Below are 46,648 nucleotides of genomic sequence, written 5' to 3'. Positions count from 1 at the left end.
GGCAGACCTTCCTGAGCTTGCCGATCTCGGAAGGCACGTGCAGACCTTTCGTCATGGCCTCCTACCTTTCTTTCGGGCCTTACTGGCCGAATGTATCAGCGCCCCTCCGTATGGGACGCTGCTTGCTGACAGCTCTAGTTATATCCAAAAACCACCTGCAATTCCACCTCGCCCCCGAACGGTCAGCAAAGTGCGATGAACGGTATATCTCATATGATTCCCCCATGATGCACTTCGGTTCTCTAAAGCAGGTTTTCAAAGGTAAATGTTCTTTTTTCTAAGGAATTAAGCTAGATTGCACAAATATTTTCATGTTTAGGAATTGCATAGCTAAAACGGTTTTCTGCATATATATGTCGTTTGTTCATGATTCAATTTGGATTCGATTATATTCAGCTCGCAATCATTCTTATTCATACATCCTCACCAATTGAGTATGGATATAGATTGTTTCTAAACGAGTTGGGCAGTTAGTTGCATGCCTTGGCAGCGTAAGAAGTAGGTAAAGATACCGTTCACGCAATACGTCCGTGCCACAGGTCGACTAAATTGAGACAATAGTGAATAGTGTTAGGCTACCGTCCCCTGTGGGGACTGAACGGACAGATGCATATGCCGAGCAAAATCGAAAAGAAGCAAGCCGCCGCAAAGCTGCGCAAACCGCCGCGCGACTTCTCATACACGCAAAACCGAGAGCTCAGCTGGCTACGCTTTGACAACCGCGTGCTCGACGAAGCCTTCGACGAAACCGTTCCGTTATTCGAGCGACTAAAGTTCGTCTCGATCTTCGAGTCCAACCTCGATGAGTTCCTCATGGTGCGCGTGGGCGGCCTGTCCGATCTGGCGGAGCTCAAAAAACAACCTGTCGACAACAAGAGCAATATGACCGCCTCCGAACAGGTCGATGCTGTCATGGCCGAAATGCCCGGGCTCCTTACCCGTTGGGAGTCCATCTTTAAGAGCATCGAGGGCAAGCTCGACACCTTGGGCGTTCACCGCGCCCACATCGATTCGCTTACGCCCGAGGAGCGTACCTTTGTAACCCGCTACTTCCAGGCCTACGTGTCGCCGGTCATCTCGCCGCTGGTCATCGATCCTCGCCACCCCTTCCCCAACCTGCGCAACGGCGCGCTCTATCTGGCCTGTGGTCTGGACGGCGTCACCGACGAGGAGAGCCTGCTGGGCCTGATCGAGATTCCCGCCTCGATGAACCGCGTGGTCGAGATCCCCTCGCCCACCGGCACCTACTCCTACATCTTGCTCGAGGACGTCATCCTCGCCTGCCTGGACAGCTGTTTTGGCTCCTATAAGCCGCTGGATCGTGCGCTGATCCGCGTCACCCGCAACGCCGACATCGATCCGGACGGCGAGGGCGTCGAAGAGGAAGAGGACTACCGCCAGCACATGAAGCGCATTCTCAAGAAGCGCCTGCGCCTGCAGCCGGTAGTGCTCGCGGTCTCGGGGTCGCTCGAGAAGGCGACGCTCAAGACTATCCGCAAGGCGCTCGAGCTTTCGCGCCGCTCTGTCTTTACCTGCGATATCCCGCTCAACCTGGGCTACGTCTTTGGCATTGAGGGCAAGATTCCCGAGCACCTGCGCAACGAGCTCCTCTTTACGCCGTTTAAGCCACAGCCCAACCCCACCATCGACATGACCCGCTCCATCCGCGAGCAGGTGCTGCAGCACGACAAGCTGCTCTTCTACCCTTACGAGGCCATGAATCCGTTCCTGGATCTGGTACACGAGGCAGCCTACGATCCCGAGTGCATCTCGTTGCGCATCACGCTCTACCGCGTGGCCAAGCAGAGCCGCCTATGCGAGTCGCTGATCGATGCCGCCGAGAACGGCAAAGAGGTCACGGTGCTCATGGAGCTCCGCGCCCGCTTTGACGAGCAGAACAACATCGAGTGGGCCGAGCGTCTGGAAGAGGCAGGCTGCACCGTCATCTACGGCTCCGAAGGCTTTAAGTGCCACTCCAAGATCTGCCAGCTCACCTATCGCGAGGGCATGGCGCTCACCCGCCTCACGCTTTTGGGCACCGGCAACTTTAACGAGAAGACGGCCAAACTCTACAGCGACTTTATGCTCATGACAGCCCATCCCGGCATCGGTGAAGACGCCAACCTGTTCTTCCGCAATCTGTCGCTGGGCAACCTGCGCGGCGACTACCGCTTCCTGGGTGTGGCGCCCGTCGGACTGAAACCGCTCATCATGCGCGGGCTTGACCGCGAGATCCAGCGCGCCCTTGCCGGCGAGCCCGCCCGCGTGTTCTTTAAGCTCAACTCACTGACCGACCGCGAGGTTATCGACAAGATCGCCGAGGCATCGTGTGCCGGCGTGCGCGTAGACATGATCATCCGCGGCATCTCGTGCCTCAAGCCCGGTGTTCCGGGCAAGACCGAGAACGTGCATGTCCGCTCCATCGTCGGACGCTTTTTGGAGCACGCGCGCGTCTATGCTTTCGGCGTGGACTCGGACATGATTTACCTGAGCTCGGCAGACATGATGACGCGCAACACCGAGCACCGCGTGGAGATTGCCTTCCCCGTGCTCGACCCCACCTGCCGCGCTCTGGTGCACGAGTACATGGGCATGCAGCTGCGCGACAACGTGAAGGCCCGCAGCCTCACGAGCGACGGCACCTGGGTCCCCGTGGAGCGTGCAGAGGGTGAGAAACCCTTCAACTCACAGGAAGCCCTGCTGGAGCGTGCCTATCGCAACGCCGAGGCCGCCGCGCAACAGCGCGCACAGGAGAAGGAACGCGTAGCCGAGGAGGCTATTCAGGCCGAGGTTGAACATGGGGCAGCTGCCAAACCGAAAGCGGTTGCCGCTCCCCCGGTGAATGAGCCCGAGGCTGCCGCAGAGCCCGCCGTGGAGAAAGCGCCCGCGCCCGCTACCGCGACTCCGGGGCCCGCCGCCGAGGCAAAGCCCGCCCCTGCTCCTGAGCCGCAGCCGGCCGCACCCGAGGTTCAGAAGGTCCAGGCGACCGTCATTGAGCCCGAGCCTGCACCTGTACCTCGGCCCGAGCCTCAGGTCACCAAGCCCGCACCCGAGACGAGTGCCCGTCGCGATAAGCCCGCTGGCAAGACCAAGGCCATCGAGCGCCATCGCCCCGGCCGCGTGCGCATGGGTCTGGGCCTGATCGGCCTGGGTCTTAAGACGCTCATTACCGGCAAGACGAAATAGTCGTTTGTAGAAGCAGTTTGTAGAAGCGCCCCGCATTTGAGGAAAGCCTCGGATGCGGGGCGCTTTTCCCTGCTACCATGGTGCGAACAACAACGCGAATGACAGGCAGGAATATGAAGCTCACTATAGAATCGATGACCTACGGCGCCGACGGGCTGGCGCACGCCGACAACGGCAAGGCCGTCTTTGTGCAGGGTGCCGTGGCAGGCGACATCGTCGAGGCCGAGGTCGTACAGGACGGCAAGTCGTTCATGCGCGCCCGCACCACCGAGATTCTGGAGCCAAGCCCCGATCGCATTCAGCCTCCCTGCCCCTTCGTGGGCATCTGCGGCGGCTGCTCGTGGGGCAATCTCTCACGCACGGCACAGCTCGCCGCCAAGGAGCAAAACCTGCGCTCCACGCTCGAGCGCATCGGCAAGTTCGCTCCTGAGCAGGTCGATGAGTTGGTACAGCCCATCTGCCACACCAAGGACGACTGGGGCTACCGCAATAAAATCGAGCTCGAACCGACCGTCGTCAACGGTCGCGTGCGCCTTGGCATGCACGGTGTCGACCCCAGCAAAATCGTGACCGTCGATATGTGTCCGCTGTTCGATAAGCGCTTCCCGAAGGCACTCAAATCGGTCGTCGGCGCACTTAACTATCTAAGCGGCAGCCATGACTTGGGGCTCGAACGCGTGGGCATTCGCGCATCGCGCCGCACCAAGGCACTCGAGGTCGCACTCTGGACGCCGACAGGCTCTTTTCCGCGCTCGCAGGTCTCCCGCGTGCTGGCGGACGCCGCTCATCCCACGAGCATCGTGCGCGTGATGAGCAAGGGCGAAAAGAAGGCCCGCCGTGTCTCTAAGGTGGAGATGCTCGCCGGTGAGGGCTCGTGGACCGAGAACATCGCTGACGGCCAGATGCGCCTGTCCGCCCCATCGTTTTTCCAAGTCAACACCAAGGGCGCCGAGATTTTGATCGAGCTCGTTATGGAGGCGCTCGATCCGCAGGAAGACGAGCTTGCCGTGGACCTGTACTGCGGTGCCGGCACCTTTACCCTGCCGCTCGCCCGCCGCTGCGACTTTGTCGCTGCCGTCGAGGCCTACGGCCCCGCCGTGCGCGATCTACGCCGTAACCTGGAAATCAACAAGCTTGATAACGTCGACGTCATTGGCGGAGACGCGGTGCGCGAGTTCCCCGACCAGGACGCCGATGTCCTAGTAGTCGACCCGCCGCGTGCAGGCCTAGCGCCTGAGGCCATCGACCTCATCGCCAGCACAAGCGCTCGCGATGTCGCCTATGTGAGCTGCGACCCGGCCACCCTGGCGCGCGATCTCAAACGCTTTGTCGAAGAAGGCACCTTCTCCCCCGTAAAGATCACGCCAGTCGATCTGTTCCCACAAACCTTCCACTGCGAGACCGTCGTCCACCTTAGGCGCAACTAGCTGATGATTTTTCTGGGACGGGGATTAAATGATCAATTTGTACCGAATGATTATTTAATCCCCGTCCCTTTTAAACATTGGGAAATCGAGCGTGGCAAGCGGGGGTCTTCGGGGTATAAGACGGCTAATTGTATGCCGCCCTATGAAAGGAACCCTTATGCCCAGCGTTGCCGTTCTTGCCGCCGATGGCTTTGAAACGATTGAATGCCTGACCATGGTCGATGTCATGCGTCGCGGCGGCGTGCGCGCCACGCTCGTCTCGATTATGCCCACGCGCGAGGTCGTAAGCTCGCTGCAGATCCCCGTGACCTGCGATGCGCTCTTTGATGAGATCAACTTTGACGAGTACGACTGCGTCGTGCTGCCCGGCGGCCTGCCCGGTGCCACCAACCTGCGCGCCGATCAGCGCGTCTGCGACGTGGTCTGCGAGTTCGCCGCGACCAAGCACGTCGCCGCCATCTGCGCCGCCCCGTTTATCCTGGGCGAGCTCGACCTGCTCGAGGGGCGCCACGCCACGTGCTTCCCTGGCTTTGAGAAAAGCTTCCCCGAGGGCGCCTATACCGGCGAGAAGGTTACGCAAGACGGCAACATCATCACCGCCAGCGGCATGGCCCAGTCGCTCCCCTTTGCGCTTGAGCTGCTGCGCACGATCGCCGGCGACAAGGCTGTCGAGAAGGTCGCCGAGGGCATCCAACTATGATTTTGGCTTCGCAATCACCGCGCCGCATAGAGCTGATGCGCGAGGCAGGCTACAACATTCGCGTGATTCCCGCGGATATCGACGAAACGCCCTTTGATGGCGAGGCCCCGCTCACGCTTGTCGAGCGCTTGGCACGCGCCAAGGCGGCTGCCGTTGCTGCCGAGTATGCCGAGCCCAATGAGCTGACGGTCGCGGCCGACACCATCGTCACCTTCGACGGCAAGATTTTGGGCAAGCCGGCAACCGAGGGCGAGGCGCGCACCATGCTCCGTGAGCTTTCGGGCCGCACGCACCAGGTCGCAACCGGCGTCTGCATCGTTAAGGCAGGCGATACGGCCGCCCCGCATGCCGCCGAGAGCCTGTCGTTTGTCGATATGACCGACGTGACATTCTACGAGCTCACCGACGAGCAGATCGAGCACTACGTTGCCTCGGGTGAGCCCATGGATAAGGCAGGCGCCTACGGCATCCAGGGCACAGGCGGCCGCATGCTCGTGCACGATATTTCGGGCGACTTCTATAACGTGGTGGGCCTACCCATCGCCCGCGTCGCGCGCGCGATTCAAAAACTCTCGTAATTGCATCTGGCGCTGGGTATCCCCCAGCGCCTACAATTTTGGCGTACCGTACGGATCCCGACCGGGCACAAGGCGCGGCGGAAAACCGATAGGAGTTAAACATGGATACACTGCTCGAGGCCATTGACGTCTGCGATGTCGATGGCTTTTGCTATGGCAACTATACGGACGAGGAGGCCGGCACCGGTTGCACCGTAATCGTGGCACCCGAGGGCGCCACCGGCGGCGTTGACGTTCGCGGCGGTGCTCCCGCTTCGCGCGAGACCGACCTGCTGCGACCCGAGAACACCGTCGACAAGGTCCACGCCGTCTGCCTTTCGGGCGGATCGGCCTTTGGCCTCGAGGCTGCAAGCGGCGTCGCTCGCGAGCTTGAGAGCCGCGGCATCGGCCTTCCCGTCGGCCCCACGCAGGTGCCTATCGTGTGCTCGAGCTGTATCTTCGACCTCGCCTTTGGTAACCCCACCGTTCGCCCCGACATTGAGGCCGGCATCGCCGCCGTGCGCGAAGCACTCGACAACACCCCCACCAAGCTCGAACAGGGCAACGTAGGCGCCGGCACGGGCGCTACCGTGGGTAAGCTCATGGGCCCCGCTACCTGCATGAAGGCCGGCCTTGGCGCTGCCGCCGTGGCGCTCGGCCCCATCAAGGTGGGCGCCGTGGTCTCGGTCAACGCCTGCGGCAACGTTGTCGACCCCTTCACCGGCGAGTGGGTCGCCGGTATGCGCGCCGCAGCCGATAGCGACCAAATCGTCGACATGGAACTCGCAGCCTTTGCCGCCGCCGGATCCATGCAGATGCCGCTCGACCGCACCAACACCACCATCAGCTGCATCGTCACCAACGTGGAACTCACTAAGGCACAAGCCACCAAGGTCTCCCAGATGGCCGCAGACGCCTACGCACACGCCATCCGTCCCACGCACACCACCAACGACGGCGACACCATCTACACCCTCGCCAGCGGCAAACTGGGCGCCCGGACAAGCGCCGCCGTTCCCCTAGACCTGCTGGGCATGCTCGCAGTAAGGGCCCTGGAAACTGCCATCGTAAACGGAGCCAAAACCGCCAAAACCTCCCACGGCATCCCCGGCGCCGCAAAGTAGTCCACTCGACCGTCGGTCGGAGGCGGGCGGGCATTACGTTTGCTGCTCTACAGTCCTATGCAAGACGAAGGCCACATTAAGTGGCCTTCTTTGCATGCGGAACTCGCGACAAACGTAATGCCCGCCCGCCTCCGACCGACTTCCAACCTAATTCTTTTCAGCCCAGGCCCCTGTGTACCGCGCGTCGAAGATCTTCAAATTCAAATAACCTGACAATCGATTCTTATTGCAGAGGCCCCTTGGCCTTTAGTTTGATACAAGTTCCGCACGAGCCGGAAAGCACTTAATGTGCTTTCCGTGCGAGCAGGACTGTTCGCAGTAGCAAACTAAAGGCCAAGGGGCCCAGTCAACCTATCAGCAGCGATTACTCAGCAGCTAGTTGAATTTGAAGATCTTTGAGGCAAGACGGTATAGGCCGAGTGTGGTTTTGTCTCCGGCCCGTCCGCGCAGATTGGTGAAGAACCCGACCACGCCGTAGCGGGCACGACGATACATGCGCTCGTCGTAGGCCTTCAAATCATTCCACAGCGTCTTTAGGCGCTCGTCGGCGCAATCTTCCTCGGAAAGCTTGGTGAGCACCGAGCAGATCGCCATCATCATGGTGAAGTAGCCCATCATGTACGAACGTAGGCGTGACGACTCGACATCGCTGTACAGGTGGTACGACTCCATCATGATACGCGTAACACGGAACTGCTGGTCCAGACGCTTGACCATCGTGGCCTCGTTGACACTCTGGCCCTCGCGACCGATAAAGTAGCGGTAGAGGTCGATGTCGGCGTAGTACATGGTCTTGCAACGCGGCAGCGGCACGTAGGCGTAGATGTTGTCCACATAGAACGTGTGCGGCGGCATGGGAAGGTTGGACTCGCGCAGCACATCCGTGCGATAGCACAGGCTGTGCATGAGTAGGTTCTGGTCCAGGCGGAAATGACCGATCTGATCCCAAGAAAAGATCTTTTTGCGCGGCAGGGCAAATTTGTAGCCAATAGCGGTATGCGTGCCCTCGTAAACCTTCTCGTACACGTAGTTCGAGATAAACAGGTCAACGCGCTGGTCGCGCTCTTCAAAGCCACGCAGAATCGACAGCATGGTCGAAAGGGCAGCACCGTCAAGCCAGTCGTCCGAATCAACAACCTTGTAGTAGGTGCCCTGCGCCTCGCGCAGACCCGAAAGGACGGCAATACCGTGACCGCCGTTCTCCTGGTGCACCGCGCGGATGATTCCAGGGTAACGGGCCTCCCACTCGTCGGCCTTGGCGGCCGTCTCGTCCTTGGAGCCGTCGTCCACCACGATAATCTCGATATCGGTGGCGTAATTGCTCCCCTCCAAGATAGAGGTGATGCAATGGTCCATGTCCTTGGCGGCGTTATACGAGGGAATACCGAATGTTATGACTTTATGCATGGCAGGCGATAATCTCATCCGAAAGATCGAGGGCGGAATTGGTCACAGCGTCCATATCGTAGTAACGATACTCGGCCAGACGACCCACCGGGTGGAAGTTCGTCAGGTTCTGGACGCGCTCAAGATAGCGCTCATAGAGCTCACGGTTCTCGGGCTCAAGAATGGCGTAGTACGGCGTCTCACCCGAGCCGGGCGTATAGGCCTTGGAGTATTCCTTCATGATGGTGGTCTTGCCGGGCAGGACCTGGCCAGTCATATTCTTGAACTCAGTGATGCGCGTGTAATCCTCGCTCGTGGTGTAGTTGACGGTGCCCACGGGCTGGAACTGATCCATATCGAGCGTCTCGAACTTCATGTCGAGCGTACGGTACGGCAGGGCGCCCAGGTCGAGATTGAACAGCTCGTCGAGCGGACCGGTGTAGACGATCTCGCCGCCATAGACCTTACCGTCGATCTTGACGGTGGTCTCGTCGATCTCGAAGAGGTCGCGGGCGTCCACGTCGCAGAACACATCAATCAGATCGTGGTCGAGCATATGCTCAAACAGCGCGGTATAGCCGTCCTGCGGCATGCCCTGGAAGGGAGCCTGCGGGAAGTAGCGGTCATCATCGCCCACAAAGACGGGAACACGGCCGGTGATCGAGGGATCAATCTGGTCGGGCGTCTGGCCCCACTGCTTCATGGTGTAATGCAAAAAGACGTTCTCGTAGACGTAATCAGCGACCTCGGCCAAGTCGGGGTCGTTCTTCTTACGCAGCTCCATAATGGGCACCTTGACATCCTTGCCAAAGGTCTCCACGAGCTTCTGATACAGCTCCTCGCCGCGCTCGTCACCAAAGGCGAGCTTGAGACTCGCGTGGTTGAAGGGCACGGGCATAAGGGTGCCGTTGATGTTGGCGAGCACCTTGTGCTGATAATCCGTCCACTTGGTAAAGCGCGACAGGAAATTGTGCACGCGCTCGTTAAAGGTGTGATAGATATGCGGACCGTACTCGTGGATCAGGATTCCGGCCTCGTCAGTGCAGTCATAGGCATTGCCCGCAATGTGGCTACGGCGCTCCAAAACGGCAACACGATAGCCGATGGTCTCGGCAAGACGGCGGGCGCAAACGGCACCGGCATATCCAGCACCGACGACAATCATGTCGTACGCGCCGGCGTTAAAGCCTTCAGGCAGGCCTGAGGTAATCTGCATCGATACTCCTTGTCAAAAGCCACGGGCTCGTTAGCTGGGCTTTTCTCGAACATTCTTCGAGACATATTTATCAGAGCGATTATAGCGCTAATGCGTCCTATAATGAGCTTGCCACACAAGGAAAGCTCAAGCACCGCGGCGTACAAATTTGAAAGGTAAACCCGCTAGCAGCGGGTTTATTCGTGAACAGCCGGGCGCCTGGAGCTTAGTGAAACGCTTGTAAGGAGTAACATGAGCGATTTCCTTAACCGTATGAAGTCTGCCGCCAAGGCCGACCTTAAGACGATCGTCCTGCCCGAGGGCGAGGATCCGCGCACCATCGTCGCGGCCACCAAGATCATCGAGGAGGGCCTGGCAAAGATCGTCATCCTGGGCAACCCCGACGAGATCAACGTTCCCGGCGCCACCGTCATCGATCCGCGCAATGCCGAGAAGCACGAGGAGTACGCGCAGAAGTTTGCCGAGCTCCGCGCCAAGAAGGGCGTCACCATCGAGCAGGCTCGCGCCCAGGTGATGGACGCCACCTACTTTGGCACCATGATGGTCAAGATGGGTGACGCCGACGGCCTGGTCTCCGGCGCCTGCCACTCCACCGCCGACACCCTGCGCCCCGCGCTGCAGATCCTTAAGACCGCCCCGGGTACCAAGCTGGTCTCGGCCTTCTTCGTGATGTGCACCGACACCCCGCAGTTCGGCACCGACGGTACGCTGATCTTCGCCGACTGCGGCCTCAACATCAACCCGTCCTCCGACGAGCTCTCCGAGATCGCCATCGCCTCCGCTCACTCCTGGTCCACCTTTATGGGCAGCGTCGAGCCGCACGTGGCCATGCTCTCCTACTCCACCATGGGCTCCGCCGGCGGCGAGGTCGCCAAGAAGGTCCAGGAGGCCGTTAAGTTCTGCAAGGAGAAGGCTCCCGAGCTCGCCATCGATGGCGACCTGCAGCTCGACGCCGCCATCGTTCCCACCGTCGCCCAGCTCAAGGCCCCCGGCTCCTCCGTTGCCGGCAAGGCCAACGTGCTCGTGTTCCCCGACCTCGAGGCCGGCAACATCGGCTACAAGCTGGTCCAGCGCTTCGCCGGTGCCGACGCTTACGGCCCCATCCTGCAGGGCATCGCCAAGCCGGTCAACGACCTGTCGCGTGGCTGCTCTGCCGACGACATCGTGGGTGTCGTGGCCATCACCGCCGTCCAGGCTCAGATGGCTGAGTAGCGGACGTATCCCTTCGGGCCCCTACAGGGTAAAGCTCTGAAAACGTCCTCGGACATGTCGGAAGCCCCCGCTGCGCACTACGTGCGGCGGGGGCTTCCTCCGTCCTGCGGGATGTTTTCAGAGCTTTACCCTGTAGGGGCCCTGCCGCTACGTGATGCTCAGGGAATCTGGGGTGGACGGCGGCTTGGCTACGAGCTGGGGCTGTAAATCTGAATGGTTGGGTGCCGTTGTTGAGAGCGCGGGCGTTGCGGATATGGTCACTTTGGATTTGAAATGGCTTGTGTGGTCTGCGACTGTTCAACCGGAAAGTTTGTCCCGGTTTGGAGGCGGATTCTGGGATGCGATTTCCGTTTGGGGTCTGTTTGGGAAACTGCGGGACGAAATTTTGCTTGATTGTGGGATGCGGTTTCCGCTACGTGCCTCGACCGGAAAGTGTGTCCCGGAATTCGGGCTCGAAATGGGATGGCATTTTCGCCTGCTAGCAGAAAGGCCTCCGGAGCTGTTGCTCTGGAGGCCTTTCTCTCAATTGCAGACGAATGCGCTAGTTGTTACCGGTCAGACGCTCGACGTCGTGGGCGATCATGTATTCCTCGTCGGTGGGGATGACCATGACCGTGACGGCGGAGCCGGCGGCACTGATGACCTGCGGGCCGTTGCCCACGGCCTCGCGGTTCTTATTGTTGTCAATGCGCACGCCCAGCCACTCAAAGCAGTCGCAGAAGGCCTTACGGATCGACCAGTCGTTCTCGCCGATGCCGGCAGTAAAGGTAATGGTGTCCACGCCCGCCATGGAGGCGATCATGGAGCCAGCCTGTTGCATGGCCTTGTAGGCGAACATGTCGAAGGCGAGCAGGCAGCGCTCGTCGCCCTCGGAGGCGCGCGTGCGAATGTCGCGGGCGTCGTTGGAGATGCCCGAGATGGCAAGCAGGCCGGACTGCTTGTTCATCATGTCGTCGACTTCCTGGTAGCTGTAGCCGCCCTCGCGCTGGAGGTAGCACACGGTGGCCGGGTCGATGGAACCACAACGGGTGCCCATCATCAGGCCATCGAGCGGCGTGAGACCCATCGTGGTGTCGCGGCACACGCCGTCCTCGATAGCAGCGAGCGAAGCACCGTTGCCCAGATGGCACGAAAGCAGGCGGTGGCAGCGCGAACCCAGGATCTCCTTGGCCATCATCCACTCATAGCGGTGGCTCGTGCCGTGGGCGCCGTACTTGCGCACGTGGTACTTGTCGCAAACGTCCTTGGGCAGCGCGTAGGTGTAGGCAACCTCGGGCATGGTCATGTGGAACGAGGTGTCGAAGACCGCCACGTTGGGCAGCTCCGGATACTTCTCACGGCAATACTCAATCGCTGCGGCCTCGCCGTAGTTGTGCAGCGGAGCAAGCGGTGCCACCTCAAGAATCTTGGCCATAACCTCGTCGTCGACAACCGCGGAATCATCGAAGTGCCAGCCGCCCTGAACGATACGATGCCCAATGCCATCAATCGTAAAGTCGGTCTTCTCGAGCTCCTCGAGCACGCGAGCGATAGCAGAGCGATGATCGGGGAAAGGGACCTCCTCGGTCTGCTTAGCGCCACCGTTCTCGGAGTGGCCAAAGATGCCCATGTCCGATCCGATACGCTCGCAGTTGCCCTTGGCGAAAACCTCGCGGGTATCGGTATCCAAAAGCTGATATTTGAGGCTTGAGCTGCCGGCGTTGACAACAAGTACGTTCATGAGACTCCTTTGCAGTGCAATACGGTCGACGCAGACCCCTTAAGGCGGCCGCATGTTAATAAGAAGTTATTATAACTTAATAAATAGCTATCAGGCATATCGCCCAACGAGCACAAAAGAAGGGCCGAACGGCACTCGGTCGTCCAGCCCCTCCCCTCTTGCAATTACTTGCCGTTGACGATGCGCTCGACGTCGGAAGCGATCATGAACTCCTCGTCCGTGGGAATGACGAAAATCTTGACCTTGGAATCCTTGGCAGACAGGCACCAAGCGCCGTCACCACGCAGGGCGTTGCGCGCATGATCCATCTTGACGCCCATAAAGGCCAGACGGTCGGCAACGCCAGCGCGAACAGCCGGAGCGTGCTCGCCGATGCCGGCGGTAAAGACCAGGGTGTCCATGCCGCACATGGAAGTGGCCATCTCGGCAGCCTTGGCGGCAATCTTGTAGACGAACATATCGAAGGCGAGCTGAGCCTCGGGGTCACCGGCAGCGGCGAGCTCCTCGACGTTGCGGCAGTCGTTGGTCTTGCCGCCGGTCACAGCCAAAAGGCCGGACTTCTTGTTCATCATCTCATCGACCTCGTCGAAGGTGTAGCCGCCTTCGCGCTGCAGGTAGCACACGGTAGCCGGGTCGATGGAGCCGCAGCGGGTGCCCATCGTGACGCCGTCGAGCGGGGTGAGGCCCATGGTGGTGTCCATGCACTTGCCGTCCTCGATGGCGCACAGGGAAGCGCCGGAGCCGATATGGCACACGACGACCTTGCGAGCCTCGCCGTTGGTCATCTCTGCGACCTTCTTGGAGATGTAACGGTAGCTGGTGCCGTGGGCGCCGTACTTACGGATGTGCAGTTTGTCGCAGACGTCCTTGGGCAGGGCGTAAGTCTTGGCGACCTCGGGCATGTTGAAGTGGAAAGCGGTGTCGTAGACCGTGACGTTGGGCAGATCGGGATACTGCTCCAGGCAGTACTCGATAACGTTGGCCTCGGGGTTGTTGTGCAGCGGGGCGAGCGGAGCGACCTCGCGGATCTTGGCGAGGACGTCCTCGTCGACGAGGGAGGAATCGCCGAAGTACCAACCGCCCTGAACGATACGGTGGCCAATGCCCTCGATCTTGACGCCGTTGGCCTCGAGGTCCTTCAGAACGACCTCGATGGCGACCTTGTGGTCGGGGAACTCGATGTTCTCGGTCACCTTCTTGGAACCGTTGGCAGCGTGGGTGAAGGTACCGCCGGTAAAGCAGACGCGCTCGCAGGAGCCCTTTGCGGACACCTTGTGGGACTTGGTATCGATGACCTGATACTTAAGCGTCGAAGATCCTGCGTTGACGACCAGAACGTTCATGTGTCTCCCTACTAACAGGCGGTGTGGCGCCGCCAGGTTACATACGTTTCAATAATAAACCCAAACGCCCTCGCGCTCGGGTTTATTGCGTTGATATATAAGTTATCGGTGCTTGAGCTTCCGTTTCATTGCAAGGAAAAAGCGCCCTCAGATGAGGTTCTCGCCCAGGTTCTTGCCGCCGAGAACGTGCATATGGAAATGCATGACGGTCTGGCCGGCGTTGACGCCCTTGTTGGAGATGACGCGGAAACCGTCCTCCAAGCCCTTGGCCTTAGCGACCTCCTGGATGGCGTGAGCCACGGCGCCCATGGTCTCGGCAGGTACGTTGTCGGCAATGTCACTGTAGTGCTTCTTGGGGATCACGAGCGTATGGACCGGCGCCTGGGGATTGAGGTCGTCGAAGGCGATGACCTGGTCGTCCTCATAGACAACGGTCGAGGGGATCTCGTGGTTGGCAATTTTGCAGAAGATGCAATCGCACATAGTTGGTTCCTTTCTCACAGACCAAGGTAATTATATTTGGTCGGGATGGCTAGAACGAGAGGTTGTCGTCGGTGTTGGCGGCTTCGCCGTCGGCGAGCACGTCGTTGCCGTCGACGTCCTTAAGGAGCACCGAGACCTTCTGCTCGGCATCGGACAGGCGGGTGCGCAGGCTCTTGAGGAGCTCGACGCCGCGGGTGTAGCTCTCGAGCGACTCCTCGAGCTCCATATCGCCCGACTCCAAGCTGCGGATGATGAGCTCCAACTCCTGCGAGGCCTGCTTGTACGTAAGCTGCTCGACCGGGGTCTTCTCTGCCATATCTGTTTCCTTTCCTAAAGGTTTATCGCTATGAAACGCGGCTTACTCGACCGTATCGACCGTTGCCGCCACGTTGCCGTCTGCCATGCGCACACGAATGGCGTCGCCGGGCTTAAAGGTCTTGGCACTCGTAGCCACGCCATCATCGCTGTACGCGATGGAATAGCCGCGGGCAAGCACCTTGAGCGGCGACAGGGCATCGAGCGAGGCTGCCGCACGGCCTAGGTCGGACGCGGGCTTGCTGAGCATCGTACGTCCCTGATGCTCCAGACGGGAGCTTGCGAGCATGAACGCATGGCGCTTGCCATCGAGCCCTGAGGTGCTTGCGATCAAACGCTCGGGCAGACGCTCGAAGTTGGAGCGGAAGGCCCCAACCGAACGCGTTATGGCGCCCGACAGTCGATCGGCAGTCAGCGCAAGCTCCGATTCGCGACGCTCGACCATAAACGTTGGGTCGTTGAGGCACGGGCGGCACGCGGCCGCATCGAGCGCGTCAACAAGACGAGCCGTATAGGTGTCCCAGGCACGACGACCGCGCTGGTCGAGCATCTCCAAATCAACCTGATCTGACCCGATCATCGAAGCCATCGCGGCGCCCAGACGCTGATGGCGCGTCTCGAGCACGTCGGCCAACTCCGTCATGGCCGGCGCCACCGATTCTGCCGCTGCCGTTGGTGTGGAGGCGCGACGGTCGCTCACCATGTCGCAGATCGAGGTATCGGGCTCATGCCCAATACCGGTCACCACGGGCACGGGACAGGCTGCCACCGCACGGGCAAGCTCCTCGTCGTTAAAGGTCATGAGGTCCTCGAAGGAACCGCCGCCACGCACGAGCAAAATGCAATCAGGCGCCGGCGTAATGGCAGCGGCGCGGCGCAAGCCTTCAATAAGCTCTGCCGGCGCACCCTCGCCCTGGACCTTTGCGCCCACGCAGACAAGCTCGACGAGCGGGTTGCGACGGCGCAGCGTACGCTTGACGTCGTCGATTACGGCGCCCGAAAGCGAGGTGACGACCGCCACGCACGAGCAAAACACCGGGATGCGACGTTTGCGCGCCTCGTCCATCAGGCCCTCGCGGCGTAGCTTTTCGGCCAACTGAGCCACCTGCTGACGCAGCAAGCCCTCCCCCGCCAGCGAGAACGAGCGGGCGACGAAGCTCATGCGACCCGTAGGCTTGTAAAGATTGAAGCTGCCCTTAAAGCTCACCTGCATGCCGTCGCGCAGATCGAAGGTGCGCTTAAGGTAGGCGCCCTTCCAGATGATGCAGTCAACGGCGGCCGAGTCGTCCTTGATTTGGAAGTAGCAGTGGCCGCTTCGGGCATTGGGACCACGAAAACCCGTGACCTCACCCAAAACGCTCAGCTGCGGAATGGCATCGAGCGCACCGGCGGCGATCTCCACCGCTTGGCTCACGCTGAGCTCTTTGCGCTCCCGCTCGTCCGATCCGTCGAACTCGGCGGAAACGGTATTGCCGGTCAGATTCCAGCCTGCCACGCAGCCCCCTTTCGTCATCGTGCACATGGGCTCCGGCCCTGCGCAAATTCAAGTCCAACACATAGTACAGCGCCGCGGGGACACAAATCCCCACGGCGCCCGTCGGTCCCATTTGTTATCGGTTGGAGTTTCTGTTATAGCGAGCCATCAGGTAGAGCAGCTGAATAATCGAGGTGAGCGCTGCGGCCACATAGGTAAGCGCGGCTGCCGTCAGCACCTTCTTGGCGCCGTTGAACTGCTTGGAACTCATGCCCGACTGCTCGATATACGCCACGGCGCGGCGACTGGCATCGATCTCGACCGGCAGCGTAACCAGCTGGAACAGCACGCTAAACGAGAAGAAGACCAGCGCGAGGGTCGTGAGCCCCGCGATGTTCATGAACAGGCCCATGAGCAGCACGATCGTCCAGGTGTTCTGGGTAAAGTTGACGACGGGGACCAAAGCGGTGCGTACCTTCATCATGGCATAACCACTTTGACGCTGGGCGGCATGGCCTGCCTCGTGACAGGCGACGGCAACGCTTGCGACCGACCCGCCCGAACGGTTGGCATCCGACAGATACAGGTTGTTGTCCTGCGGGTTGTAATGATCGGTGAGCTCGCCGGCAACACCCTTGATACCCACGGCGCTACAACCGTTGGCATCGAGCATGCGGCGAGCAACCGTGGCACCCGTATCGCCGTCCGAGCGCACCTTAGACCACGTCTTGTACGTCGAGTTGATATAGCTCTGCGCGGCAAGGCCAAGCACCGTGCAGACAAGAACAACCAGCAGGTACAGCGGGTCAATGCCAAAGCCGTATCCATAGTAATAAGGCATGCGAATTCCTCCGAATCGAGTTACACGTTGAAGGCATTCTACCCATTCGACTGACCAGCAAATCAACATCGATGTTTTGGCAATGTCAGCGAAAACGGCCGAGAGCGAGCAAGGTGACGTGAAAGAGAAGCGACGCGTACTTTGGTACGCGAGCGACGATTGAACGTCAGATTGCCGCTCTCGGCCGTTTGCAGCGTCGAGCTGTTACGCGGTTTGGCAAAACCGCGTAACTATATACCTACAGCAATTCAATTTTGCCATCTTTGACCGTCAACCCCATATTGCCGGAAAGCAGATCGTCCAAACGCGAACCCACGAGCTCAAAGCGCCAGCCTTCGCGCAGGGGGCTCTGCTCGGGATGCTCAATATAGTCGGCCAGGTCATCGCGCGAGGCAATGACCGAGGTCGCCACGCCCGAGCGCTCGGCGACCAGGCGAATGAGCGCATACATCAGGTCCGTCACGCTTTCCAGCTCCGGCGAAATTTGGCGATGCCCGCGCACCATGAGCGGCAGGCGATCGTGCGGGCAGCTCGCACCGCGCTTGATGGCCATAAGCGCGCCGTCCACGTCGCGCTCCCCCAGCTGGTCGGTACCGCGAATGCTGCGGAACTCCTCAACACGCACGGGATTACGTTTAACCAGGGCCAGCAGCGTATCGTCGGACATAACCCACTTGCGCGGGATGTTGCGCCGCTCAGCGCGGTCCTCGCGCCAAGCGGCAAGCTCGCGCGCGATGCCCAGTTGATGGCGGCTACACGAGTTGATGCGCTTGACCTTGCGGAATGCCTCATGGCGGTCGGCGCGGTAGTGTGACTCGTCGGCAAGAGGACGCAACTCATCGAGCACCCAGTCTACCCGGCCCAGCTCGCGCAGGCGACTCATCATCTCGGTATAGGCGACGATCAAGTACTTGACGTCATCAATCGCGTACTCAATCTGCTTATCGGTCAGCGGGCGACGCGACCAGTCGGTCAGCGACTCGGTCTTGGGCAGCGAGACGCCGCAAAACGTCTGAACAAGCGCGCCATACGAAATCTGCTGGCGCTCGCCCAAAAAGGCAGCGGCGACCTGCGTATCGAAAATCGGTCGTGGCAGCACGCCCACGGTATGGAGCATAACCTCCATATCCTGCGAGCAGGCGTGGAAGACCTTAGTCACGCTCTCGTCTGCCATAAGCTCGGCCAGCGGCGATAGGTCGTCGATTACCAGGGGATCGACCGCTACACTCTCGGCAGGGGTGGCAATCTGAACCAAACACAGACGCGGATGGAACGTGCGCTCGCGCAAAAACTCGGTATCGACGGCAATCGCGTCGAACTCACGGGCGCGCTGGCAAAAGTCGAGTAGAGCCTGATGTGTGGAAATGTACATATCAACCCATCGAATAAGGTTAGGCCCGAAAAACACGGGTAGGATATCAGCATTGCCTTACAACTATACTCGGTTAGTCACAGAACGGGAACGTAAGTATGCGCTGCCTTATCATCCACAACCCGGCATCGGGCCCCAGCTCAGATGAAATCTACGCGTTCACGCACGCCCTCGCGCAGGGCGGCGACGAGGTCGTGATGCGTTTTATCGGCGATGGCATGGAACCCGAGGACGCCGTGGCAGACGTGCGCGAGTTTGATCGCGTGGTGATTTCGGGCGGCGACGGCACCGTCTCCAACGTGCTCGACCAGATGCGCGGATGCGGCGTCCCCACGCTCGTCTTCCCCTCCGGCACGGCCTGCCTGTTCTTCAACAACATTGGCAATGCCCCCGAGGCCGCGGCGCTCGCCAAGGCCTGCCGCGTTGGCCGTACCGTCAAGGCGGACATGGGCGAGCTCTTTTGGCTCGACGAGAACGGCAACGAAAAGTGCCACGGCTTTATTATCATCGCCGGATCGGGCTACGATGCCGAGATCATGATGAAGGCCGCCCCCGCCAAAAACGACATCGGTGAGATCGCCTATTTCCTGTCGGCGCTCGCCACACCCAACCCCACGGTGGCGCACTTTACGATTGAGCATGACGGCATTGTCGAGGAGCTCGATGGCATCTGCTGCATGGCCGGCAACACCTCGGTCATTCAAAACGACATCAACCTGTTCCCCGATTGCCGCATGAACGACGGCATGGTCGACATCGCGGTCATCGAGCCCGTAAAAACCGTCCAGCTCCTGCCCACCGTGATCACCGCCGCGCTCGACCCCGCCGGCAAGGTGCTCGGCCGCCCGCAGTTCAAGATCATCCAGACCAAAGAAGCCAAGATCACCTGCACACCGTCGCTGGGCATGCAGTTCGATGGCGAGATCATCCCCAGCAACTCGGGCGTCTTTGGTGCCCGCGCACTTCCGCAATGCCTCGACCTCATCGTCGACGAATTCTCCCCGCTCGGAAAATAGGAGGACCCCATGAACGACAACCCCCTGATTGGCTTTATCGTCATCGTCTTGGCCATGCTCGTCGGCTATGCGATTAACGTAATTCACCGCCGGAAGAAGTAATTCCACACTGGTATGATATTCATCCAATCATCGTCTCCCCCGTTGTTTATGCATTTGCCAAACAGCGGGGTTTTTTCTTTGCGCCCCGTGCAAGGCGCTTTATTCAGGTACAGTAATTGCAGGGTGCCTTTATTTAAGTAAAGCTACATAATGAGTATTCTTATCCGCTCATCGCATATTTTAGGACGCTCATCGAGTATTTCATCGAAATAGATGAATACTTCTTAGACTTCCGATAGGCTAATAGATGTATTTATTAGCTGAGATTCCGCACAGTTTTGTGGGGTCTCAACAGTTGGGAGGGATCATGAGGTTTACTCATCCTGTCAACACGCTCAAAAAGCTCGGCTGCGGCCTTGCGTTTGGAGCAGCGGCCATCATGGCCATGCCGACTTCGGCGCTCGCCTGCACCCAGATCTACATGGGTAGCAAGCTCACGGCAGACGGCAACACGTACTATGGCCGTTCCGAGGACTTCGGTCCGCGCTATGTCAAGCACTTTGGCATTGAGCCCGCACACAAGGACGGCAACGAGTACACATCGGTCGAGTCCGGTTTTGAATACAAGTCCAAGGGCGCAACCTACCGCTACACCTTCGTTCGCGACAACCCCTCGCAGTGGGAAGATCGCTACGACGCATATTCCGAAGCCGGCATCAACGAGAAGGGCGTCTCCTGCTCTGCCACGTTGAGCACCTCCTATAACGAGAAGGCCGAAGAAGCCGACCCCATCACCGAGGAGACTGGCATTGGCGAGTACAGCTATGCCAGCGTCATCCTGGGCGAGAGCGCCACGGCCCGCGAGGGCGTCGAGCTCATCGGCAGCCTGATCGACGAGCAGGGCGTCTGCTCCAACGACCAGATCATCATCGCCGACAGCACCGAGACCTGGCTGTTCGCCGCGCTTTCCGGCCATCAGTGGATTGCCATGAGGCTCGCCGATGACATCGCCTCGCTCAACCCCAACATCGGCAACCTCACCTATGACGTCGACCTCGACGACACCGAGAACTGTCTCCATTCCGAGGGCATCGAGTCCATGCCTAAGGAGAAGGGCTTTGCCGAGTACACTGACGGCAAGTTCGACGTCGCCAAGACCTACGGCGAGGAGATCGGCGAGGCCGGTATGCACCAGTGGTCGCGCTATATCCAAGGTCGCGATTACTTCATGGCCCCGCTGGCTGAAGGCACTGACTACGAGATCGTCAAGGACGAGCGTGAAGACGCTCGCGCCACGACCGGCGCCCTGGTCCACGAGATGCAGCCGCTGTTCTTCCAGCCCGGCAAGTCCGACTGGAACACCTTTGAGATGATCCGCAGCTTCGCTGCTCGCGGCGAGAATGTCGCCGGTCTCAACGCCAACACTGACGGCGCCTATGCCATCGGCTCCAACCGCAACACCGAGATTCACACCTTCCAAATCCGTCAGGGCATGGATCCCGAGATCGCGACCATTCAGTGGGAGATGCTCTCCAACGCCGAGTTCTCCGTCGCTATCCCCCTCTACTCCGCACTGCTCACCGAGGTCAGCCCCTACTTTAGCGATCAGGATGTCTCCTTCGATCACTGCGAAGAGGAAGACGTCGTGAACAACGAGGAGCCCAAGAACTCCATCAACTACGTCCTCATGGACATCAACACGCTCGCCTATGAGAACCGCGATCACTGCGCTACCGGCGTCCGCGCCTACCTCGATGCGCTGCAGAAGGAGCTCATCGAGCAGAACCTGACCGTCGACGAGGCCATGCAGGCCGCCGAGGACACCGAGGCGCGCACCGCCCTGGCCAACAAGGCCGGCAAGGCTGCCACCAAGAACACCTACCTCAAGTGCAAGGCCATGCTCGAGGAAATGCGTGACTACCTCAAGGAGGAGGATTTCTCCGAGGAGTTCGTCCCGAGCGACTACGATGCCGACAACGACTGCCTGGTCGAGTCCATCACCTACGCAGACGAGGCCCTCTCCGATGAGGATGTAGCCGAACCTGAGGTTGAAGAAGAGGCGACCGAGGAGAAGTCCGAGGGCAACAACATGGCCGCCATGGCCGTTGGCGCCGTCGTCGTCATCGGTGTCTGCGGCTTCGTGCTCTATCGTCGCAAGAAGGCCTAAGGCCCTCACGCTCTAAGGAAGGGCAAGACAGTGCGAGCGGTCTTGCCCTCCTCGCCTGTCATCCGACCGGCGGGAAACATCGCCGAAATCTTTTCAAAAAAGATTCCCTGCACACACTTCGCTGTGCTATAGTGCAGCGCAACAGCAACTAGGTGCGACCGCGCCACGGCATCACGAAAGGAGCCACCAACATGAAGAACACAATGAAGTCTCTCAACAACTGGTGGTGGCGTGATGCGAATACGATCGGTCGACAGTGAGTCCCTCACGCCTGTTTTTGCGCTCTAGGTGATTGGAAGGCCTCCGGTTTCGACCGGGGGCCTTTTTCTATCTCGAGCCCGATCGCATTCGCATCACGCGCCTCCGCTTTTCTCTTGCACTCCCATTCCGAAAGGATTTTCACCATGTCTCAGAACACCACCGCCACCCAGCCCCGCACCGTCCAGACCGCCGACCGTGGCAAACTCGATGTCCGCGCCCTCGTCCTGCTTGCCATCCTGCTCGCCGCCGGCTTCATCCTCAACTTCACCGTCGGCAAGGCCATCTCGGGCATCTCGGGCGGCATGATCAGCCCCGAGTTCATCATCTCGGCCTTCTGCCTCACCATCCTGGTCGTTCGCCCCAACATCGGCCAGGCGCTCGTCATTGGCCTTATCTCGGCTGCCGTGATCCAGATCACCACCACTTCGCCGTTCGTTGATTTTGCCGCCGAGGGCATCGCCGCCATGCTCATGGCCGGCATCGTCAACGCCGCCGGCAAGAACGGTCAAGTCAAGCCCGCCATCGCCATTGTCGCAACCTTCCTGACCACCTTTGTCTCCGGCGTCATCTTCATGGTCATCAAGATGGCCATGCTCGGCGTGGTAGGCGAGCTCGCCGCCGCCATGCTGCCCGTCGTTGCCATGACCGCCGTCTTTAACGCCATTCTGGTCGGCGCCCTCTACTTGCCCATCCAGAAGGCCCTGAGGCTCAACTAACCCGCTCGGCTTTACGAGCCACCCCATCTTGGCGTTCATTCGTCGCTCGCGTACCCAAGTACGCTTCACTCCTCTTTCGCGCCAGCCTGGGGTCCCTCGTAAAGCCGTCTCCGTGCTTCACCACCAAAGACTGTCCCAAACAACTAGCTCTTGGGGACGTTCTTAAACGACTAGTCATGTAAGAACGTCCCCAATGACTATGAAAGGTATCCATGGAAACGATCATCAACGTCGACGATGTCTCGTTCTCCTATGGCACGCAGACCGAGCAGGCGCTCAGCCACATCTCGCTCAGCGTGAACAAGGGAGATTTCATCGGCATCATCGGGCCCTCAGGCGCCGGCAAGTCCACGCTTGCCGCCTGCCTGTCGGGTGCCGTGCCCCACCACTACACCGGCGCGTTCTTTGGGTCCGTCATGGTTGACGGCCATGACACCTGCGAGGTCTCGCTGACCGACGTGTCACAGATCGTCGGCAGCGTGCTGCAGGATATCGACACGCAGATGGTCGCCTCGGTCGTCGAGGACGAGATGCTCTTTGGCCTCGAGAACTTTGGCGTTCCCCACGACCAGATCGAGCAGCGCGTGAGCGAAACGCTCGAGACCGTCGGCATCAGCGACCTGCGCGACCGCGAGATCGCCACCCTCTCGGGCGGACAGAAGCAAAAGGTGGCCATCGCCGCCATCCTCGCCATGCGTCCGCGTGTCTTGGTTCTCGACGAGCCCACCGCGGCACTCGACCCCGCCAGCTCCACGCTGGTCTTCGAGACGCTGCGTGAGGCAAACCGCACACTTGGAATCACCATCGTCGTCGTTGAGCAAAAGGTCGCCCTGCTCTCGGAGTACTGCAACCGCGTGCTCGTGCTCAACCATGGCGAAATCGCGCTGCAGGGCGAGCCACACGAGGTCTTCGCGCATACCGACGAGCTCCGTGCCATCGGCGTCGACTGCCCTCGCGTCACGCGTATCTTCAATAGCCTCGAGGCCGATGGCCTGGTAAGCGGCACCCCCTGCTTGGATGTCGATGAGGCCGAGCGCCTGATTTCGGGCATCGTCGACCCCGCACACGCGGCTATCGAAGCCCAGGCGCCCGCCGGTTCCCCGCATGCACCGTCGTTGCGTCCTCATGCCAAGGACGCCGAACCCGTACTCACCTTCGACCATGTTGAGTTTGCCTATCCCAATGGCGGAGCCGCCGTACACGACCTTAGCCTGACGCTCTATCCTGGCGAGCTCGTGGGCATCGTCGGCCAAAACGGCGCCGGCAAGACCACGCTCACCAAACTGCTCACAGGCCTGCTTAAGCCCGCCTCGGGCAGCGTGCGCGTCACGGGACTGGATACCGCAGCCGTTCCCACGAGCCGCATCGCTCGCGAGGTCGCGACCCTCTTCCAAAACCCCGACCGCCAGATCTGCAAGGACACCGTGCTCGACGAGGTCGCCTTTGGCTTGGAGCTTGGCGGCATGGACCGTGCCGAGGCTCTGCGTCGTGCCCAACTCGTCATCGACCGCTTTGGCTTGCCCGCCGACGAGGCACCGTTCTCGCTTTCGCGTGGCCAGCGACAAATGGTGGCACTTGCCTCCGTCGTAGTGGTTGAGCCCAAGATCGTCGTGCTCGACGAGCCCACGAGCGGCCTTGACTACCGCGAGTGCATGACCGTCATGGAGACCGTGCGCACCATGGCCGAGCGCGGCTGCGCCGTAATCATGGTCTGCCACGACATGGAAGTCGTCTCCGACTTTGCCGAGCGCATTGTGGTAATGGCCGACGGTCGCATCCTCGACCGCGGCCGCACGCACGAGCTATTCTCGAACATCGATCTCATGCGGCGTGCCTACGTGGAGCCTCCCCAGGTTATTGAACTCTCGCGCCGTCTGGCATCTTCCGTCTCGCCCGCTTTTGCGCAGGTGAGCGAAGTCACCGATGTCGTTCGAATTACCAAGGAGATGGTCCACCGTGGTTAACGTCATCGACTACATGCCGGGTGACACGCTGCTGCATCGCCTGAACCCCGTCGTCAAACTGGGCCTCGCCGCCGCCATCATCGTCGGCATCTTCTTGTCCGGCACCTACGTGGCGCTGCTGGGCTTTTTGGCACTCACCCTTGCGCTGGGCGCCTATGCCGGCGTCATCGACCGTCTGTTCTCGCTGCTCAAGTTGCTGATTCCGCTCGCGCTTATCATGCTGGTGCTCCAGCTGGCCTTTATGCGCGATGGCAACGTGGTGTGGGGTTTTATCACCGACACGGGCTTCGTCACAGGATCGAAGGCCTGCCTGCGCCTGCTGGGTGTGGCGTTACCGCTCATCCTCATGCTCATGGTGACTAAGCTCAACGACCTTGCCAACGCCTGCGTCGAGGTGCTGCACGTGCCGTATCGCTATGCCTTCACCTTTACCACGGCGCTGCGCTTTGTGCCGGTGTTTGGTCAGGAGATGAACGCCATCATGGAGGCGCAGACCGCACGCGGCGTCGAGTACGACACCAAGAACCCCATCAAGAAGCTTAAGCTCATGCTGCCACTGTGTGTGCCACTGCTCATCTCGAGCGTGGGCAAGACCGATGCCACAGCCTTGGCGGCAGAACAGCGCGGCTTCTATCTGCGTACGCGCGCCAGCTCGTACAAGCGCTACCCAATCAAGGGCCTAGACATCGCCGTGCTCATCGTCAGCATCGCCCTCATCGCCATCGGCTTCCTGTTCTAGTTCACCACCGACAGCAACCACCCAACGCAAAAGGCCTCGGCTCGCACCAAACGAGCCGAGGCCTTTACTGTTTCACCAGATAAAACCTACCAAAATTAACCTGTCCCTTTTTGGCGGGTCGGAAGCTAGAGGCGGTAGGGAGCGCCGCTACGGATGATGGATTCACGCACCAGGACGTCCATGGCGTCAAGGGTAATCTCGGGCATCTCTCGGTACTTTTGCAGCACCGATAGCTCGGTGCAGGCCAGAATGACGCGGTCGCAGCCGCTACGGGCGAACTCCCACATCACGCGGTCGAACTTATCCATATCGGGCTCACGTCCGGCCTTCACATCATCGTAGATAAGCGACATCACATCGTTCTGACGCTTCTCGCTGGGATAGACAACCTCAACACCCGCAGCCTTACATTCGCGGCCGTAGACGCCCGCGCCCACGGTTCCGTCGGTGCCCATGATGCCAATCTTGTGCACCGGCTCGGCCGGCATACTCAGGTTGGGGTCGAACTCGCACTCCCCCATCACCGCACCGGCCAGAGCATAGCGCACCGACTCACGCGGCATGTGGATAATCGGCACCTTCGTAAACGACTGGATCTGGTCGTAGAAGTAGTGTGACGTGTTGCAGGGAATGGCAATGTGCGCACAGCCCAGCGACTCGAGTGCCTGGGCACACTCTTTCATGGTCGCCAGCAGCTTGGCATGCTCGCCGGTCTTAATAGCCAGCGTGCGGTCGGGCATGGTCGACTTGGAGAGCACCACCATGTCGATATGTTCCTGATCGCAGGCAGCAGCCGTATGACGCACCACCTGGTCGTAGTAATACGACGTGGCCTCGGCGCCCATGCCGCCGATAACTCCCAGCTTTTCCATCGCCGCCTCCTTGGTGACGCTTGCGCAATTGCGCGTATCATACCCGCGCCCGCCCGATGTAAACCGGACGGGCGCCGCACTCATCTACTTGTAATACGTCTTGAACAGCTTAAAGTGGCGCAGCTTGGTGTGCCACATGCGCAGCCAGCGGTTAAAGACAAAGTCGCCCTTCATAAACGAAGGGTCGGCGCCCTTGCCTTCCTTGTCCAGGCGATGCACCTTAGCGCGCAGCTCGGGATCCTTGACGTACTTGTCGACGACGCCCATGGGGACGACCATCCACAGTGCCTCGTCCTGTGCCGTCACAAACTCCGGCTCAAACGGGCGGTTGAACACATACTCGTCCACCACATACTTGGCAACGTTAAAGCCACTGTTAGTGACGTAGTAGTTGCTGCGGCCCTGGCGCGTGTTGAAATCGAAGAACTTAAACGAGCCGTCGCGCTCGTCGTACTTTACGTCAAAGTTGGAATAGCCCACAAAGTGAAGGTCCTCGAGCAACTTGCGCACGCCGCCCATGAGCTCGTCGTTGGGCTCGGTAATGATACAGGCATGGTTGCCGACACCGTGGGGCTGATGCTCCTCGAGCAGCACATGGCCCAGGCACATCATGCGGACCTTACCGTTGCGGTCGGAATAGCTGGTGAGCACGCGCATGTACTCGTCGTTGCCGGGCACGCGATCCTGCAAGATCAGGTCGTCGGTGTAGCCGCTGGCATACGAGTCGCGAATGACCTGTTCCAGCTCGGCGCGGTCGGCAATCTCATAGGCCTTCTTCTGGCCCTCGAACTCATGCTGCCACCACATGATGCCGTCGGAAGGCTTCAGAATCATCGGGTAAGGAAAATCGATCTGGTCGAGCACTTCGGCAGGCGCCTCACCCTGGGCATTGAGCATCGCCTTGGTAAAGGTAAACGTATGCGGATAGGGCACGCCATGCTTCTCGCACAGCTCGTAGAAGATCTCCTTCTTCTGACACTGTTCAAGCATGCTATAGGGAGCGTAAGGCGCGACGATGTTATCCGCCAACTCATGGGCATCCTTGGCCTGAGCCACGAGGGCAACATAGTTATCGCCACAGCCCACAAGGACAATCGTCTTGTCGGCATGCGCTTGGGCAATGCCGTTGACGGTTTTGAGCATCACGGGCATGGTATCGATATCCACGTTGGGCGTGTAGTCGATAATCTGGCTGCGGTACGCAGGGCCCGTCTGGTACTTGCCAAAGACCAGACTTTTGACCTGGTACTCCTCGTAGAAGGCGCGCGCCACCGAGTAGGCGTTGATGTCGCCACCGAGCAGCACGGGGATGAACTCGCGCTCTGTAAACTGCAATGCCATGGAAACTTCCTATCATGAACTGCCCACACAACGGGCGGTCTTTGCGCAACTGATTTATTCTAGCGTGCCAAGCCGCCGGCGCCCAAAGCTCCACCGTATCTATGGCAATCGACGTAATCGTCCAGCACGAAGGCCAGCACGAAGACGGCGCTCACCGTTGTATGACAATGGGCAATGAACCTACCATTGTTGTAGGATTCAGTGTATTGACATCCTCGAGCGAAAGGCACGCACGTGCCCCAAGACCATCCGACCGATAATCCCATCCTCAATGCCGCGAAGCACGAGCTGGCGGAACGCGCACAAACGGCAGCTCCCCTACGCACCGCAAACGATGCTTACAACGGGCCCGCCCGCATCGTCTCAATCAACACGTCGAAGCACAAAGGCACACGTAAGTCGCCCGTCGCCGACGGGCACGACACCGTCATCGAGCAGTTTGGCCTCGCCTCTGATGCGCACGCCGGGCATTGGCACCGCCAGGTTTCCTTTTTAGCTGCAGAGTCTATCCAGACGGCGCAGGCGCGCGGGCTCGATGTGCACGAGGGCGACTTTGGCGAGAACTTCACAACCCAGGGCATCAACCTGCTCTCGCTCCCCCTGGGAACGCAGCTCAAGCTTGGAAGCGACGTGCTTGTCGAAATCAGCCAAATCGGCAAGGTCTGCCACACCCGTTGCGCCATCTACTATCTCGCCGGCGACTGTATCTTTCCCCACGAGGGCATTTTTGGCGTGGTCCTAAAGGGCGGAGAGGTCCATACCGGCGACGATATCCAGGTAGTCAAACTCGACGACGGCTCCTGTTCGTTCACCCCCGCCGAGGCGCTCGAAGAGATTGAGCAGGCTCGTCAGGAGGGCACGCTGTAGTTGTAAAACCCCACGTTGAGATGGCTTTTACAGACCAAAACTCCTCTTAAACAGGGCTCTGTAACGTTAAAGTTGAACTCTATGGTTTCTCAACAATTCATCATAACTGCAGGTCAAAGCCAAAGCCTCAAGTTCAACTTGACCCTTTGGGACCTTTAAGGTTCAAGTTGAGGTCGAAAGCAGTAGTAGAATATCGTTCGAACCATAACCTACGATTGATTGCAGAGGGACTGGATGCAGCATTCGAATCATCGCACCGCAGCGCTCATTGCGTCGAAGCCGGCTCGTATCATCACGAGCGCCGCGCTCGCCGTTGCGCTGACGGCCACGCCGATGCTCTCCCCCGTTGCGGCGTATGCCGCCTCGCAGGCAACGCAGGACCAGCTTTCCGCAGCCCAGCAGAAGATCGAAGCCGCCACGAGCGCCTACAACGACGCCCGCACCAAACTCGATGACCTGCAAAAGCAGATTGACTCCAATGAGGCAAGCATCGAGGAAATCGAGGCTAAGCTTCCCGAGCAGCAGGCCAAGGCAAGCTCCGCCATGCGCGATCTGTACAAGTATCAGAAGGGCACCAATCCCATCGTGAGCTTCCTGGTCAACGCGCAGAGCCTGGGTGAGTTCATCACGACCTGCAAATACACCAACCAGATCACGAGCTCGAGCGTCGACGAGATCGAGCAGCTCAATAACATGCAAACCGAACTCGAGCAGAACAAAGCCGAGCTCCAGCAAGCCAAGTCTCAGCTTGAGGCAGAGCAGAAAAACGCCGAGGATGCGCTGGCGCAGGCCCAGCAGCTCCGCAGCGAGGCACAGGCAAAAGCAGAGCAGGAAAATGCCGCCGAGCTTGCCAAGCTTGAGGCCGATAAGGCCGCTGCCGCCGAGAAGCTCTCGGGCGAGGGCGTAAGCGGCAGCAATTCCAGCAGCCAGGCCACCAACACCAACACCACCATCGACACCACGGTGAACAACGCCAATACCGGTAGCTCCGATTACGATTCGTTCATTAATGAGTGGACAGGCCGCATCGACAATTATCTCGCCGGCTCCCCCATGGCAGGCCAGGGCTATAACTTTGCCGTCGCCGCTTGGAATACCGGTGTCGACCCCCGTTGGTCCCCCGCCATCGCCTGCATCGAGAGCACCAAGGGTGCTTATTGCGCCAATTCTTACAACGCCTGGGGCTGGAGTGCCCGCGGCGGCGGTTGGCGCAGCTTTGGCAGCTGGAGCGAGGGCATCTCCGCTCACGTTGCCTATCTGGGCGCCAACTACGGCTCCACCCTTACCCCAGCAGCGGCCAAAAAGTACTGCCCGCCCACGTGGCAGGACTGGTACAACAAAGTCGCCGCTCAGATGAACCGCATCTAAGTGCAACTGCAAAGGGCCCCAATGGGGCCCTTTTTCTTTTAGGTAGCGGAGGTATCGACGACGCCGGTCGCATTGGCAACCGCGACTATGACGATCATGCATAGGAGCAGCACACCCAATGCCTTGAGCAAGAGCTTCGCGAGCTTCTTGCCGCGATAGCTGTCGAGCAATGCGAATCGCCGACGAAGACGGCGCTTATCGAACAGCGCAAAATGCATAAGCACCATAAGGCCATCGACAAAGAAAAAATACTCGATTATGAGAAGCCACGTCGGGTAGCTTTGGTTTGCTCCGGTGGGGTGAAAGACGGCAAAGTGACTTCCGACAAAGAACACAAGCAGCGGAGGCGGCGGGCCTAGGAAGCCCTGCGGGGTTTCGGGGCCCTTGGGGCGTCAACACCGTCTCCGAGGCCGGAGTACGGACAGGCGCAGGAGGCCGCACGGGGCGACTCAGATCGTATGCCGCGCGCGTCGCCCGTCTCAACGCTTCCGCACTCGCAAAACGCTTGACCGGGTCGAGCGCCATCGACATGCAGACGACATCGGCAAGTGGAGTGGGAATGCCGCGCGCCTCGCATTGCTCGCGCATGTCGAGCCCTGGTTTAGGGTCGACTCCCGTCAAGCAGAAGAACAACAGGGCGCCAAGCGCGTAGACGTCGCTGCGCACACTCGTCTGCCCAAACCCATACTGCTCGGGCGGCGCATAGGGTCGCGTGCCAAACTTGACGGTATCGGCATCGGCGCCATCGCGCCATACGCGCGCGATCCCCAAGTCGATAATCACCAGCGATGAAAATGTCAGGCCGTCATTAGGCGTATAGTTGGCACCTGTCACGATGATATTCGACGGCTTGAGGTCGCGATGGATCTCCGGCGCCGACGTCTCCCCCGCCATTGCAAAACCGGCATGGAGCTCACCCACGGCGTCGCAAAGGGCAGGATACAATTCACGCGCATAATCGGGGGTGGCTCCCAGACGGTCCACCAGCGCCCCGAGTGTCTCCCCTTCGATGTATTCCATAACCACGTTGAGCTCGTCGCCCACACGACGACAATCGACGATTCTGGGCAGGTGCTCAAAACGCCTGCCTGCCCGCTGAGCGGCAAATAGACGCTCGTATGCCCCTCCGATTTGAGCCGAAGCATCGATGCGTTTACGGACAAAGGGGCCGAGCGAACCACCGCCGGTTCCTTCAAAGTACACGAGCTCGGTTGTTTCAACGGACGAGCGCTTAAGTATACGCTCCACGCGATAGCTGTCGTCGCGATCGAGCGACGCCAGGTGCTCGACAAGCGCTGCGGTCAGCTCGTCATCGGAATATGTTGGGGTCTGAGTATCCATAGCCTCCATCATAGCGCAGGGCGCAGACACCCCATGGCATCTGCGCCCCGTTCGTTTGCATCGTTGTTCGGCAGCTCCGCCGGCTCAGATATCAGCCGCTAACTCACCGTCTCCTCGCCAAAGCGATACAGCTCCTCGTTGACCTTTTGGAGGCTGCACCCGCGATCGATGCAAAAAATGATAATCGCATCGCGGCGGTCCTTGCAGTTAAGGACGCTTACCCCGGCAGCCGTCAGCGCACGGTTGGTTTCTTTGAGCGTCAGCGCCATCGCAAAGGCAATCTGCAGCACCTTATTGCGGCTCGGATGCCGCGCACCGGTAAAGATCTGATAGCCAAAGGTCTCATTGAGATCGGCCATACGAACCACGCGCGAGCGCTCCAAGCCCTTTTCCTGCAGTAGCTGCTTCAGGTAGTTCGAAAGCGACGGGGCGGCAAAGTCGTGCTCCCTGATATAGCCATCGATGTTCGGCGCATCGAGAAGCTCATTGAGCAACTCCTCGGTCAGCTTTTTATCGGGCATACGACTTCACCTCCCCCAGTGCATGCAACATGCTAGAAACCACTTACGTCCGAACGCTCCCAGCTAGCAACCTGGTCGGGAGACACTGTACCCAGCGCCTCGAACTTCCAGGAGCCGCCCGCCTTCAGATGATTGGTGTTTGCAAGAGCCGTTCCAACCTGGTTGCCATCGGCATCATACAGAACATACTCAATCTGAATGTAGCTCTTTTCCTTGTCCGTGTTATTGGTCAGCGTGCCCGTGATCCTATAGGCAAACTGATTGGAGGTGTCTTCAGCCTCGTCAGCAATGGTATACGGTTCTTGCGGTTCTTTTTGCTCCTCAGCCTGCTGTGTCGTCTCGGCAGGTTTTGCCGAATCGCTCGCAGACGAATCGGTTGAGTTGCCACCCATAGAGCTCACGGCACCGACGATAAGCAGCACCACGATGACGCCTAGGACAATCTTGCCGATCGGCTTCTTTCCCTCTTTTGCCATTATTCATCCTTCCTACAATCCGGCTACCGTGCCGGCACACAGCACATCGTAGGAAGGATTGAACTTGAATTCATTAGCTGAGAGCTAAGGCTGCGGTAAACGGCCAATACAGTTATCCAAACGTTGAGCAAACGCACTTTGCGCAACCGTCTGCTGGCAGCGCATCAACCCACCGTGACGGATTCCCCGGTAAAGGCACTGATCATCAACAGGACAAAGAACACCAGGTAGCTGACACTCAGCGAGTACGCAATAATCAGGAAGACGACCCAGCCGACATTGGTTTTACCGTCGGCACGGCGTTGTTCGCGATTACGGCAAAGCCAAATCGTCACGCCAATGGCCACAATCAGCAACACGAGTGCCGCTGCTGCCAACCCGGCAAGCGCAAACATCACGCCAATGCTCACAGCAATAACCGGAAGCAGCAGCAAGCCGCAGCCACACCCACCGGGACTATAAACGGCAGACTGTCGGCATCGCCTCATCGCCGCGCCACCCCCATCATCTTTGAGCACTACAGTGCGATGGCCTGCTGAACAGGAACGATCTTGCCGAGTTCCGGTTCGATCCGCCTTTTCTCGGCCTCAAGGTCAAACGCCACCTGAGCGCGCAGCCAATAACCATCCGTCAGTCCAAAATAACGGCAAAGACGGAGGTCGGTGTCGGCCGTCACGCGACGTTTTCCCAAGACAATCTGCCCGATACGCTGAGCCGGAATCCCAGTCTCTTTCGCAAGGCGATATTGAGAAATGCCCATGGGAACAAGAAACTCCTCTTTGAGAAGCTCACCAGGAGTCACCGGCGACAGCAAATCGGCCGAAGCCTCATCACTTGTGATAATCGACGATTTCGACATTCCAAGCCATCTCCTGTCTCCACTCAAAACAGACCCGATAGCGCTCGTTAACACGGATGCTATATTGACCGGCACGATCGCCCTTCAAAGCTTCCAGGCGGTTGCCCGGTGGAACGCGAAGATCATCAAGTGAAGCACAAACCTGCAGTTGGCGAATCTTCCTCAACGCAACACGCTCAAAGGGCACGAACCTCCTGACCCGCACACCCATGGCAAAGCGTTCGGTATCCTCATCTTTATACGATGCAATCATAGTATCGCCTTACGTTAGTAACGTCAAACGTTTCTATAGACTTACATCTCTATTATATCGTACGTTTGTTCGTGTTTTCTAGAACAAATAGTCCTTCACGCCTTAGTCAAGCGAAAGCAATCGTTTGTAGACATCGAGGCCTTTGAGCAGAATTTCCTCGTCAAAGAGCATGGTATCGGTATGCAGAGCGCTCGTGGCATAGGCGGGACAGCCATCCGGATCACTCGGGTTTTCTTGACCCTCCGGCACGCCCGTGCCCAGCAAGAAGAACACGCCCGGCAGATGGCGCTGATAGAACGCGAAATCCTCGGCGATTAGCAGCGGCTCGTCCACAAGTTGCAACTCGGACAAGGCAGGCGCAATGCAGGCAAACAACTCAGGGTCGTTATCGACCGGCGGATAGCCCTCGGCAAAGTCGAGATCGTACGTACAGCCCGTTGCGGTGCACGCCTCGTCGAGCACACGGCGTACGCCTTCGCGCGCACGGTCGAACATGTCGTCCGTAAACACACGTAGGCTGCCGGCAACATGGGCCTCCCCCGCCACCGCGTTGCAAACGGTGCCAGCCTGCAGCAGGCCAAACTTGCCGATACAGGGCTCGTCGGTGCCCAGCTCGTCCATCAGCTCGCGCTCGGCAACCAAAAACTTAGCTGCCGCCAACGCGGCATCGTGCGACTCCCCAACCGGCACACCATAGGTCTTAGCAATGTGGATGCTCGTACCGTGAATATGGATATGCGTCTCGCTCGAACGCGCCAGCAGCGGACCGGAACAACTCGCCAACGTGCCGGCAGGCAGATCGGGCCACACATGGAAGCCAAAAATGCGGTCGGCCCCATAGCGCTCGAACACACCACTCTCGCATACCGTCTTGGCACCACCGGTCGTTTCCTCGGCCGGCTGGAACACAAAAAGAACGTTGCGCCTAATGGCGCCCGGCTGTTCGCGAATCGTACGGTCGACATACGTCGCGGCGGCAAGCGCCATGGCCATGTGTCCGTCATGTCCGCAAGCGTGCATCTTGCCGGGATGGGTCGAGGCAAAGGCTGCTCCCGTCGCCTCCGCGATGGGCAGCGCGTCCATATCGGCGCGAATCGCCGTGGCATGCGCGGCATCAACGCCGGCGTCGAAGAAAGCACAGACGCAGCTGGGGCACGGATGGGTCACTTCGCAGGTGAGCGGTGCCAGCACGCCCTCGATATAGGCAATGGTTTGCGGAAGATCGAAATCGAGCTCCGGAATGCGATGGAGATCGCGGCGGTAGCGACGGAGTTCTTGGGGCTCGGTCATAGAGGATCCCTTCGTGAGGCACATCTGTTGCAACTTATTGTGATACAGGATTGTGGCGCACATGTTTCCAGCATATCCCTGCATTTTTTAAACGTTATATACGAATACTCTTGTTTGGTAAAGTGCAACGTGGTAGGGTCTTTACCACTTGATAGAGGCGCGGGCACGAAGAGCCGCGGGCGAGTCGGCAGACTTTGACCCCGCGGGGAGGCGAAACCCGCCGAACTGGGTTTTTCGGGCACGAACAGCCTGGTGGGCCTGCGGGAAACACTCGCAGGACTGTCTGCAGCAATGCGGGAGCGCTATCCGGACATTGGGTCCACGCTATGCGGATTCGATGCGCAGATGGCGCCGTCTGGATAGCGAGGTTTACGGGACATGTCATTGACCCCCAACGAGGCATATGCGGCCAAGCAGCCGTTTGTGGACAAGGAGACACTCGAGCATATCGTCGAGCAGTTCCCCACGCCGTTTCATCTATACGACGAGGCGGGTATCCGCCGCAACATGCAAGAAGTGCGCGACGCCTTTGCGTGGAACCCGGGGTTTAAGGAGTACTTTGCCGTCAAGGCCAACCCCAACCCGGCCCTTATCTCAATTCTCAACGAATACGGCTGCGGCTGCGATTGCTCGAGCTATACCGAGCTCATGATCGCCCGCTCGCTGGGCATCACCGGCCATGACATCATGTTCTCGTCCAACGACACGCCGGCGGCAGACTTTGAGCTTGCCGACAAGCTGGGCGCCATCGTCAACTTCGACGATATCAGCCACATTGAGTTTTACGAGCGCGTCGCGGGACCCATCCCCAAGACGGTGAGCTGCCGTTTTAACCCGGGCGGCCTGTTCCAGCTTTCCAACGGCATTATGGACAACCCGGGCGATTCCAAGTACGGCATGACCACCGAGCAGCTCTTTGATGCCTTCCGCATGCTCAAGGCCAAGGGCGCCGAGGACTTTGGCATCCATGCCTTCCTTGCCAGCAACACCGTCACCAACGATTACTACCCCAAGCTCGCGCGAATCCTCTTTGAACTTGCCGTGCGCCTGGAGCGCGAGACCGGTGCACATGTCGCCTTTATCAATCTGTCCGGCGGTGTGGGTATCCCCTACCTGCCCGAGCAGCAGGCCAATGACATCCACGCCATCGGCGAGGGTGTACACGCGGCCTACGACGAGATCCTGGTTCCCGCCGGCATGGGCGATGTGGCGATCTGCACCGAGATGGGCCGCTTTATGATGGGCCCCTACGGGTGCCTGGTCACCAAGGCCATTCACGAAAAGCGGATCTACAAAGACTATATCGGCGTGGACGCAAGTGCCGTCGACCTCATTCGTCCTGCCATGTATGGCGCTTACCACCACGTTACAGTGATGGGCCAGCCGGGTGGCCCCGACAAGTCCGCAGCTCCCGTCACGAACACGTACGATATCACGGGCAACCTGTGCGAAAACAACGACAAGTTCGCCATCGACCGCGAGCTGCCGCATATCGACATGGGTGACCTGCTTGTAATCCACGATACCGGTGCGCATGGCTACTCCATGGGCTACAACTACAACGGACGTCTGCGCTCCGCCGAGGTCCTGCTGCGCCCCGATGGCGCGGCCGACCTCATCCGCCGCGCCGAGCGCCCGGGCGATTACTTTTCCACGCTCGACGTGCTGCCGTGCGGCCGAGAGCTGCTGGCCAAGTCGCGCGCCGAAAGCGCCCGCCGTCGCGCCCAAGACGAGCGCCTGGCAGTCGCAGCTCAATGGAACAAACGCATCCAGATCGCGGAGGCGAAGGAGAAGAACATGGACATCCGCAATCTCGAGGGCTCAATCGTCGCCCTGGTTACGCCGTTTAAAAAGGACGGCAGTGTCGACTTTGACGCGCTCGAGCGCCTTATCGATTTCCACTTGCAAAATGGCACCGACGCCATTCTCACCCTGGGCACCACCGGCGAGAGCGCCACGATGACCGATGACGAGGACAACTCCGTCGTCGCCGCCGTGGTCAAGCATGTTGCAGGACGCGTCCCCGTCATCGCCGGCTCAGGCTCCAACTCCACGCAGACCATGCTCACCAAGTCGCTTACTTACCAGGGCTTGGGAGCCGACGGCCTGCTGCTCATTACCCCCTACTACAACAAGTCCAACGAAGAGGGTATCTATCAGCACTTTAAGACCGTCGCCGATGCCGTTGACATCCCCTGCATCCTGTACAACATCCCCGGCCGCTGCGGCTGCGGTATCAGCGAGCGCAACGTAGAGCGCCTAGCCGCGCACCCCAACATCATGGGTATTAAGGAAGCCTCGGGCAACGTCGCCTACGCGGCCAAGATCGCTCACCTGCTGTCCGACGACTTCCGCATGTACTCGGGCGAGGATGCACTCACAGTGCCGCTCATGAGCCTGGGCGCTTCGGGCACCATCAGCGTGTGGGCCGACGTGCAGCCGCAGCTTGTACACGACATGTGCCGCGCTTATCTGGACGGCGACGTAGCGCGCGCCCGCGATATCCAGATTGCCGGCCAGCCGCTCATCAACGCCCTCTTTAGCGAGGTCAACCCCATCCCCGTCAAGGAAGCGCTCGCCCAGATGGGCATGATCGAGGCAAACTACCGTATGCCGCTGTGCCCCATGGCAGACGACACGCGAGCCGCACTTACCGATGCTCTGAAGGGAGCTGGTCTACTTGATTAAGACCGTCATTATGGGAACGGGCCGCATGGGCTCGCTCATCCGCACTACCGCCGAAGGCATTGTCGACGCCGCCGGGCAGCCCGTTTTTGATATCGTGGCCCAGATTGGCTTCGATTTGAGCGAGCTCGAGAACGCACCGGCTGCCGACGTCATCATCGACTTCTCGAACGTCGCGACCTTCGACGCCGTCGTCGCCTATGTCGAGCGCACGGGCGCGGCGTTGGTCTCAGGCACCACAGGCTACACCCCCGAGCAGATGGACCGCCTGCGTGAGCTGGGCCAGAACACCCGCGTTATGCACTCGGGCAATTACTCCATCGGTATCGCAGCCCTGCGCCATCTGGTAGCGCAGGCTACACGCGAGCTGCCCGGCTTTGACTGCGAAATCGTCGAGACGCACCACAACCAAAAGGTCGACGCCCCCAGCGGCACTGCCAAGCTGCTGCTCGACGCCGTCGTCGAAGCCGAGCCCGAGGCAGGCTACCACCCCGTCTATGGCCGCGAGGGCATGTGCGGAGCACGCGATCCCAAGGAAATCGGTATGCACTCGCTGCGCGGCGGCACCGTCGCCGGCGTGCACGAGGTGAGCTTCTTTGGCCAGGACGAGGAGGTCACGCTCACCCACCGCGCCACGAGCCGTCAGATCTTTGTCAACGGCGCCTTGGCAGCCGCGCAGAAGCTCGTCACCCGCGAACCCGGCTTCTATACGTTCGACAAGGTCATGTTTGCCTAACCAGGTATCAACCGAATCCACCCAAAGGAGAGATAGCAAATGAGCAACGCAGCCGAGATGGATGCACAGGAGATTATCAACTACATCGCCACCGCGCCCAAAAAGACGCCCGTCAAGCTGTACGTGCGCGAGAAGCCGGGCATGAAGGTTGCCTGGGGCGACGCACATGTCTACGGCGGCCGTCGCGGCAAGACCGTCTTTGGCGACTGGGACGAGCTCAAGACCATCCTGGACGCCAATGCCGATTCCATCGATTACTACGACGTTGAAAACGATTGCCGCAACTCCGCCGTGCCCATGCTCGACCTTAAGGGCATCAACGCCCGCATCGAGCCGGGCGCGATCATCCGCGACCGCGTCGAGATTGGCGACCGTGCCGTCATCATGATGGGCGCCATCATCAACATCGGCTCCGTTATCGGCGAGGGTTCCATGATCGATATGGGCGCCGTGCTGGGCGGTCGCGCCACCGTGGGCAAGAACTGCCACATCGGCGCCGGCACCGTGCTGGCAGGCGTTGTGGAGCCCGCCAGCGCCACGCCCGTCATCATCGAGGACGATGTCATGATCGGCGCAAACGCCGTGGTCCTGGAAGGCGTGCACGTGGGCAAGGGTGCTGTAGTTGCCGCCGGCGCCGTGTGCGTCGAGGACGTCCCCGCCGGCGCCGTCGTGGCCGGTGTCCCCGCCCGCGCCATCAAGATGCGCGACGAGAAGACCGACAGCAAGACCGGCCTGGAAGAGGGCCTGCGCCAGCTGTAGAAGTTACGCGGTTTTGCCAAACCGCGTAACGGCTCGACGCTGCAAACGCCCCTAAGCGGCAATCTGACGTTCAATCGTCGGTCGCGTACCGAAGTACGCTTCCCTCCTCTTTCACGTCACCTTGCTCGCTCTGGGGCGTTTTCGCTGACGTATGCCCAACCTGCGGCGCAATGTCAGCAACCAAGCCGAAAACAAAAAAGACCGAAGTCCCGAAGGGCTTCGGCCTTTGTTTTTCTGCAACGTCCAAGCGCAGCTTATCGATTCTCAATACTTCCGATGTTCTTGAGCTCGATAGAGATGAGGCCGTTGGGCTCATTGACGAACTCAATGTACTCGGAATTCGAACCCATCTCTGCCGGGAAGCTGATCTCGATACCCGTGTCGGTACGAATCTTGTGATTGCGCACCGCCGCGCGTTCGACCTGCTTGCGCTCCACGGGCACACGCTCAGGCACCTTCTCCTCGGTCAGTGCCGCGCGCACGCTCTCCTTGATAACCGGTTCGTCCTCAAAGACCTCGTCGACGATATCCCAAGGCGGCAGCTCCTCGTCATCCTCGACCTTCTCGGCAACAGCAGCCTTAACCTTGGCGAGCGCTACGGCCGTATTGGCACCGTGCTCCTCGGCGACTTCCTCGACCACACGCGTCACGGTGTCGATGACCTCCTTGCCCGACACGCCCGTGTCGCACTGCAGCAGGCCATCAGGGATAAGCATACGGTCCTCGCCGGCAATCTTGCGCTTCTTGTCCACGTAGCCGATCTCCATGGTACTCGCACGCACGATGGCATAGCTCGGCACCTTTTGCGAGGGGTTCGGCAGAATGGCGTAGTGGCGCGCGATGTCGTTGCGCACCTCCCCCTCCTCGCGGCCCACTTCGTGCATAAAAGCCTGCTTGGAGCCCAGCAGCATCACGGCGAACCAGCGGGCATCCTCATCGTCGTCAAAATCGGCCACGAGCACGTCGGTGGACTCGGCTTTCTCGGCTTTGGTGAGCTCGGAGGAGATAAACTCCGCAATCTGCTGCGACAGGTCCACGAACTCGCGATCGCCAAAGAAATAGCCCTTGAGCTCGCCGCCGAATGCGGAGTTCTCGGCAAACGTGGCGCGTTTATTGTCGGCCGAGGTGCGTGCGCGGCGCAGATGCGTGGTTACGAAATTGCGCACGGTACGGCTTTCGATATCGAGCTCGCGCTGGCTCATAACGTTGACGGCAGAGTCAAAGTCCAGGATATGCAGAATCGCGTGATTGATTTTCATATACGGCATTCCGTTCTAGATCGATTTCGGCACGAACCAGTATAGCGGTCGATCCCGCCCCAGGCGCATCGAAGATTGGTGCATCGGGGACAGGTTGCTTTGCACCAATGGTTAGCGCAGGAGCTCGGACTGCCAAGCCTCGAGCTGTTCTGCCAAGCTCTTGCCGGCAGCGGGCATGTCGATCTGGGGACGTTTGGGCAGAAGCGCACACTTAAGAATCGCAACGATAGTCTGCGAGACAAAGCGTCGCGTATCCTTGTCAAAGCCTTGCGCAGCCTGGAGCATCACGGGCAGGCTCTCGCGCAGATTCCCAGCGATATCCGCAAACCGCTCAGCACCCGTAGCCTCAAGCACGGAGAACAACGCATCTACAAAACGCTCGCGCTCGTTAGGCGACACCGCAAGCAGCATCTCGCGAATGGAGCCATCAACGTATCGAGCACCGGCGGACAGGCGCTCACAGTACACGAAGTCGCGACCATCAACCACCCAGCTAAAGGGATTATGCTGAAGCAGGCTGAACTCGGTGCTCTCAACGATGGCATAGTCCTCCTGTGTCTCGAACATCATGCCAAAGATCGACGACCGAGGTAGCGTCTTGTCGATTCGACCGGATAGATCGGCGAAGGCGTTGCCGCTCAGAAACTCCTCGACGAAGCCCGGACCATCATGGGAATACGCCCGTTCGATTCGCTCACGGGCGACATCGGGGCACATCGCCGCACCGTACACCGCAAGGTTTCCACCCTTGGAATGACCTCCGCACAAAAGCGGCCCGTCAATCGCATCCGCCGCCTCGTCTACATAACGCGCCGCGGATTCCTGGGCCGGCACAGGACACCGGAACGCCATGTTAAAGTCCTCTTTCCAGCCCACAATCGTGCTGTCGGTCCCCCGGAAGGCAAGATAGCTAAACCCCGCCGGAAATCGGAACGTCATGGCCGCAAACTGCTCCGTTGTCTCGGCATCACTCACGCTACGATAGCCGCAAACACGAACGCCACGGTAGCGAGGGCTTGCTGCCACAGCCTCCAACAGGGCACGACTCCCCTCCGGATCCCACAGGTCGCCAATCATGTCTTGGTAGCACTCGGCGCGCAGCAGCTCGCGTACGTCTAGGCCCTGCCAGTTCGTCAGCTCCGCCATATCACCCGGCAAACGCAAATAGGACAACCACGCAAAGACCAGGCTATCCACCGCGCAGAACGGCCGTTCCTCAAACGGATCAAACGCCGTCTGGGCATAGGTCAAAAAATTAGGCGAATCCGACATGGCCCTCCCATCAACTATGGTGCATTGGGGTGGTGCAAAGTAACCTGACCCCCCCTCGCACTAAAAAGGCGCCCGGACCGTGTGGCCCGGACGCCTTTCATTGTAGCCTGTTGCCCAAACGAGCCGAATTTAGCAGGAGAAGTCGACGCTGTCGATGATGTCCTTGAGGGCCTTGGCGGAGGCGGTGAGCTCATGCTGCTCGTCATCGTTCAGCGGCACGGGGACGCGGCAGACGACGCCGTCGCGGCCAACGACCGTCGGCATGGAGATGGCCAGATCGGACAGGCCATACTCGCCCACCATGAGCGAGGAAACGGGCAGAACGGTCTGCTCATCACGCATAACAGCGGTGCAGATGCGCTTAACGGCCATGGCGACGCCGTAGTAGGTGGCGTGCTTCTTCTCGATGATGGTGTAGGCGGAGTTCTTAACGTCCTCGGCGATGCGCTTCTCGGCAGCCTCATGCTCCAGGTGGCCGTGAAGCTCGCAGAAGGTGTTCAGCGGCACGCCGGCAACCTGGGCGCTGGACCAAGCGACAAACTCGGAGTCGCCGTGCTCACCCATGACATAGGCCTGAACGTCGCGCGGGTCAACCTCGACGTGGGCACCAAGCATCTGCTGCAGACGGCCAGTGTCGAGCACGGTGCCGGAGCCGATGACATGGCCCTCGGGCAGGCCGGACATCTTGATGGCAGCATAGGTCAGAACATCAACCGGGTTGGAGACGATTAGCAGAATGCCGTCGAAGCCGGACTTCTTAATCTCGGGGATAATGGACTTAAAGATGTTGACGTTCTTGTTGACCAGGTCCAGGCGGGTCTCACCGGGCTTCTGGGCAGCGCCAGCGGTGACGACGATCATGGCGGCGTCGGCGACATCGGAATAATCGCCGGCGTAGATCTTCATCGGCTCGGCAAACGTCATGCCGTGCGCGATATCCAAGGCCTCACCCTCGGCGCGGTTCTTGTCCACGTCGATGAGGACCATCTCGGAGAACAGACCACTCTGCATCAGTGCGAACGCCGAAGACGAACCGACGAAACCGCAGCCGACAATAGCGACCTTCTTCTCGTTAACCATTACAAACTCCCATCTCTCTCCACAAACAAGCCGCCCGGGAACGACCCGAGCGGCTTGCCGTAATCCCAATACATCCAATCGGGACTTTGATTATGCTCCTATTCGCAGCCAAAAATCGACCGTTTACCGAAATTGTTTGCAGGATTCGTAAAATAACTGCACGAAATCGGTTTCGAGCTATTGACGAGCCGAAATACCTTTCTAATACAGGCCCGCCTCGCGAATGGCCTCGACAGCCAAAGCGATCTGGTCGGGCGGCAGGACCAGCGCCATGCGCACGTGTCCCTCGCCCGAAGGGCCAAAGCTCGCGCCCGGCGTCACCACAACGCCGGCCTTCTCCATAAGCTCCTCGCAAAACGCTATGGAATCGGTGCGATCACCGGGAAGCTTGGCCCACACAAACATAGATCCATGCGCGTTGGGGCGCTCCCAGCCCAGGCCCTCGAGACCGTCGCACAGGGCATCGCGGCGCTCCTGGTATTTAAGACGCTGCGCCTCGACCTCATCGCGCGGACCATTAAGGCACGCGATAGCAGCCTTCTGGATCGGGAAGAACATACCAAAGTCGATCTGGCCGCGCAGCTTGGCAAAGGCAGAGACCACGTCCTCGCGGCCGACCAAAAAGCCGATACGCGCACCGGTGACGTTAAACGACTTGGAGAGCGAGAAGAACTCCACGCCCACCTCGAGCGCGCCAGGGTACTGCAAAAAGCTTCCGCCCGGCTCGCCGTCGAACACGATATCGGAGTATGCGTTGTCATGGACGATGAGCAGGTCGTGCTCGCGGGCGAAAGCGATGATCTCCTCGTAGACCTCGGGCGTGCCCACCGAGCCCACCGGGTTGGCAGGCAGCGACACGATCATGTACTTGGCGCGATCGGCAACCTCGGGGTCGATACCCGCCACATAGGGCAGGTAATTATGTTCGGCAACCAGCGGATAGTACTCGAGCTTCGCATCGGCGATCTTGGCGCCCGCCTCAAAGACCGGGTAGCACGGATCGGGCACCAGAATGGTATCGCCCGGGTCGAGCAGGGCCAGGCCCAAGTGGCCCACGCCCTCCTGCGTGCCGTTGCACGACTGCACCATGGACGGCGTAATGCCGGAGACACCAAAGCGGCGCTCGTAGTAATCGCACACGGCTTGCTTGAGCTCGGGCAGATCGCGCAGGGCATACTTCCACATCTCGGGATCTTGGGCTGCCTGCGTGAGCGCCTCGACCACGTGGTCGTACGGTTTAAAGTCGGGCGTGCCCACGCTCATGTTGTAAATGGTCTTGCCCTGGGCCTTAAGCGCGAGAAGCTTGTTGTTGAGCGAGGCGAAGACCTCCGCGCCAAAGCGGTCGAGACGCTGCGATGCCTGCATGGTACCACCTTTCGATATAAAAAACGCGGCGCTCCGACAAGAGCGCCGCGCGATACGGGCCATCAGATTGCAAAAGTGTAACGCTTAGAAACCCCGTATTGGTTCAATTTAGCCAACCTTAGTCAATTGCATTGAGCGCGTCGATCTGCGCGAGCCACAGACGCGAGCTGGCGTCACTCGGCATACGCCAATCGCCGCGCGGGCTGAGCGTCACCGAACCCACCTTGGGACCATCGGGCAGGCAGCTGCGCTTAAACTGCTGGGCAAAAAAGCGACGATAGAACGTACGCAGCCACGTGTGGACGGTCTTGGCGTCGTAGACGCCCTCGAAGCTCTTGAGCGCCATGCGGTAGATTTTGCCCGGCTCAAAACCAAAACGCAGCAGGTAGTAGAGGAAGTAGTCGTGCAGCTCATACGGGCCCACCAAATCCTCAGTCTTCTGCGCAATCTCGCCATCGCCCGTGGGCGGCAGAAGCTCGGGGGACACCGGCGTATCGAGGATGTCGAGCAAGACCTCGGCAATACGCCCGCCAAAGACATCGGCCGCATAGCGCACCAGATGGCGCACAAGCGTCTTGGGCACGCTCGCGTTGACGGCGTACATGCTCATGTGGTCGCCGTTATAGGTAGCCCAGCCGAGCGCCAGCTCCGACAGGTCGCCCGTGCCGATGACAAAACCGCCAGCCTGGTTGGCCAGATCCATCAGAATCTGCGTACGCTCGCGGGCCTGGCTGTTCTCGTAGGTCACGTCCTGCACGGCCGGATCGTGCTCAATGTCCTTGAAGTGCTGCTCCACGGCCGCGTGAATCGAAACCTCGCGGAAGCTCACGCCCAGGTCGCGGGCAAGCGACTCGGCATTCGACTTGGTACGATGCGTCGTGCCAAAGCCGGGCATGGAAACCGCCGTGATACCCGTGCGCGGCAGCCCCAGCGCATCGAAGGCACGCACGGTCACAAGCAGTGCCAGCGTGGAGTCCAAGCCACCCGAAAGGCCGATGACCGCAGCCTTGGTGCCCGTGTGGGCAAGGCGGGTCTTGAGGCCAGCAGTCTGCAGGTCGAGGATGGTCTCGCAACGCTCGGCCAGGTCGCCATGGTCAGCCGGCACAAAGGGAGCGCGGGGGAAGACACGGTCAATGTCGAGTGCATCGCGCAGGACAGGCTCGTCTGCCAGCACGCCCTCAAACGAAAATTCAACGGTTGTGGCCTCCGGCGCATCGTCCGCGCGCGTCCACGTCGTCGAGCGGCGGCGCTCGGCAACCAGACGGTCGAGGTCAACATTGGCGACGGTCATATCGCAGGAAAGCAGTTTGGTGGCGGCGAGCTTAGAGCCGTTTTCGTAGACGAAGTTCTCGCCCGCAAAGACCATGTCGGTCGTGGACTCGCCCTCGCTCGCGTCTGCATAGGCATAGGCACAGTACAGGCGTGCGCTCTGATTGGAGATAAGGCTGCGGCGATAGTCTGCCTTACCGATGATTTCGTCCGAAGCCGACGGGTTGAGAATCACCGTCGCACCGGCAAGCGCCATCTCGGTCGAAGGCGGCGCCGGCACCCACAGGTCCTCGCAGACCTCAACGCCCAGCACCATATCCTCGGCACCCTCATCACAGCAACGGTAGATAAGCCCCGAACCCAGCGGAACCGGACCCTGACCGGCAAATTCAACCCACACGGGATCCGCAGGCGCCGGAGCAAACCAGCGGCGCTCGTAGAACTCGCCATAGTTGGGCAGATACTTCTTGGCCGTGAGGCCCAAAAGCTCGCCCGCGCAGCACACGGCGGCGCAGTTGTAGATATTCTCGGCAACTGCAACGGGAAGACCGATGGTAAAGACAATCGGCAGCTCACGAGTCTCATCGAGGATATGCACCAAAGCAGCCTCGCAGGCATGCAGTAATGTGCGGTTATGGAACAGATCGGCCGCGGTATAGCCGCACAAGTTAAGCTCGGGCAGCACCAGCGCGCGAACGCCGCGCTCGGCAGCCTCGCGAACAGCCGCCAGTGCAACCTCGGCATTGCCCTCGACATCGGCCACGCGAATCCGCGGCGAAGCCGCCGCCACACGCAAAAAGCCATCGTTCTTATTAGCCGAAACGCAGCATTGCCTTGTTGATCTGGACACTGGAGGCCCCTTCTACCCTGAGATTCAGTCTAACGGACGTTCACATATCTCTAACTAGCCAAAGCAACCTCCCAGTTTACTGAGAGGCCAACCTGTGCTAAGAGCATGTAGTTCAAAAATATCTTTAATTAAAAAAGGAGAAATCGATAATCGACTTCTCCTTTAAGCGAGGCGAGTAAATTCCGAAACTAATGGCAGAATTTATCCATGTAGTCCTCAAAGTCGAACACTTCTACCACGACGCCCTCTTCCTGAAACTCTTTCAGCTGCTCCAAGAGATCTTTGTTAATAACGTCCATGCAGAAACCTCCTCTATCTAATCAATTGTAGTATATCTGCTTTCATGCAATTATCAACCAACTTGTTTAATTGCTCCTCGCTTGCCGATAGTCCCTCTTTTTTCCCTTGATTCTCATTTTCATTGCAACAGCCTCAGGACTCAGCGCAACGCGTTGCGCTGAGTCCTGAGGCGCGAATCCGGGTAGGCAACCCCAGAGGGGCCGGAATCCCCCGGCCCGCGATGGAGGGAGGCCGGCATGTCCAGACCCAAGCCGTCCGGAAGGTCGTACGGGAGGCTCACGAGGCACGAGAGGAACACGGTCGAGAGGATGCTCGACCGCAACCGCAGCGCCCGCGAGATCGCCGCGGAGCTCGGCAGGTCGCCCTCGACCGTGACCAGGGAGGTGGCGGCGCACCGCTACGTCACCGCGCCGCGCTCGCGCTACGGCGAGCCCGCGCCCGCGGACCTGTCGGGGGCCTGCCCCAGGCTCTCCGCGTGGCCGAGGTGCTGCAACGGCTGCTCGCACAGGAGGGGCTACGGCTGCTCGAGGAGGCCCAGGGTGTTCTATGGATTGGCTACACTGATGTGGACAGTTCCGGGAGGGGCGCAGGAGACGGGAGGGCCGTATATGAGGGACCCCAGGC

Annotated in this window: 41 protein-coding genes and 1 riboswitch; of the genes, 17 read left to right on the top strand and 24 right to left on the bottom strand. The window is 59.7% G+C overall.

Annotation, left to right across the window (positions count from 1 at the left end):
* The first annotated feature begins 612 nt into the window (after window positions 1-612).
* From ppk1 to I2H19_RS00185, 5 genes are all read left to right on the top strand, one after another.
* Window positions 613-3,186 (top strand): polyphosphate kinase 1, encoded by a 2,574-nt coding sequence (ppk1, locus tag I2H19_RS00205; RefSeq protein WP_229089672.1) that lies wholly within the window; start codon window positions 613-615, stop codon window positions 3,184-3,186.
* Window positions 3,187-3,284: 98 nt separating this feature from the next.
* A complete protein-coding gene (rlmD, locus tag I2H19_RS00200) occupies window positions 3,285-4,613 on the top strand; it encodes a 23S rRNA (uracil(1939)-C(5))-methyltransferase RlmD (RefSeq protein WP_195620553.1) in 1,329 nt (442 codons plus the stop codon).
* A gap of 157 nt (window positions 4,614-4,770) precedes the next feature.
* The gene (locus tag I2H19_RS00195) at window positions 4,771-5,313 is read left to right on the top strand and encodes a DJ-1 family glyoxalase III (protein WP_022094094.1); all 543 of its coding nucleotides are present in this window, start codon (window positions 4,771-4,773) and stop codon (window positions 5,311-5,313) included.
* The gene (locus I2H19_RS00190; protein ID WP_006234292.1) at window positions 5,310-5,891 is read left to right on the top strand and encodes a Maf family protein; all 582 of its coding nucleotides are present in this window, start codon (window positions 5,310-5,312) and stop codon (window positions 5,889-5,891) included. Before I2H19_RS00195 ends, I2H19_RS00190 begins: the two co-directional genes overlap by 4 nt.
* A 101-nt stretch (window positions 5,892-5,992) precedes the next feature.
* On the top strand, window positions 5,993-6,994 hold the full coding sequence (locus I2H19_RS00185; protein ID WP_161144744.1) for a P1 family peptidase: 1,002 nt from the start codon (window positions 5,993-5,995) through the stop codon (window positions 6,992-6,994).
* Between the two features lie 375 nt (window positions 6,995-7,369).
* Here the strand turns inward: I2H19_RS00185 and I2H19_RS00180 are convergent, their stop codons facing one another.
* Window positions 7,370-8,401, bottom strand: a complete 1,032-nt coding sequence (locus I2H19_RS00180; protein WP_022094096.1) for a glycosyltransferase family 2 protein — start codon at window positions 8,399-8,401, stop codon at window positions 7,370-7,372.
* A complete protein-coding gene (gene glf / locus I2H19_RS00175; protein ID WP_022094097.1) occupies window positions 8,394-9,596 on the bottom strand; it encodes a UDP-galactopyranose mutase in 1,203 nt (400 codons plus the stop codon). The genes I2H19_RS00180 and glf overlap by 8 nt, the downstream gene beginning before the upstream one ends.
* A 231-nt stretch (window positions 9,597-9,827) precedes the next feature.
* Between glf and pta the strand changes: the two genes are divergently transcribed.
* Window positions 9,828-10,808, top strand: coding sequence for a phosphate acetyltransferase (gene pta, locus I2H19_RS00170; protein WP_117655322.1), 981 nt, complete (start codon window positions 9,828-9,830; stop codon window positions 10,806-10,808).
* 541 nt (window positions 10,809-11,349) lie between these two features.
* On the opposite strand, the gene I2H19_RS00165 is transcribed toward pta, so the two are convergent.
* From I2H19_RS00165 to rnd, 7 genes are all read right to left on the bottom strand, one after another.
* Window positions 11,350-12,528: an acetate/propionate family kinase gene (locus tag I2H19_RS00165; RefSeq protein WP_195620552.1), complete on the bottom strand. Its 1,179-nt coding sequence runs from the start codon at window positions 12,526-12,528 to the stop codon at window positions 11,350-11,352.
* 164 nt (window positions 12,529-12,692) lie between these two features.
* Window positions 12,693-13,871 carry an acetate/propionate family kinase gene (locus I2H19_RS00160; RefSeq protein ID WP_195620551.1) on the bottom strand — a complete coding sequence of 393 codons (1,179 nt, stop codon included), beginning with the start codon at window positions 13,869-13,871 and terminating at the stop codon, window positions 12,693-12,695.
* 147 nt (window positions 13,872-14,018) lie between these two features.
* A complete protein-coding gene (locus tag I2H19_RS00155; protein WP_195620543.1) occupies window positions 14,019-14,354 on the bottom strand; it encodes a histidine triad nucleotide-binding protein in 336 nt (111 codons plus the stop codon).
* Between the two features lie 49 nt (window positions 14,355-14,403).
* On the bottom strand, window positions 14,404-14,670 hold the full coding sequence (xseB, locus tag I2H19_RS00150) for an exodeoxyribonuclease VII small subunit (protein ID WP_006234311.1): 267 nt from the start codon (window positions 14,668-14,670) through the stop codon (window positions 14,404-14,406).
* A 42-nt stretch (window positions 14,671-14,712) separates the two neighbouring features.
* Window positions 14,713-16,164, bottom strand: coding sequence for an exodeoxyribonuclease VII large subunit (gene xseA, locus I2H19_RS00145; protein ID WP_411266894.1), 1,452 nt, complete (start codon window positions 16,162-16,164; stop codon window positions 14,713-14,715).
* 115 nt (window positions 16,165-16,279) lie between these two features.
* Window positions 16,280-16,984: a zinc metallopeptidase gene (locus I2H19_RS00140; protein WP_195620541.1), complete on the bottom strand. Its 705-nt coding sequence runs from the start codon at window positions 16,982-16,984 to the stop codon at window positions 16,280-16,282.
* Window positions 16,985-17,222: 238 nt separating this feature from the next.
* Window positions 17,223-18,356, bottom strand: a complete 1,134-nt coding sequence (gene rnd / locus I2H19_RS00135) for a ribonuclease D (protein ID WP_006234315.1) — start codon at window positions 18,354-18,356, stop codon at window positions 17,223-17,225.
* A gap of 98 nt (window positions 18,357-18,454) precedes the next feature.
* Here rnd and I2H19_RS00130 point away from each other — a divergent pair, with 98 nt between their 5' ends.
* From I2H19_RS00130 to I2H19_RS00110, 5 genes are all read left to right on the top strand, one after another.
* On the top strand, window positions 18,455-19,372 hold the full coding sequence (locus tag I2H19_RS00130) for a diacylglycerol/lipid kinase family protein (RefSeq protein ID WP_195620539.1): 918 nt from the start codon (window positions 18,455-18,457) through the stop codon (window positions 19,370-19,372).
* A 409-nt stretch (window positions 19,373-19,781) separates the two neighbouring features.
* Complete coding sequence (locus I2H19_RS00125) at window positions 19,782-21,581, top strand: C69 family dipeptidase (RefSeq protein ID WP_195620537.1); 1,800 nt, start codon at window positions 19,782-19,784, stop codon at window positions 21,579-21,581.
* 404 nt (window positions 21,582-21,985) lie between these two features.
* Window positions 21,986-22,558 (top strand): hypothetical protein, encoded by a 573-nt coding sequence (locus tag I2H19_RS00120; RefSeq protein WP_118260341.1) that lies wholly within the window; start codon window positions 21,986-21,988, stop codon window positions 22,556-22,558.
* Window positions 22,559-22,770: 212 nt separating this feature from the next.
* The gene (locus tag I2H19_RS00115; RefSeq protein WP_195620535.1) at window positions 22,771-24,522 is read left to right on the top strand and encodes an ABC transporter ATP-binding protein; all 1,752 of its coding nucleotides are present in this window, start codon (window positions 22,771-22,773) and stop codon (window positions 24,520-24,522) included.
* The gene (locus I2H19_RS00110) at window positions 24,515-25,261 is read left to right on the top strand and encodes an energy-coupling factor transporter transmembrane component T family protein (RefSeq protein ID WP_195620527.1); all 747 of its coding nucleotides are present in this window, start codon (window positions 24,515-24,517) and stop codon (window positions 25,259-25,261) included. Before I2H19_RS00115 ends, I2H19_RS00110 begins: the two co-directional genes overlap by 8 nt.
* A 125-nt stretch (window positions 25,262-25,386) precedes the next feature.
* Here I2H19_RS00110 and I2H19_RS00105 read toward each other — a convergent pair whose 3' ends face one another.
* The gene (locus I2H19_RS00105) at window positions 25,387-26,133 is read right to left on the bottom strand and encodes an aspartate/glutamate racemase family protein (protein WP_040358337.1); all 747 of its coding nucleotides are present in this window, start codon (window positions 26,131-26,133) and stop codon (window positions 25,387-25,389) included.
* Window positions 26,134-26,217: 84 nt separating this feature from the next.
* On the bottom strand, window positions 26,218-27,474 hold the full coding sequence (locus I2H19_RS00100; RefSeq protein ID WP_035137907.1) for a carboxylate--amine ligase: 1,257 nt from the start codon (window positions 27,472-27,474) through the stop codon (window positions 26,218-26,220).
* A 234-nt stretch (window positions 27,475-27,708) separates the two neighbouring features.
* On the opposite strand from I2H19_RS00100, the gene I2H19_RS00095 reads away from it, so the two are divergent.
* On the top strand, window positions 27,709-28,341 hold the full coding sequence (locus I2H19_RS00095) for an MOSC domain-containing protein (protein WP_271745357.1): 633 nt from the start codon (window positions 27,709-27,711) through the stop codon (window positions 28,339-28,341).
* A gap of 234 nt (window positions 28,342-28,575) precedes the next feature.
* Window positions 28,576-29,709 carry a coiled-coil domain-containing protein gene (locus tag I2H19_RS00090; RefSeq protein WP_118377185.1) on the top strand — a complete coding sequence of 378 codons (1,134 nt, stop codon included), beginning with the start codon at window positions 28,576-28,578 and terminating at the stop codon, window positions 29,707-29,709.
* Between the two features lie 38 nt (window positions 29,710-29,747).
* Here the strand turns inward: I2H19_RS00090 and I2H19_RS00085 are convergent, their stop codons facing one another.
* The 8 genes from I2H19_RS00085 to I2H19_RS00050 form a co-directional block, all read right to left on the bottom strand.
* Complete coding sequence (locus I2H19_RS00085) at window positions 29,748-29,927, bottom strand: hypothetical protein (RefSeq protein ID WP_229089669.1); 180 nt, start codon at window positions 29,925-29,927, stop codon at window positions 29,748-29,750.
* Window positions 29,905-31,050, bottom strand: coding sequence for a serine/threonine protein kinase (locus tag I2H19_RS00080; protein WP_195620525.1), 1,146 nt, complete (start codon window positions 31,048-31,050; stop codon window positions 29,905-29,907). The genes I2H19_RS00085 and I2H19_RS00080 overlap by 23 nt, the downstream gene beginning before the upstream one ends.
* Window positions 31,051-31,148: 98 nt before the next feature.
* Window positions 31,149-31,571, bottom strand: coding sequence for an XRE family transcriptional regulator (locus tag I2H19_RS00075; protein ID WP_195620524.1), 423 nt, complete (start codon window positions 31,569-31,571; stop codon window positions 31,149-31,151).
* A gap of 32 nt (window positions 31,572-31,603) precedes the next feature.
* Window positions 31,604-32,047 carry an FxLYD domain-containing protein gene (locus I2H19_RS00070; protein ID WP_195620523.1) on the bottom strand — a complete coding sequence of 148 codons (444 nt, stop codon included), beginning with the start codon at window positions 32,045-32,047 and terminating at the stop codon, window positions 31,604-31,606.
* Window positions 32,048-32,211: 164 nt separating this feature from the next.
* The gene (locus tag I2H19_RS00065) at window positions 32,212-32,481 is read right to left on the bottom strand and encodes a hypothetical protein (RefSeq protein WP_195620522.1); all 270 of its coding nucleotides are present in this window, start codon (window positions 32,479-32,481) and stop codon (window positions 32,212-32,214) included.
* Between the two features lie 83 nt (window positions 32,482-32,564).
* Complete coding sequence (locus I2H19_RS00060) at window positions 32,565-32,906, bottom strand: HigA family addiction module antitoxin (protein ID WP_195620513.1); 342 nt, start codon at window positions 32,904-32,906, stop codon at window positions 32,565-32,567.
* Window positions 32,878-33,159, bottom strand: a complete 282-nt coding sequence (locus I2H19_RS00055; protein WP_006234335.1) for a type II toxin-antitoxin system RelE/ParE family toxin — start codon at window positions 33,157-33,159, stop codon at window positions 32,878-32,880. The genes I2H19_RS00060 and I2H19_RS00055 overlap by 29 nt, the downstream gene beginning before the upstream one ends.
* A gap of 102 nt (window positions 33,160-33,261) precedes the next feature.
* Window positions 33,262-34,449 carry an N-acetyldiaminopimelate deacetylase gene (locus I2H19_RS00050; RefSeq protein WP_229089668.1) on the bottom strand — a complete coding sequence of 396 codons (1,188 nt, stop codon included), beginning with the start codon at window positions 34,447-34,449 and terminating at the stop codon, window positions 33,262-33,264.
* A 144-nt stretch (window positions 34,450-34,593) separates the two neighbouring features.
* Window positions 34,594-34,762, top strand: a riboswitch (Lysine riboswitch).
* Between the two features lie 65 nt (window positions 34,763-34,827).
* Between I2H19_RS00050 and dapA the strand changes: the two genes are divergently transcribed.
* Genes dapA through dapD form a run of 3 tightly spaced genes read left to right on the top strand, consistent with a single transcriptional unit; the run spans window position 34,828 to window position 38,629 of the window.
* Window positions 34,828-37,137, top strand: a complete 2,310-nt coding sequence (gene dapA, locus I2H19_RS00045) for a 4-hydroxy-tetrahydrodipicolinate synthase (RefSeq protein WP_195620509.1) — start codon at window positions 34,828-34,830, stop codon at window positions 37,135-37,137.
* Entirely contained in the window at window positions 37,130-37,870 is a 741-nt protein-coding gene (gene dapB / locus I2H19_RS00040) for a 4-hydroxy-tetrahydrodipicolinate reductase (protein WP_172544914.1), read from the top strand. The genes dapA and dapB overlap by 8 nt, the downstream gene beginning before the upstream one ends.
* Before the next feature lie 39 nt (window positions 37,871-37,909).
* Complete coding sequence (gene dapD / locus I2H19_RS00035) at window positions 37,910-38,629, top strand: 2,3,4,5-tetrahydropyridine-2,6-dicarboxylate N-acetyltransferase (protein ID WP_006234339.1); 720 nt, start codon at window positions 37,910-37,912, stop codon at window positions 38,627-38,629.
* A gap of 254 nt (window positions 38,630-38,883) precedes the next feature.
* Here the strand turns inward: dapD and I2H19_RS00030 are convergent, their stop codons facing one another.
* The 5 genes from I2H19_RS00030 to I2H19_RS00010 form a co-directional block, all read right to left on the bottom strand.
* Window positions 38,884-39,888, bottom strand: coding sequence for a nucleoid-associated protein (locus I2H19_RS00030; protein WP_195620507.1), 1,005 nt, complete (start codon window positions 39,886-39,888; stop codon window positions 38,884-38,886).
* A gap of 111 nt (window positions 39,889-39,999) precedes the next feature.
* A complete protein-coding gene (locus I2H19_RS00025; protein WP_006234342.1) occupies window positions 40,000-41,160 on the bottom strand; it encodes a DUF2974 domain-containing protein in 1,161 nt (386 codons plus the stop codon).
* 129 nt (window positions 41,161-41,289) lie between these two features.
* Complete coding sequence (locus I2H19_RS00020; protein ID WP_006234343.1) at window positions 41,290-42,240, bottom strand: L-lactate dehydrogenase; 951 nt, start codon at window positions 42,238-42,240, stop codon at window positions 41,290-41,292.
* Window positions 42,241-42,441: 201 nt separating this feature from the next.
* The gene (locus I2H19_RS00015; protein WP_195620505.1) at window positions 42,442-43,605 is read right to left on the bottom strand and encodes a pyridoxal phosphate-dependent aminotransferase; all 1,164 of its coding nucleotides are present in this window, start codon (window positions 43,603-43,605) and stop codon (window positions 42,442-42,444) included.
* Between the two features lie 118 nt (window positions 43,606-43,723).
* Window positions 43,724-45,724 carry an NAD(+) synthase gene (locus tag I2H19_RS00010; RefSeq protein ID WP_195620503.1) on the bottom strand — a complete coding sequence of 667 codons (2,001 nt, stop codon included), beginning with the start codon at window positions 45,722-45,724 and terminating at the stop codon, window positions 43,724-43,726.
* 536 nt (window positions 45,725-46,260) lie between these two features.
* On the opposite strand from I2H19_RS00010, the gene I2H19_RS00005 reads away from it, so the two are divergent.
* On the top strand, window positions 46,261-46,648 hold a 388-nt coding region (locus I2H19_RS00005; RefSeq protein ID WP_229089667.1), incomplete at its 3' end, for a helix-turn-helix domain-containing protein.

This window comes from Collinsella aerofaciens (assembly GCF_015560135.1).
GTDB classification, from domain to species: domain Bacteria; phylum Actinomycetota; class Coriobacteriia; order Coriobacteriales; family Coriobacteriaceae; genus Collinsella; species Collinsella aerofaciens_AN.
This window is presented reverse-complemented; position numbering and strand designations above follow the sequence as displayed.

What these genes read in the sequence shown, in the direction of transcription:
- ppk1 (WP_229089672.1), top strand. Translation starts at nt 613, where the DNA reads ATGCCGAGCAAAATCGAAAAGAAGCAAGCCGCCGCAAAGCTGCGCAAA.
- rlmD (WP_195620553.1), top strand. Translation starts at nt 3,285, where the DNA reads ATGACAGGCAGGAATATGAAGCTCACTATAGAATCGATGACCTACGGC.
- I2H19_RS00195 (WP_022094094.1), top strand. Translation starts at nt 4,771, where the DNA reads ATGCCCAGCGTTGCCGTTCTTGCCGCCGATGGCTTTGAAACGATTGAA.
- I2H19_RS00190 (WP_006234292.1), top strand. Translation starts at nt 5,310, where the DNA reads ATGATTTTGGCTTCGCAATCACCGCGCCGCATAGAGCTGATGCGCGAG.
- I2H19_RS00185 (WP_161144744.1), top strand. Translation starts at nt 5,993, where the DNA reads ATGGATACACTGCTCGAGGCCATTGACGTCTGCGATGTCGATGGCTTT.
- I2H19_RS00180 (WP_022094096.1), bottom strand. Translation starts at nt 8,401, where the DNA reads ATGCATAAAGTCATAACATTCGGTATTCCCTCGTATAACGCCGCCAAG.
- glf (WP_022094097.1), bottom strand. Translation starts at nt 9,596, where the DNA reads ATGCAGATTACCTCAGGCCTGCCTGAAGGCTTTAACGCCGGCGCGTAC.
- pta (WP_117655322.1), top strand. Translation starts at nt 9,828, where the DNA reads ATGAGCGATTTCCTTAACCGTATGAAGTCTGCCGCCAAGGCCGACCTT.
- I2H19_RS00165 (WP_195620552.1), bottom strand. Translation starts at nt 12,528, where the DNA reads ATGAACGTACTTGTTGTCAACGCCGGCAGCTCAAGCCTCAAATATCAG.
- I2H19_RS00160 (WP_195620551.1), bottom strand. Translation starts at nt 13,871, where the DNA reads ATGAACGTTCTGGTCGTCAACGCAGGATCTTCGACGCTTAAGTATCAG.
- I2H19_RS00155 (WP_195620543.1), bottom strand. Translation starts at nt 14,354, where the DNA reads ATGTGCGATTGCATCTTCTGCAAAATTGCCAACCACGAGATCCCCTCG.
- xseB (WP_006234311.1), bottom strand. Translation starts at nt 14,670, where the DNA reads ATGGCAGAGAAGACCCCGGTCGAGCAGCTTACGTACAAGCAGGCCTCG.
- I2H19_RS00140 (WP_195620541.1), bottom strand. Translation starts at nt 16,984, where the DNA reads ATGCCTTATTACTATGGATACGGCTTTGGCATTGACCCGCTGTACCTG.
- rnd (WP_006234315.1), bottom strand. Translation starts at nt 18,356, where the DNA reads ATGTACATTTCCACACATCAGGCTCTACTCGACTTTTGCCAGCGCGCC.
- I2H19_RS00130 (WP_195620539.1), top strand. Translation starts at nt 18,455, where the DNA reads ATGCGCTGCCTTATCATCCACAACCCGGCATCGGGCCCCAGCTCAGAT.
- I2H19_RS00125 (WP_195620537.1), top strand. Translation starts at nt 19,782, where the DNA reads ATGAGGTTTACTCATCCTGTCAACACGCTCAAAAAGCTCGGCTGCGGC.
- I2H19_RS00120 (WP_118260341.1), top strand. Translation starts at nt 21,986, where the DNA reads ATGTCTCAGAACACCACCGCCACCCAGCCCCGCACCGTCCAGACCGCC.
- I2H19_RS00115 (WP_195620535.1), top strand. Translation starts at nt 22,771, where the DNA reads ATGGAAACGATCATCAACGTCGACGATGTCTCGTTCTCCTATGGCACG.
- I2H19_RS00105 (WP_040358337.1), bottom strand. Translation starts at nt 26,133, where the DNA reads ATGGAAAAGCTGGGAGTTATCGGCGGCATGGGCGCCGAGGCCACGTCG.
- I2H19_RS00100 (WP_035137907.1), bottom strand. Translation starts at nt 27,474, where the DNA reads ATGGCATTGCAGTTTACAGAGCGCGAGTTCATCCCCGTGCTGCTCGGT.
- I2H19_RS00090 (WP_118377185.1), top strand. Translation starts at nt 28,576, where the DNA reads ATGCAGCATTCGAATCATCGCACCGCAGCGCTCATTGCGTCGAAGCCG.
- I2H19_RS00085 (WP_229089669.1), bottom strand. Translation starts at nt 29,927, where the DNA reads ATGCATTTTGCGCTGTTCGATAAGCGCCGTCTTCGTCGGCGATTCGCA.
- I2H19_RS00080 (WP_195620525.1), bottom strand. Translation starts at nt 31,050, where the DNA reads ATGGATACTCAGACCCCAACATATTCCGATGACGAGCTGACCGCAGCG.
- I2H19_RS00075 (WP_195620524.1), bottom strand. Translation starts at nt 31,571, where the DNA reads ATGCCCGATAAAAAGCTGACCGAGGAGTTGCTCAATGAGCTTCTCGAT.
- I2H19_RS00070 (WP_195620523.1), bottom strand. Translation starts at nt 32,047, where the DNA reads ATGGCAAAAGAGGGAAAGAAGCCGATCGGCAAGATTGTCCTAGGCGTC.
- I2H19_RS00060 (WP_195620513.1), bottom strand. Translation starts at nt 32,906, where the DNA reads ATGTCGAAATCGTCGATTATCACAAGTGATGAGGCTTCGGCCGATTTG.
- I2H19_RS00055 (WP_006234335.1), bottom strand. Translation starts at nt 33,159, where the DNA reads ATGATTGCATCGTATAAAGATGAGGATACCGAACGCTTTGCCATGGGT.
- I2H19_RS00050 (WP_229089668.1), bottom strand. Translation starts at nt 34,449, where the DNA reads ATGACCGAGCCCCAAGAACTCCGTCGCTACCGCCGCGATCTCCATCGC.
- dapA (WP_195620509.1), top strand. Translation starts at nt 34,828, where the DNA reads ATGTCATTGACCCCCAACGAGGCATATGCGGCCAAGCAGCCGTTTGTG.
- dapD (WP_006234339.1), top strand. Translation starts at nt 37,910, where the DNA reads ATGAGCAACGCAGCCGAGATGGATGCACAGGAGATTATCAACTACATC.
- I2H19_RS00030 (WP_195620507.1), bottom strand. Translation starts at nt 39,888, where the DNA reads ATGAAAATCAATCACGCGATTCTGCATATCCTGGACTTTGACTCTGCC.
- I2H19_RS00025 (WP_006234342.1), bottom strand. Translation starts at nt 41,160, where the DNA reads ATGTCGGATTCGCCTAATTTTTTGACCTATGCCCAGACGGCGTTTGAT.
- I2H19_RS00020 (WP_006234343.1), bottom strand. Translation starts at nt 42,240, where the DNA reads ATGGTTAACGAGAAGAAGGTCGCTATTGTCGGCTGCGGTTTCGTCGGT.
- I2H19_RS00015 (WP_195620505.1), bottom strand. Translation starts at nt 43,605, where the DNA reads ATGCAGGCATCGCAGCGTCTCGACCGCTTTGGCGCGGAGGTCTTCGCC.